At 38.7% G+C, this 57,671-nt stretch carries 58 protein-coding genes and 1 riboswitch (1 of these 59 running past the window's edge); of the genes, 18 read left to right on the forward strand and 40 right to left on the reverse strand.

All coding sequences use genetic code 11. The features are described 5' to 3' along the window. Window positions 1-567 precede the first annotated feature (567 nt). Window positions 568-1,050: an RNA recognition motif domain-containing protein gene (locus BTO23_RS20170; protein WP_060993975.1), complete on the forward strand. Its 483-nt coding sequence runs from the start codon at window positions 568-570 to the stop codon at window positions 1,048-1,050. Here the strand turns inward: BTO23_RS20170 and murI are convergent. From murI to BTO23_RS20185, 3 genes are all read right to left on the reverse strand, one after another. Further along, complete coding sequence (murI, locus tag BTO23_RS20175) at window positions 1,013-1,801, reverse strand: glutamate racemase (RefSeq protein ID WP_060993976.1); 789 nt, start codon at window positions 1,799-1,801, stop codon at window positions 1,013-1,015. The two genes, BTO23_RS20170 and murI, sit on opposite strands and share 38 nt — an antisense overlap. 65 nt (window positions 1,802-1,866) lie before the next feature. Next, the gene (locus tag BTO23_RS20180) at window positions 1,867-2,538 is read right to left on the reverse strand and encodes a Dph6-related ATP pyrophosphatase (RefSeq protein WP_105064406.1); all 672 of its coding nucleotides are present in this window, start codon (window positions 2,536-2,538) and stop codon (window positions 1,867-1,869) included. 49 nt (window positions 2,539-2,587) lie between these two features. After that, window positions 2,588-4,435, reverse strand: a complete 1,848-nt coding sequence (locus tag BTO23_RS20185) for a TonB-dependent receptor domain-containing protein (RefSeq protein WP_105064443.1) — start codon at window positions 4,433-4,435, stop codon at window positions 2,588-2,590. Between the two features lie 46 nt (window positions 4,436-4,481). Beyond that, a riboswitch (cobalamin riboswitch) is annotated at window positions 4,482-4,711 on the reverse strand. 148 nt (window positions 4,712-4,859) lie between these two features. Between BTO23_RS20185 and trmA the strand changes: the two genes are divergently transcribed. Next, the gene (trmA, locus tag BTO23_RS20190; RefSeq protein WP_060993978.1) at window positions 4,860-5,966 is read left to right on the forward strand and encodes a tRNA (uridine(54)-C5)-methyltransferase TrmA; all 1,107 of its coding nucleotides are present in this window, start codon (window positions 4,860-4,862) and stop codon (window positions 5,964-5,966) included. A gap of 101 nt (window positions 5,967-6,067) precedes the next feature. Here trmA and BTO23_RS20195 read toward each other — a convergent pair whose 3' ends face one another. Together BTO23_RS20195 and fabR are read right to left on the reverse strand one after the other, a co-directional pair. Continuing rightward, window positions 6,068-6,442 (reverse strand): YijD family membrane protein, encoded by a 375-nt coding sequence (locus BTO23_RS20195; RefSeq protein ID WP_061013903.1) that lies wholly within the window; start codon window positions 6,440-6,442, stop codon window positions 6,068-6,070. Window positions 6,443-6,493: 51 nt separating this feature from the next. After that, on the reverse strand, window positions 6,494-7,171 hold the full coding sequence (gene fabR, locus BTO23_RS20200; protein ID WP_060993980.1) for an HTH-type transcriptional repressor FabR: 678 nt from the start codon (window positions 7,169-7,171) through the stop codon (window positions 6,494-6,496). Between the two features lie 233 nt (window positions 7,172-7,404). On the opposite strand from fabR, the gene sthA reads away from it, so the two are divergent. Beyond that, window positions 7,405-8,820, forward strand: a complete 1,416-nt coding sequence (gene sthA, locus BTO23_RS20205; protein ID WP_060993981.1) for a Si-specific NAD(P)(+) transhydrogenase — start codon at window positions 7,405-7,407, stop codon at window positions 8,818-8,820. An 82-nt stretch (window positions 8,821-8,902) separates the two neighbouring features. Here the strand turns inward: sthA and dinF are convergent, their stop codons facing one another. The 3 genes from dinF to lexA form a co-directional block, all read right to left on the reverse strand. Further along, on the reverse strand, window positions 8,903-10,234 hold the full coding sequence (dinF, locus tag BTO23_RS20210) for an MATE family efflux transporter DinF (RefSeq protein WP_105064407.1): 1,332 nt from the start codon (window positions 10,232-10,234) through the stop codon (window positions 8,903-8,905). 105 nt (window positions 10,235-10,339) lie between these two features. After that, window positions 10,340-11,134, reverse strand: coding sequence for a class I SAM-dependent methyltransferase (locus BTO23_RS20215; protein WP_060993983.1), 795 nt, complete (start codon window positions 11,132-11,134; stop codon window positions 10,340-10,342). A gap of 140 nt (window positions 11,135-11,274) precedes the next feature. Further along, window positions 11,275-11,895, reverse strand: a complete 621-nt coding sequence (gene lexA, locus BTO23_RS20220; protein ID WP_060993984.1) for a transcriptional repressor LexA — start codon at window positions 11,893-11,895, stop codon at window positions 11,275-11,277. A 241-nt stretch (window positions 11,896-12,136) separates the two neighbouring features. On the opposite strand from lexA, the gene plsB reads away from it, so the two are divergent. Next, a complete protein-coding gene (gene plsB, locus BTO23_RS20225) occupies window positions 12,137-14,560 on the forward strand; it encodes a glycerol-3-phosphate 1-O-acyltransferase PlsB (RefSeq protein ID WP_060993985.1) in 2,424 nt (807 codons plus the stop codon). An 87-nt stretch (window positions 14,561-14,647) separates the two neighbouring features. Here the strand turns inward: plsB and ubiA are convergent, their stop codons facing one another. Together ubiA and BTO23_RS20235 are read right to left on the reverse strand one after the other, a co-directional pair. Next, the gene (gene ubiA, locus BTO23_RS20230; protein ID WP_105064408.1) at window positions 14,648-15,505 is read right to left on the reverse strand and encodes a 4-hydroxybenzoate octaprenyltransferase; all 858 of its coding nucleotides are present in this window, start codon (window positions 15,503-15,505) and stop codon (window positions 14,648-14,650) included. Further along, window positions 15,505-16,044 carry a chorismate lyase gene (locus BTO23_RS20235; protein ID WP_105064409.1) on the reverse strand — a complete coding sequence of 180 codons (540 nt, stop codon included), beginning with the start codon at window positions 16,042-16,044 and terminating at the stop codon, window positions 15,505-15,507. Before BTO23_RS20235 ends, ubiA begins: the two co-directional genes overlap by 1 nt. Before the next feature lie 121 nt (window positions 16,045-16,165). Here BTO23_RS20235 and BTO23_RS20240 point away from each other — a divergent pair, with 121 nt between their 5' ends. After that, on the forward strand, window positions 16,166-16,576 hold the full coding sequence (locus BTO23_RS20240; protein ID WP_105064410.1) for a flagellar basal body-associated protein FliL: 411 nt from the start codon (window positions 16,166-16,168) through the stop codon (window positions 16,574-16,576). A 72-nt stretch (window positions 16,577-16,648) separates the two neighbouring features. Here the strand turns inward: BTO23_RS20240 and glpG are convergent, their stop codons facing one another. The 6 genes from glpG to ftsY form a co-directional block, all read right to left on the reverse strand. Then, entirely contained in the window at window positions 16,649-17,482 is an 834-nt protein-coding gene (gene glpG, locus BTO23_RS20245; RefSeq protein ID WP_060993989.1) for a rhomboid family intramembrane serine protease GlpG, read from the reverse strand. Window positions 17,483-17,488: 6 nt separating this feature from the next. Further along, complete coding sequence (gene glpE, locus BTO23_RS20250) at window positions 17,489-17,812, reverse strand: thiosulfate sulfurtransferase GlpE (protein WP_060993990.1); 324 nt, start codon at window positions 17,810-17,812, stop codon at window positions 17,489-17,491. A gap of 422 nt (window positions 17,813-18,234) precedes the next feature. After that, window positions 18,235-19,095, reverse strand: a complete 861-nt coding sequence (gene rpoH, locus BTO23_RS20255) for an RNA polymerase sigma factor RpoH (RefSeq protein WP_105064411.1) — start codon at window positions 19,093-19,095, stop codon at window positions 18,235-18,237. Between the two features lie 219 nt (window positions 19,096-19,314). Further along, the gene (gene ftsX / locus BTO23_RS20260) at window positions 19,315-20,268 is read right to left on the reverse strand and encodes a permease-like cell division protein FtsX (RefSeq protein WP_060993992.1); all 954 of its coding nucleotides are present in this window, start codon (window positions 20,266-20,268) and stop codon (window positions 19,315-19,317) included. Next, window positions 20,261-20,929 (reverse strand): cell division ATP-binding protein FtsE, encoded by a 669-nt coding sequence (ftsE, locus tag BTO23_RS20265; protein ID WP_060993993.1) that lies wholly within the window; start codon window positions 20,927-20,929, stop codon window positions 20,261-20,263. The genes ftsX and ftsE overlap by 8 nt, the downstream gene beginning before the upstream one ends. 3 nt (window positions 20,930-20,932) lie before the next feature. Then, window positions 20,933-22,171 carry a signal recognition particle-docking protein FtsY gene (ftsY, locus tag BTO23_RS20270; RefSeq protein WP_105064412.1) on the reverse strand — a complete coding sequence of 413 codons (1,239 nt, stop codon included), beginning with the start codon at window positions 22,169-22,171 and terminating at the stop codon, window positions 20,933-20,935. Window positions 22,172-22,241: 70 nt separating this feature from the next. On the opposite strand from ftsY, the gene rsmD reads away from it, so the two are divergent. The 3 genes from rsmD (at window position 22,242) to BTO23_RS20285 (ending at window position 23,850) form a co-directional block, all read left to right on the forward strand. Further along, window positions 22,242-22,844: a 16S rRNA (guanine(966)-N(2))-methyltransferase RsmD gene (gene rsmD / locus BTO23_RS20275; RefSeq protein ID WP_105064413.1), complete on the forward strand. Its 603-nt coding sequence runs from the start codon at window positions 22,242-22,244 to the stop codon at window positions 22,842-22,844. After that, the gene (locus tag BTO23_RS20280; RefSeq protein ID WP_045103140.1) at window positions 22,845-23,117 is read left to right on the forward strand and encodes a DUF1145 domain-containing protein; all 273 of its coding nucleotides are present in this window, start codon (window positions 22,845-22,847) and stop codon (window positions 23,115-23,117) included. Between the two features lie 139 nt (window positions 23,118-23,256). Further along, window positions 23,257-23,850 carry a YhgN family NAAT transporter gene (locus tag BTO23_RS20285; protein ID WP_060993996.1) on the forward strand — a complete coding sequence of 198 codons (594 nt, stop codon included), beginning with the start codon at window positions 23,257-23,259 and terminating at the stop codon, window positions 23,848-23,850. A gap of 53 nt (window positions 23,851-23,903) precedes the next feature. Here the strand turns inward: BTO23_RS20285 and BTO23_RS20290 are convergent, their stop codons facing one another. Then, complete coding sequence (locus tag BTO23_RS20290) at window positions 23,904-24,146, reverse strand: YecH family metal-binding protein (RefSeq protein ID WP_060993997.1); 243 nt, start codon at window positions 24,144-24,146, stop codon at window positions 23,904-23,906. An 845-nt stretch (window positions 24,147-24,991) separates the two neighbouring features. Beyond that, complete coding sequence (locus tag BTO23_RS20300; RefSeq protein ID WP_060993998.1) at window positions 24,992-25,357, reverse strand: hypothetical protein; 366 nt, start codon at window positions 25,355-25,357, stop codon at window positions 24,992-24,994. A 340-nt stretch (window positions 25,358-25,697) separates the two neighbouring features. Here BTO23_RS20300 and BTO23_RS20305 point away from each other — a divergent pair, with 340 nt between their 5' ends. Both BTO23_RS20305 and recG read left to right on the forward strand, forming a co-directional pair. Next, on the forward strand, window positions 25,698-26,030 hold the full coding sequence (locus BTO23_RS20305; protein ID WP_060993999.1) for a DUF2500 domain-containing protein: 333 nt from the start codon (window positions 25,698-25,700) through the stop codon (window positions 26,028-26,030). 16 nt (window positions 26,031-26,046) lie between these two features. Further along, window positions 26,047-28,128, forward strand: a complete 2,082-nt coding sequence (gene recG, locus BTO23_RS20310) for an ATP-dependent DNA helicase RecG (RefSeq protein ID WP_060994000.1) — start codon at window positions 26,047-26,049, stop codon at window positions 28,126-28,128. A 79-nt stretch (window positions 28,129-28,207) separates the two neighbouring features. On the opposite strand, the gene nfuA is transcribed toward recG, so the two are convergent. The 15 genes from nfuA to gspC form a co-directional block, all read right to left on the reverse strand. Beyond that, window positions 28,208-28,792 carry a Fe-S biogenesis protein NfuA gene (gene nfuA, locus BTO23_RS20315; RefSeq protein ID WP_045103146.1) on the reverse strand — a complete coding sequence of 195 codons (585 nt, stop codon included), beginning with the start codon at window positions 28,790-28,792 and terminating at the stop codon, window positions 28,208-28,210. A gap of 118 nt (window positions 28,793-28,910) precedes the next feature. Beyond that, window positions 28,911-29,726: a 3'(2'),5'-bisphosphate nucleotidase CysQ gene (gene cysQ / locus BTO23_RS20320; protein WP_061005463.1), complete on the reverse strand. Its 816-nt coding sequence runs from the start codon at window positions 29,724-29,726 to the stop codon at window positions 28,911-28,913. A gap of 5 nt (window positions 29,727-29,731) precedes the next feature. Then, a complete protein-coding gene (gene nudE / locus BTO23_RS20325) occupies window positions 29,732-30,283 on the reverse strand; it encodes an ADP compounds hydrolase NudE (protein ID WP_105064414.1) in 552 nt (183 codons plus the stop codon). A 9-nt stretch (window positions 30,284-30,292) separates the two neighbouring features. Beyond that, a complete protein-coding gene (locus BTO23_RS20330; RefSeq protein ID WP_105064415.1) occupies window positions 30,293-31,054 on the reverse strand; it encodes a type II secretion system protein N in 762 nt (253 codons plus the stop codon). Beyond that, complete coding sequence (locus tag BTO23_RS20335; protein ID WP_105064416.1) at window positions 31,051-31,542, reverse strand: type II secretion system protein M; 492 nt, start codon at window positions 31,540-31,542, stop codon at window positions 31,051-31,053. Before BTO23_RS20335 ends, BTO23_RS20330 begins: the two co-directional genes overlap by 4 nt. After that, complete coding sequence (gene gspL, locus BTO23_RS20340; RefSeq protein WP_105064417.1) at window positions 31,542-32,819, reverse strand: type II secretion system protein GspL; 1,278 nt, start codon at window positions 32,817-32,819, stop codon at window positions 31,542-31,544. Before gspL ends, BTO23_RS20335 begins: the two co-directional genes overlap by 1 nt. Beyond that, a complete protein-coding gene (gene gspK / locus BTO23_RS20345; protein ID WP_105064418.1) occupies window positions 32,788-33,816 on the reverse strand; it encodes a type II secretion system minor pseudopilin GspK in 1,029 nt (342 codons plus the stop codon). The genes gspL and gspK overlap by 32 nt, the downstream gene beginning before the upstream one ends. Before the next feature lie 38 nt (window positions 33,817-33,854). After that, window positions 33,855-34,484, reverse strand: coding sequence for a type II secretion system minor pseudopilin GspJ (gene gspJ / locus BTO23_RS20350; protein ID WP_105064419.1), 630 nt, complete (start codon window positions 34,482-34,484; stop codon window positions 33,855-33,857). Then, window positions 34,471-34,851 carry a type II secretion system minor pseudopilin GspI gene (gene gspI / locus BTO23_RS20355; RefSeq protein ID WP_060994007.1) on the reverse strand — a complete coding sequence of 127 codons (381 nt, stop codon included), beginning with the start codon at window positions 34,849-34,851 and terminating at the stop codon, window positions 34,471-34,473. The genes gspJ and gspI overlap by 14 nt, the downstream gene beginning before the upstream one ends. Then, window positions 34,844-35,437, reverse strand: coding sequence for a type II secretion system minor pseudopilin GspH (gspH, locus tag BTO23_RS20360; protein WP_061030522.1), 594 nt, complete (start codon window positions 35,435-35,437; stop codon window positions 34,844-34,846). The genes gspI and gspH overlap by 8 nt, the downstream gene beginning before the upstream one ends. A gap of 32 nt (window positions 35,438-35,469) precedes the next feature. After that, window positions 35,470-35,922 carry a type II secretion system major pseudopilin GspG gene (gspG, locus tag BTO23_RS20365; RefSeq protein WP_045103155.1) on the reverse strand — a complete coding sequence of 151 codons (453 nt, stop codon included), beginning with the start codon at window positions 35,920-35,922 and terminating at the stop codon, window positions 35,470-35,472. 63 nt (window positions 35,923-35,985) lie between these two features. Further along, the gene (gene gspF / locus BTO23_RS20370) at window positions 35,986-37,203 is read right to left on the reverse strand and encodes a type II secretion system inner membrane protein GspF (RefSeq protein WP_060994009.1); all 1,218 of its coding nucleotides are present in this window, start codon (window positions 37,201-37,203) and stop codon (window positions 35,986-35,988) included. Next, a complete protein-coding gene (gene gspE / locus BTO23_RS20375) occupies window positions 37,204-38,703 on the reverse strand; it encodes a type II secretion system ATPase GspE (protein ID WP_105064420.1) in 1,500 nt (499 codons plus the stop codon). Continuing rightward, window positions 38,703-40,736, reverse strand: a complete 2,034-nt coding sequence (gene gspD, locus BTO23_RS20380) for a type II secretion system secretin GspD (RefSeq protein WP_060994011.1) — start codon at window positions 40,734-40,736, stop codon at window positions 38,703-38,705. The genes gspE and gspD overlap by 1 nt, the downstream gene beginning before the upstream one ends. 32 nt (window positions 40,737-40,768) lie before the next feature. After that, window positions 40,769-41,677: a type II secretion system protein GspC gene (gspC, locus tag BTO23_RS20385; protein WP_105064422.1), complete on the reverse strand. Its 909-nt coding sequence runs from the start codon at window positions 41,675-41,677 to the stop codon at window positions 40,769-40,771. A gap of 279 nt (window positions 41,678-41,956) precedes the next feature. Between gspC and hslR the strand changes: the two genes are divergently transcribed. The 4 genes from hslR (at window position 41,957) to BTO23_RS20405 (ending at window position 47,449) form a co-directional block, all read left to right on the forward strand. Next, window positions 41,957-42,358, forward strand: a complete 402-nt coding sequence (gene hslR, locus BTO23_RS20390) for a ribosome-associated heat shock protein Hsp15 (RefSeq protein WP_060994013.1) — start codon at window positions 41,957-41,959, stop codon at window positions 42,356-42,358. Window positions 42,359-42,452: 94 nt separating this feature from the next. Further along, complete coding sequence (hslO, locus tag BTO23_RS20395; RefSeq protein ID WP_061005478.1) at window positions 42,453-43,328, forward strand: Hsp33 family molecular chaperone HslO; 876 nt, start codon at window positions 42,453-42,455, stop codon at window positions 43,326-43,328. Window positions 43,329-43,675: 347 nt separating this feature from the next. Further along, on the forward strand, window positions 43,676-45,301 hold the full coding sequence (gene pckA / locus BTO23_RS20400) for a phosphoenolpyruvate carboxykinase (ATP) (protein WP_061013914.1): 1,626 nt from the start codon (window positions 43,676-43,678) through the stop codon (window positions 45,299-45,301). Window positions 45,302-45,478: 177 nt separating this feature from the next. Then, window positions 45,479-47,449: an AsmA family protein gene (locus tag BTO23_RS20405; protein ID WP_105064423.1), complete on the forward strand. Its 1,971-nt coding sequence runs from the start codon at window positions 45,479-45,481 to the stop codon at window positions 47,447-47,449. Window positions 47,450-47,527: 78 nt separating this feature from the next. Here the strand turns inward: BTO23_RS20405 and BTO23_RS20410 are convergent, their stop codons facing one another. Continuing rightward, window positions 47,528-48,745: an EAL and HDOD domain-containing protein gene (locus BTO23_RS20410; RefSeq protein ID WP_105064424.1), complete on the reverse strand. Its 1,218-nt coding sequence runs from the start codon at window positions 48,743-48,745 to the stop codon at window positions 47,528-47,530. A gap of 245 nt (window positions 48,746-48,990) precedes the next feature. Between BTO23_RS20410 and BTO23_RS20415 the strand changes: the two genes are divergently transcribed. Further along, window positions 48,991-49,956 (forward strand): alpha/beta fold hydrolase, encoded by a 966-nt coding sequence (locus BTO23_RS20415; RefSeq protein ID WP_060994018.1) that lies wholly within the window; start codon window positions 48,991-48,993, stop codon window positions 49,954-49,956. Between the two features lie 136 nt (window positions 49,957-50,092). Next, complete coding sequence (locus BTO23_RS20420) at window positions 50,093-50,890, forward strand: Cof-type HAD-IIB family hydrolase (RefSeq protein WP_105064425.1); 798 nt, start codon at window positions 50,093-50,095, stop codon at window positions 50,888-50,890. 168 nt (window positions 50,891-51,058) lie between these two features. Here the strand turns inward: BTO23_RS20420 and xerC are convergent, their stop codons facing one another. The 5 genes from xerC to lptM form a co-directional block, all read right to left on the reverse strand. Further along, on the reverse strand, window positions 51,059-51,970 hold the full coding sequence (gene xerC / locus BTO23_RS20425; RefSeq protein WP_060994020.1) for a tyrosine recombinase XerC: 912 nt from the start codon (window positions 51,968-51,970) through the stop codon (window positions 51,059-51,061). Beyond that, window positions 51,963-52,664 carry a DUF484 family protein gene (locus BTO23_RS20430; protein WP_105064426.1) on the reverse strand — a complete coding sequence of 234 codons (702 nt, stop codon included), beginning with the start codon at window positions 52,662-52,664 and terminating at the stop codon, window positions 51,963-51,965. The genes xerC and BTO23_RS20430 overlap by 8 nt, the downstream gene beginning before the upstream one ends. Next, complete coding sequence (dapF, locus tag BTO23_RS20435; protein WP_060994022.1) at window positions 52,661-53,491, reverse strand: diaminopimelate epimerase; 831 nt, start codon at window positions 53,489-53,491, stop codon at window positions 52,661-52,663. The genes BTO23_RS20430 and dapF overlap by 4 nt, the downstream gene beginning before the upstream one ends. 79 nt (window positions 53,492-53,570) lie before the next feature. Then, on the reverse strand, window positions 53,571-54,824 hold the full coding sequence (gene lysA, locus BTO23_RS20440; protein WP_105064427.1) for a diaminopimelate decarboxylase: 1,254 nt from the start codon (window positions 54,822-54,824) through the stop codon (window positions 53,571-53,573). A gap of 69 nt (window positions 54,825-54,893) precedes the next feature. Further along, window positions 54,894-55,013 carry an LPS translocon maturation chaperone LptM gene (gene lptM / locus BTO23_RS20445; RefSeq protein ID WP_105064428.1) on the reverse strand — a complete coding sequence of 40 codons (120 nt, stop codon included), beginning with the start codon at window positions 55,011-55,013 and terminating at the stop codon, window positions 54,894-54,896. An 81-nt stretch (window positions 55,014-55,094) separates the two neighbouring features. Here lptM and cyaY point away from each other — a divergent pair, with 81 nt between their 5' ends. Then, entirely contained in the window at window positions 55,095-55,409 is a 315-nt protein-coding gene (gene cyaY, locus BTO23_RS20450; protein ID WP_060994024.1) for an iron donor protein CyaY, read from the forward strand. Window positions 55,410-55,535: 126 nt separating this feature from the next. Further along, the gene (locus BTO23_RS20455; protein WP_105064429.1) at window positions 55,536-56,969 is read left to right on the forward strand and encodes a M48 family metalloprotease; all 1,434 of its coding nucleotides are present in this window, start codon (window positions 55,536-55,538) and stop codon (window positions 56,967-56,969) included. Window positions 56,970-57,043: 74 nt separating this feature from the next. Here the strand turns inward: BTO23_RS20455 and prlC are convergent, their stop codons facing one another. Next, a protein-coding gene (prlC, locus tag BTO23_RS20460) for an oligopeptidase A (RefSeq protein WP_105064430.1) crosses the window boundary here: on the reverse strand, window positions 57,044-57,671 show its 3' portion. 1,415 nt of this gene lie beyond the right edge of the window; the window shows 628 of its 2,043 coding nt (coding positions 1,416-2,043); its start codon lies beyond the right edge, outside the window — the gene reads right to left on this strand; the stop codon is at window positions 57,044-57,046.

The raw sequence follows: 57,671 nt of genomic DNA on the forward strand, positions 1-57,671 counted from the left end.
TTTTGTGGTTTGTTTCAGCAGAAACAAAACCGGCTCAATGATTAATACTGATTGTTACATAAAAGTAATTTTGTGTAGTCACTCAGTTCATTGATTATTTTGTTTGTCTTACTTCGAGAAGTAAGAGCAAACTAGTTGATTATCAACTCACAAGTGCCCACACAGATTGATTTGGTTAAATTGTTAAAGAGCGTTGTCTTTCAACCACTTAGCGTTTCAGCTTCGTCGTTTCAGGCTGCGTATAATACCTAGCCAGACTTTTAAGTCAAGGGTTATTTAAAACTAATTTTAAATACTCAAAACTTAATGTTCTTCAGGGTTAAGCTATTACTTTTCCCTTGGGAACGGATGCGCATTATAGGGAGCTAAAAGTGTTTCGCAAGTACTTTTTCAATATTCCAATCTAAGTGATTATTTTCTACACAGATCACTTTTTTTCAAACAAAAGCCCTACAAGAAATGAACAATGGCTTAATTAGTTGGCAATTGATAAATAATATAAGTAGTATCAATGTGATTTTATTGTTAATTCATCACTTTCCATTTATTTATTAGACCTTACTTATCATGAAATCTACTAACTCAAATATTATTATTATTGCTATTGCTGCACTAGGTGCAGGTGCAATGTCGCTATTCCCAACGGTATCTCCCGCTTTTGCTTTCGCTTTTGGCGCAGTAATTACAGGTTTTACATTATTAACTATTAATAAAGCTCCAACTAAGCCAAGTACAAAGACATCTGTTGATGATACTCAAACAACAGATCAAGCAAGTACAACTCTTTATGTTGGTAATTTGCCTTACCGTGCAAATGAATCAGATGTAAAAGATCTATTTGCTGAATTCGGTGATGTATTTGCCGTGCGTTTAATGAAAGACAAACGTACAGGTAAACGAAGAGGCTTTGGTTTTGTTGTTGTTGCAAGTAAAGATGCGGATAACGTTATCGAAAACTTAAACAATAACGAATTTGATCAGCGTACACTTAAAGTTCGTATTGCTAACGATCCTAAAACTTCGGGTAATCCAAATATTGAAGAGGACTAAATTCTAGTTCTCTAAATGTTTTATTTAGTGCCTCTTCATTCTTTGTAGGGGCACTACAATACACTTCTCCTTTCTGTTCACTTTGACCTCCCCTTTCTATCGTCCCTAATAACTGTGTCACTCTTCTTGCAATGGCTTCACCAGAGTCGATAAGTAAAACGTTATTATTAAGTACTTTTTTAATTTCACTTTTTAAGAATGGGAAATGCGTGCAACCAAGAACGATAGTATCTACCGTCTCTTTCCATGGTAATAAAATTTCTTCTAGTTCTTTTAAATCTACGTTTTTTCCAATCATCTTCTCTTCTGCCATTTCAACTAAACGTGTTGAACCTAATAGTTGCACATCGGATATCGGAGCAAAAGATTTGATAAGATCATAAGTATAACTGCGCTTTACTGTCGCAGGGGTCGCTAGCAAACCAATTTTCTTAGATACCAACGCTGCAGGTTTAATCGCAGGGACAACACCAACAACAGGAATAGAAAGCTTTTCTCTAAGGGTAGGTAAAACAATTGTACTTGCGGTATTACACGCGATAACAACAATATCAATAGGAAAGAGGCTGCATAGTTGAGCTATTATGTGTGTTGTACGCTCTATCAATACAGATTCAGTTAACTCACCATATGGAAATGCTGCATTATCGAATGCGTAAATATATTTCTCTGAAGGTAATTGTTGTTGGATCTCTTTATATACAGATAACCCACCGACGCCTGAATCAAAAATTAAAATGTGTTTTGGCATAACTAAAACCACAGACTCTATTTAAATAGATATGAAAACTTAAGACGCTTATCATACCGCTTGCACTATTTTTGTAAAATAGAAGCGCTATAGAGTAAATGAGTAAAACGCTCTTGTTCATCAATCTTAAGATCAAATAATTTAATAGCCCCCTTAAAACAAGGCGCTTGGATAACTAAAGTATGAAACTCACCGTCCTCACCGCATGGGTCAACTTTCTCAGGTAATTCTATTAATAGCTCTTTGGTATATTCTTTACCGCAAAAATAGTTACTTAGCTGAGTACCATCTGTTGTAACTAAAATTGTTTTGATCCCACACGAAATGATCTCATTTGCCAAATCATAGCTAGATTGACCAACAAGAGGAAAAACACATTCCCAACCCGCCTCTTCTATATAGCTTTTTCGATACTCTACGATACCATTACAAAACATATCTCCAAAAGCTACAGCCTCAAACTCAATTCCGCACTCCTTTAGACCAGTTACAACTAAACTTTGATATTCATTATTAGCAGGAAACACGGTAGGTAATTCAATCATAATTAATGGCAATCCCGCCAGTTCAGCTTGCATTTGAACAACAGATATAGGAGTTACTTGAAAAGGGACTTCATTTGCCACATGGGTTGTATACAAAGCCACTACTTCATATTTAGGATTATTAAGTAGACGAATAAGCGTAAGTGTTGAATCCTTCCCAGAAGACCAACTGATAATGACTTTCTTTTTCATATAAACCTCAGAAAAGAAAAAACCGCCGATGAAGGCGGTTTAGAGAAAATTAAAATTGATAATCTAAGCTAACATAATATGAGCGCTCTGCAGGTTTATAACCACCAGCCGTTTCATATTCTTCATCCAGTAAATTTTCAACTCGACCACGGACAGCCAACTCTTCAGTAAGCCAATAAGCTCCTGCAATGGTCCATAAAGAATAAGGGGCTAAGTAGTTCGTAGTCGTACCAGGAGCTGAAGGTAGATCTGAACGCTTTCCTGTATAGATATAAGAGAGATTCATATCTAAATCTCCAAAACTAACATTACTAACCCATTTATAGTTTTGCTTAGCTCTTCTTGCTAATTGCTGACCTTGTGTATCTTCATGATCTTTATATTCAGCAACGACAGTGTGTGAAACAATACCAGTATCAAATAACAATTCTAACTCAGCACCTTTGATCTCAGCATCAACATTAGCACTATAGCCTTGGTGATTTGGTGCGTCATAATAAATAATTAAATTGTCGACTTTATTTTTATATAAAGATAAATTTACGTTAACAATTTCATATTCTGCAGTGACGCCAATATCAATATTCTTCGATGTTTCAGGCTCTAAATCAGGTTCTGTTGATAAATCATAGAAAGATGGAGCTTTAAAGGCAGTATTATAGGCACTACGTATTTTATAAATATCATTAATTTGATAGCTCGCACCGACACCCCATGTCGTGTATTCATCATATTTATCATGTTTATCAAATCGAGTATTCCCCTCTAGAGTCAATTGCTCTAGTCGGTACGTTGTTCCTAAATAGATACCTGTAGATGTTCTACTTTCACCTTCATCAATAATAACTTTATTAGACCAATCTGTAATATCAGCTTTTACTCGCTCATTACTCCAATCAATACCTCCATTAATGGACCATGAATCCATTAGCTTATACTGATTTGTCCATTGAGCATTAAGTTGATCTATTTTCTGTTCTGAATCTAAAGAACCATTTTCAAGATATTCTAAATTTTGATTATCTTGATAATTAAGACTTAAGTCAGATGATAAGTTATCTTTATGGAAAGATGCTTTTGTTGAATAAGTTATCGATTCAGACTCTGATTGAGATTTAGTGTTGGTATAATGATTATATTCAGAAGTACTATTGAACCATCTAACACCAGTAAAAAGACTTAAATAAGATGAAATCTGGTGCTCATAATTAAGCATAAATTGGCTATTATCAAAACCATGTTTATCGCCATCATTTTTGCCCGGTTGAGGGTTTACGTTATACCCTTCAGTCTGAGTAAATCCGGCAGCCATTTTGAGATGCCCATTTTCTCCAACTTTTGTGTTTGCTGCAAAGTTGCCTTCTTTGTATTTATTACTACCAACTCCAATCGTTGCTGATTTTGATTCATCATTTTGAGAAGTTCTTGTTATTATATTAATAACCCCCCCAACCGCATCAGAACCATACATAACTGCACCGGAACCTCGAATAATTTCAATTCTTTCGATCTGGTTTACAGGGATTTTATTTATATTCATCCCACTTTTAATCGAGCTATTCATTTTAAAACCATCGATTAAAACAAGAACATGGTCGGAGTTGGTTCCTCTCATAAAAATTGACGCATTTTGACCGATGCCACCATTATTAGCGACTTCTATTCCTGGTTGTAACCTTAAAATATCTGTAATTGTTTTTGCTTGAATTTGAACAATTTCTTCTTTTGTAACGACACTCATAGGCGCAATCACATCTTTCGCTGATTGTTCAAATCGATTAGCAGTGACAACCATTGTTTCATCGGTTTCAATTGTAGTGTTTTGAGCAAATACAGGAGAAGTATAGGCGTGAGAAAGCAGCGACACTATTGCAGTCGCAAGGGCAGTTTTTTTCATTTCCATTGTTTCCTAAAATCGCGTTAAGTCCATATAGCAATGCATAATGCATTACTTATTGTTGGCCGGTATTCGGACTTGAGAGCAGTTAACCTACGGTACTCACTTCCCATCATTTTTCTCGATATCCTTTCCATACAGAAAAATAACAGTGTGAATAATAGTTGTACCTTCGTTCTCTCTTACCGCTGCGCGTCAGTTCTGGATTTTCACCAGATTCCCTTTTCAGGCTATTATCAAAAATGAAAATAGCGCACCAACATGGCCGGAATAGTAATGGCGTACGTTATATTTGTCTAGGTTTATGCGCTTAATATCACAGCACAAATCCAATTAGTTTCGACCAATCACACACAAATACTGGACAACAGATCTCTATCGCATAAAATCGGCGCTCTTATTTTGAGCAGCGCGAGGCAAGACAATGACACAATCCGTCATGAACCCAGAAAATTATCAAGTACAGTTAGATGAAAAAGCAGAAACACTGTCTGCTCTATTTTCTGAATTTGACGTTCCAGAATTGGAAGTCTTTTCTTCTCCTGCTGAAAACTACCGTATGCGTGCAGAATTTCGAGTTTGGCATGAAGGTGACGATATGTATTACGTCATGTTCGATCAAAAAACTAAAGAAAAATACCGTGTAGATTATTTCTTACCAGCCACTCGTCTTATTAATGACTTAATGCCGCTGCTTGCTGAAGCCGTAAAAGAAAGTAAAACACTGCGCTATAAGATGTTCCAAGTCGATTTCTTATCAACACTAAGCGGTGAGATCTTAGTATCTATGCTTTATCACCGTCAGTTAGATGATGCATGGAAAGAAGAAGCTGCTGCATTAAAACAACGCTTGAATGATGAAGGATTCAATTTAAATCTTATTGGTCGCGCTCGTAAAATGAAAATCGTTCTAGACCAAGAATTCGTTATTGAAAAATTGAAAGTTAATGATGATATTTTGACTTATAAACAAGTTGAAAATAGCTTTACACAACCGAACGGTATCGTTGCTCAAAAGATGTTGGAATGGGCCGTAGATTGTACTCAAAACAGCCAAGGAGACTTACTAGAGCTTTATTGTGGTAATGGTAACTTCTCTTTAGCATTAGCTAAAAACTTTGATCGTGTACTTGCTACAGAGCTTGCAAAGCCTTCTGTAGACTCAGCTCAATATAATATAGCTGCCAATAATATTGATAATGTGCAAATTATTCGTATGTCAGCAGAAGATTTTACTGATGCAATGGAAGGTAAACGCGAATTCAGACGCTTAAAAGATCAAAATGTTGATCTGAAAAGCTATAACTGCAATACCATTTTTGTCGATCCACCACGCTCAGGTATGGATGAAGGCACTTGTAAAATGGTTCAAGGTTACGAGCGTATAATGTATATCTCTTGCAACCCTGACACATTAAAGGAAAACCTTGAGATATTAAGCAAAACACACAACATCACTCGCTTTGCTCTTTTTGACCAGTTCCCATATACACATCATATGGAGGCAGGTGTTTTCTTAGAAAGAAAATAACTCTAAACGTTTAAAAATAAAAAGGCTCAGAACATTATATCCTGAGCCTTTTCTTTGAATTCTAATATTAATTCATTTCATATTTATCAAAATACGAGTAATTAAAGTTCTGTCACTTCTTCTTTCTTTTTCAAGACACCCATCTTCACACCAATCCAAAGCAACAAGCCTAATGCCACCATAATTGAGAAGAAGTTTGAACCAATTTCAGGATACTGTGCTTTGACGAAAGCAGAATGACCGAATAAACCAACAAAAAAACAAGCGACAGCAACAAGAGAAGTATCGTCATTTGCAGGCTGGCGTAAATATTCTTGATACAAACCTTGAGCAGCTAGAACCAATGCGATGATTGGAAAGATTGAAAATGCGACTTCTGTCACCGTAAAACCAACCCAAACGGCATTCAAACAAAGACCTGTCACCACGGATAGCGCTAATGTTTTGCGTTCATTTCTACTATTTTCATGTGTCATGTTTACCACCTTGTATAGACATTGGTTCACTGCGACCAATGCATCTAAATTCTATTTCTCATTTTCTTTCCGATACCAATAAGCACCTTTAGATAGCATGCGTAATTGAAATATTAATCGTCGAGAAAGCTCTTCTCTATGTGGGGAATCAAGATCCAAAGCTTCTGCCCCTGAACTAAATACTAAGGTTACTGATGCCTCAGCTTGAACCGATGCTTCCTCACGAGCAACACCTGTTGTGGCAATTAAATATTCAGTAAGTTCCGCAACGAAATGTTGAATTTCTCTTGCTACTGCTGCTCGGAATGCAGGTGACGTACCTGAACGCTCACGTAATAGCAGTCGAAATACATTCGGACTTCCCTCAATAAACTCCATGAAGGTTTCAACTGATGTCCGTATTACACTTCCTTCAACCACAATACGTTGTCTAGCCTGGCGCATTAATTGGCGTAAAATTAAGCCACCTTCATCAACTAAAGTTAAGCCAAGTTCGTCCATATCTTTAAAATGACGATAAAATGAGGTTGGCGCAATACCAGCCTCTCTGGTCACTTCGCGTAGGCTTAAACTCGTAAAACCTCTTTCGGCACATAGTAGGCAGAAAGCTGCATCAATAATGGTTCTGCGTGTTCTTTCTTTTTGTTGTGCTCTCACACCTTTGGTACTTACTGGTCGCTTTACTTCTGATACTGCATTGAGATCATCCGCTTCAAATTCAGGATACATATTCTTTACCATATATTTCACAATTTAATTAAATGGGTATCACAAACTTTCGCTAACTCACATTATGAATTTCTATCGAGCGATGTAAATAATGAAATCCATAATCACCTAGATTTCCATAAACAACGTGATCCTCTCCACTCTATCTTACTCACTTGATTTACCAAACGAATGAAAAGGTTAATATAGTTAGCTAGCAATGTTGCGAGATTGATAATAATAAGGCGCCAATAATGACTAACTCGACCCCTACACATTCAACCCACTTTGATGCCATCGTAATAGGGAGTGGTCCAGGGGGAGAAGGAGCGGCAATGGGGTTGACCAAAGCAAACCTAAATGTGGCCATTATTGAAAGAGAACCAAGTGTTGGTGGCGGTTGTACTCACTGGGGAACCATTCCATCAAAAGCACTGCGTCATGCTGTTAGCCGTATTATCGAATTTAACTCCAATCCTCTTTACTGTAAGAATAATACCAGTCTTCATTCTACTTTTTCGGATATTTTAGGGCATGCGAAAAGTGTTATCGATAAACAAACAAGAATGAGGCAAGGATTTTATGATCGAAACCAATGCTCACTCATTTTTGGTGAAGCCAGTTTTGTCGAAAAAAATACGATTGCAGTGACCGCAAAAGATGGTTCGATAGAAACTTATACCGCAGATAGGTTCATTATTGCAACAGGCTCTCGTCCCTACCGCCCAGCCGGTGTAAACTTCAACCATAGCCGTGTTTATGATAGTGACTCAATTTTGTCATTAAAGCATGACCCGCGCCATATCATTATTTATGGAGCAGGCGTTATTGGTAGTGAATACGCGTCGATCTTTAGAGGATTAGGAGTGAAAGTTGACTTAGTAAATACTCGCGATCGTTTGCTCTCCTTTTTAGACAATGAAATGTCTGATGCCCTCTCTTATCACTTTTGGAATAGCGGGATTGTTACCCGTAATGATGAAACCTTTGAAAAGATTGAAGCCAGTGATGACGGCATAGTGATGCACCTTGAGTCTGGTAAAAAAATGAAAGCCGACTGCATCTTATTTGCCAATGGTAGAACGGGAAATACGGACAAATTAAACCTATCAGCAGTTGGACTCGAAGCTGACTCGCGTGGGCAACTTAAAGTCAATGGCAGCTACCAAACCCCTGTCGAACACATCTATGCTGTTGGTGATGTTATTGGCTACCCTAGCCTTGCGAGTGCCGCCTATGATCAAGGTCGCTTTACTGCTCAAGCGATTACCAAAGGAAAAGCGGAGGCTCAATTGATTGATCATATTCCTACTGGTATTTATACCATTCCTGAAATTAGTTCAGTTGGGAAAACAGAACAAGAACTAACCGCTGCAAAAGTACCTTATGAAGTAGGAAGAGCATCATTCAAGCATTTAGCTCGCGCTCAAATTGCAGGAATGGATATTGGCAGTTTAAAAATTCTTTTCCATCGTGAAACCAAAGAAATTTTAGGTATACATTGCTTTGGTGAGCGTGCTGCTGAAATCATTCATATCGGTCAAGCCATTATGGAACAAAAAGGCGAAGCCAACACTATTGAGTATTTTGTTAATACCACATTCAACTATCCCACAATGGCTGAAGCCTATCGTGTTGCCGCTCTAAATGGATTAAACCGACTCTTTTAAACCAAAAGAAGAGAGTAATAAAAAGGGATTAGCATGACTTAATTCCTTTTTATTTAACTATCAAACAAATAGAGTAGTTGGCCTATGATAGGAAAATTGCTTTTTTCCATTGAATAGAGAAAGTGATCGCCAGACTAATTCCACGCATCGTCATAAAAGATAACATCGCTGCCCATAATGCATGATTGCCATAATCTTGCATTAACCACCATGTTAAAAAGAAAGTCAGCATCGCCACAAACATTGAATTTCGCATCTCAGAGCCTTTTGTTGCTCCTACAAAAATACCATCCAATAAAAAGCACCACATAGATACTAATGGCATTGCTACTAGCCATGGTAAATAAATCATCGCTGTTTTTTGCACTTCTTCAATCGAAGAGATCATCGAAATTAATTGATACCCAAAGAAGCCAAATACCAAACTTAGTACAAGGCTTATCACTAAGCTCCAAAAAGTAGTGCCTATTAAAGAATCTGATAATTGTGATTTACTCTTAGCTCCAATAGCTTTTCCTACCATGGCTTCCATAGCGTACGCAAAGCCATCCATTCCATACGAAATCATCATTAGAAAGCTCATCAACACGGCATTCGCAGCAACAATATCAACCCCTAACGATGCACCTTGGAAAGTCATAAAAGTAAAACAAGCTTGTAAGCATAATGATCGTAAGAAAATATCTCTATTCAATTTAAATAAGCGCTTAAAGCCAGAGATAAGATCAGCAAATGGCATAATAAAGCGCGGTAAGTCCAATTTTTTACTTTGCTTAAGAGCGAAAAATAAACCAATAACAAACGCAGAATAATCCGCAATCACAGAAGCTAATGCTGCCCCTTCAACCTTCCAATTAAAACCGACAACAAAAAGTAAATCGAGAATGATATTAATGCTGTTAGTGATAATCACAAGCCACATAGGATAACGCGCATTTTGTGTTCCGAGTAACCAGCCCATGATAACTAAATTACTCAAAGCAGCTGGCGCACTCCATATGCGAATAGAGAAATACTGCTCTGCATATAACTTAACTTCTGGCGCAGCATTACTGAAAGAAAAAATAGCGTAAGAAAGAGGTTGATGAAAAAGAAGCAAAACAACTGAAAAACACAGAGCTAAAAAAATGCCCTGAGAAAAGGTCTGGCTCAGCATTGTTTTATTTTCAGCACCATACGCCTGAGCCGATAACCCAGTGGTTGCCATACGTAAAAACCCTAGCAGCCAAAACGTCACACTGATCATCGTCCCGCCTACGGCTACCCCCCCTAAATACCACGCATGTTCTAAATGCCCAATAACAGCAGCATCAATCAACCCCAATAATGGTATTGTGATATTTGAAAGAACCATCGGAATAGCTAAAGCCAAAACTTGCCGATGCAAAGAGATATTTCTTAATGATTGCCACATTGAAACATACCGATTGAAAAAAGTAACAACATTATTACTTACTTTCTTTCGATCCTAAACCTTTGCTTAACTGAATTTATTGCTTAGCTATACCGTATTACATAATTACCAATTCATATGAATTAGCAATGGAGTAACACGATGTTTAAATAATGGAAATTTAACTAACCATCGCTGCCATACTTTCCATCTTCCACAATCATGCTCAATAGGTGATTTGACTGATAAACAGTCTATCCACGGTAACCAACCTGTAAAATGTTGTTTAGGTTGATGCAATCCGTGCTTATATTCAATGCAACCAAGCTTTTTGCCTATCATAGTATTACAACGATCACCCGCCACTACGAATAGTGCTTCAGCATGATGAAAGCGGCGACCTAGTAATTGAATAAATTTAGCTAATTGTATTTCATTACACTCTAGTAAGGCATGCTCGCAAACAATCATTAAAGGTACTTCATTAGGAACAGGGAGGTTATCAACCCAACTGTCTTCCGTCGCAGAACCACAGCGTAAGTAATAACGCTCATTGGTATGAAACAGCTTTTGACGCCAAAGAAGGTTTTCATTGATATCTAATTCAAGCCAATGACATCGACCATTATCCAAACGATAAAATCGGGTATCCAATCCTGCGCCAACATTAACGACCCAACCCGAAGGATGGCGTTTAAGGAATTGAGATACTTGCTGGTCACATTGGACAGTGAGAGTAGCGTGTAATAGTTGCTTTTGATCGATATCTCCAGAAAGACATTCAGAAGAAAGGTGGCAATGTCGACATGCAGCAGCAGCGATAGGATCATAAATTAACCCATTGTCGATCATACTTTCGCGACTTCTCAACCAAAGAGGTTGAAGTAAGCGAGAAGGAACTTTATGGCCGAGCTGTGTCATTATCATCTCCTATGAAAGAAAGTAGATGATAATAACTATCATTACCACTTGTAAAGCGCTATTTCACCACAACAAGCGATAATGACAATTTAATAATAACTTCCTAAGAAATAACTCAGGCTATTCTCTTAGTTTTTAGATCACATCCATGTCGTACTACGGATAACACCGACAGCAAGACCTTCAATACTTAAACTTTGTGAGGTTAAATCTACTTCAATTGGTGAGAACTCTTCGTTCTCTGCATGAAGAAAAACCATAGAACCTTTTCGCTCTAAACGTTTAACAGTTACATCATCATCGACTCTAGCGACAACAACCTGCCCATCGCGAACATCTTGAGTCTTATGCACCGCGAGTAAATCACCATCCATAATACCAATGTTCTTCATGCTCTCGCCGTTTACTCGTAACAAGAAATCAGCTTGTGGTTTAAACATACCAGGATCAACTTGGTAATGGCTCTCTACATGCTCTTGAGCAAGAATAGGCTCACCCGCAGCGACTTGACCAATCAAAGGTACGCCAAGCTCTTCATTTTCAGCTTCTTGTAAAAGAATACGGATGCCTCGAGAGGCGCCAGGAATAATTTCGATAACTTGCTTACGAGCAAGGGCTTTTAAATGCTCTTCTGCCGCATTAGCTGAACGAAACCCCAACTCACGAGCAATCTCTGCACGTGTCGGTGGCATTCCAGTGTCATCAATTTTTGCTTTGATTAGCTCAAAGACTTCTTGCTGTCTTGCCGTTAGTGGCTTCATAACTCACCTGTTTGTTTATACAGTTAACTGTGAGTATATACAGCTGTGCTATGCTTTGAAAGACCTACTGATTAAAAATAAGACAAACTGAGCCTCTTTTCTGTCATATTAGTCGTACTATTGGGGATTATGTGTTCATTTCTATTAAAAGGTTTGACCAGTTCTGCTATTCTTGCCAACAAATTGTAAGCATCTATATATAACCGACTGCTCGGTACATAACTAAGGCGTTATTGTCATTATGTCTACAGGACAAACTATTTATCATTCTTTGCTAAAATTACCGCTATCGGTAATGGTGAAGAGTAGCTCGATTCCATCAAATCCAATTGAAGACCTTAAGATCGATCTTGAGCGACCAATCATTTATGCGCTGCCATTTCGCTCGCATGTTGATTTGCTGACACTACAAAAAAGCGCGTTAGAATTAGGATTACCGGACCCTCTTTCTCCACTTGAAATAGACGGGGTTGAATACCCGCGCTATGTATTCACCTCTATCGGACCAAAAATGTTCGATACCGATGAAGACCTACCGCAAGAATCATTAGATCTATTTAAAATAGTTCTAAAGCATCACGAAGAAAATAAAGACGCTGATTTCCAACTGATCCCTACATCTATTTTATGGGGAAGAAAACCAGGTAAAGAAGGCACGAGTAAACCTCATTTAATGCCACTTAATGGACCGGAAAAATTCATCACGCTAATTAAAGCCGGTCGTGATTCTACAGTGCGTATTAGCCCAGTCGTATCTTTACGTTACATGGCCGACAACCACGGTTCAGATGAGGCTATTGCTCATAAACTGGCTCGTGTAGCGAAAATTCACTTTTCTCGTCAAAAGTTAGCAGCGTCAGGACCTAATCTTCCTAATCGCCAAGCACTCTTTAATCGCTTATTAAAATCTCAAGCGATAGAAAAAGTAATTTTAGAAGAAGCAAAAATACGCAATGTGGAAGTAGAAAAAGTTCGTAAAGAAGCCATGAGCATCATGGAAGAAATCGCAACTAACTTCTCTTACTCATTAATTAAAAATGGTAATCGCCTACTTAAATGGTTATGGAACCGCTTATACCAAGGCTTAAACATCAATAACGCGGCGACAGTGCGTAAATTAGCACAAGAAGGTCACGAGATTGTTTATGTTCCTTGTCATCGTAGCCACATGGATTACTTGTTACTTTCCTATGTGCTTTATCATGAAGGATTAGTTCCACCACATATTGCGGCCGGTATTAACTTAAACTTCTTCCCAGCAGGACCAATCTTCCGTCGTGGCGGTGCTTTCTTTATTCGTCGTAGCTTTAAAGGCAACCGTCTTTATTCAACGATTTTCCGTGAATATTTAGCAGAGCTTTTTGCTAAAGGTTATTCTGTGGAATATTTCAGTGAAGGTGGGCGTTCACGTACAGGTCGCTTATTAGAAGCAAAAACCGGTATGTTAGCAATGACAGTACAAGCAATGTTACGTGGCTTAAATCGCCCTGTAACTCTTGTGCCTGTATACATTGGCTATGAACACGTTATGGAAGTGACCACTTACGCTAAAGAACTGCAAGGTAAGCGCAAAGAAAAAGAGAATGCCGGGCAAGTATTACGTACACTTAGAAAACTACGCAACTTTGGCCAAGGCTATGTAAACTTTGGTGAGCCAATCTCTTTAAATCATTACTTAAATGAGCACGCACCAAACTGGTCTGAATCAATTAATCCAATTGAACCACAGAAACCAGAATGGATGACACCAGTCGTTAATGGCATTGCGAATAAGATGATGACGCACATTAATGATGCTGCGGCGGCCAATGCATTAACCTTATGTGCAACCGCTTTACTCGCTGCTCGTCAACGTGCACTAAGTAAAGAAGACCTTACTGAACAATTAGACTGTTATTTACAGCTACTTCGTAATATTCCTTATTCAAACACAGCAACAGTGCCATCAGAAAATGCAGAAGCACTCTTAAAACATGCTATTGCTTTAGATAAGTTCGTTATAGAGAAAGATACGTTAGGCGAAATAATCTCATTAGATAGAAACCAATCTATCCTGATGACCTATTACCGTAATAACATTATTCATCTATTTGCATTACCATCATTAATTGCAAAATTAGTGGTGCAATCTCGTTCTATTTCTGTAGAGAATATTCAACGACAAATTCAACAAATCTATCCATTCTTAAAAGCAGAATTATTTTTGCATTATGGTCAAGATGAGTTAAGTGATGTTGTGAATCTACATATTGAAGAATTGGTTCGTCAAAAGTTGATAATGCAAGAAAATGGGCTGTTACAACTTAACTCGACTAATATTCGTAAGCTTCACCTATTAGCTCACACTATTTCAGAAACACTACAGCGCTACGCAATTGCTCTTACGCACCTGCAAGCGTCGCCTGAATTAGATAAAAGCGAATTAGAAGAGCAAAGCCAGATCATGGCTCAGCGTCTAAGTCGTTTACATGGGATCAATGCTCCAGAGTTCTTCGACAAAGGCGTTTTTGGTATCTTGTTTAACAGTTTAAAAACCGAAGGCTATCTAGATAGTGACGGAAACGCTGTACTTGAAAAAGTTGCACCATTCGCACACGACATATCGAAATTATTAAGTCCTGAGATTAAATTAACAATCCAAGCGGTTATGAATAAAGAAGACTAATACCAATAATTAGATACAAAAAAGCCAGTATGACATTTCTTATTGAAACGCTCATACTGGCTTTTCTTTTTAATATACGAAGATAAGTTAAATCAGAACGCTTGCACTAATGGCAACAAACACTAAACCACCGACATAATTATTATTTAAAAACGCTTTAAAACAAGCATCTCTTTCGCGACCTTTAATCAACCATTGTTGATAAACAAAAAAGCCAGCCGCCGCTAACACTCCCCAATAATACACACTTGAAAGTGCTAACTCAGAGCCAAGAACAATCAATAACGTCAATACGCTTAATTGCAGTAGGCCTATGATGAGCTTATCGAAACGACCAAATAATATCGCAGTTGATTTAATGCCAATCTTTAGGTCATCGTCTCTATCCACCATTGCATACTGAGTATCATAAGCAATGGTCCATAATGCGTTAATCACAAACAGCAGCCACGCCTCTAGGGGCACTTGATTGGATTCTGCTGCGTACGCCATTGGAATCGCCCAACTAAATGCCAAGCCAAGAACAAACTGAGGTAAATACGTCACTCGCTTCATAAAAGGATAGGCAACAGCAAGAACGATACCAATCCCAGAAAGCATAATCGTCAATGTGTTCATGGTTAACACCAATAAAAATGAACACACCACTAAAACAGCAAAAAGCGTTAATGCTTCTTTTGATGAGATTAATCCAGAAGGCAATGGACGATTAGCGGTACGCTTTACATGACCATCCACTTTACGATCAGCAAAATCATTAATTACACACCCAGCAGAACGCATAAATAAAACGCCCAATACGAATACAATCAATACATGCCAATCAGGTAGCCCATCTGCAGCCAAAAACAATGCCCACAGCGTTGGCCATAAAAGCAATAAAGAACCGATAGGACGATTCATTCGAGTTAATTGCCAAAACGCTTGTGCTTTTGACGTGGTCATTATTCAATTTCCTTTGAGTAAATAGGTGCACTAGGTAAAAATAATTCCGCTACCAACATAGGTTTTTCATTCATCCATAAACGAGAACGTCGAGCAAATAGCATTCCTTTATCTGTTTCAATCTTTCCAACTTGCAGCTTATCTCTGTGTGCACTTTGAGCACTAAAAACAGTAATACCTAATGGTACGTGACCTTGACGAGTCAAATCGTGTGGTTGGTCTTGAAGTGATGACAATGGAATTAATGTTCTACCATATACCCACGACTCTAGATCTCCCTTTAAAATCACTTTTCGACGTAAACATACTTCATTACCAAGAAGATCTAACTCCACTTCGGTTAATGTGTCTGGGTTCACGTGTGTATTATCTAATACCGATACAGACAACAATTGGCAATGTTGCTCTAAACGGCGTGATAATGAATCTAATCCAAGCAGCCAGTATTGCTGCCATTCATTATGACACTCAAAGGTATCGGCATCTTGCCACCGTACTTTTTTAAGCACAGAAGCACACCAAGAATTGATCTCTGACATATTCTCTATAACATCTCTCACATATATCGATTAAATTGAGAGATTACGGTTAATTTTTTCTCACAACGGCCGACTATTGTAACAAGTAATATAATAAATTGACTGACGAATGGATTAGAAAATGACAAAGAAATCATTATTTGTAGGGTTGCTGCTAATTATTAGCCAACTTTTTTCTTCTACTGTTTTTGCAGAAGAAGACGCAGCTCCTCAAATGGGCTACTTTACTTTGGCACCAGACTTAACAACCAACTTTGTCACGAAAGGAAAAAAACTCGGCTATATTCAAGTTCGAGTAGATATTCTAGTGGCTGATAACCGTGAGTTACCAAATTTAGAACACCATAACCCACAGATCAGAAATGCATTAGTTGAAGTTCTGGGTCAACAACCAGAACAACGCATTAAATCACTGGCTGGTCGAGAAGAGATCCGAAAAGAATGCCTAACAGCAATCAATGAAGTTTTATTGACCGAAACAGGAAAAACCTTAGCGGTAGATTTACTTTTTACTAAGTATATTTATCAATAAAAACTAAAATCAGAAATAAAAAATGAGCGATGTATTTCTACCTCGCTCATTTTTATATAAATAATACAGTGGCTATGCTTTTTTCAACTTACTGTCTACAAATGCAATTACACACCCCGTAATCAACCCTGCAAGATGCGCTGTATTCGCAATCGCCATAAATGGCTGAACATACCCTAATACTAACCACACCAGCATAAAGCCAACGATAGGTTTAGAGACTGAAATACCTTTCTCTGGCGCTAACCAACCAATAAACCAAGAGTACCCAAGTAAAGCATATACAACCCCAGATAAGCCGCCAAAATTAGCCCCTTCAATCCAGAACTGCCCTAAACCAGAAAACAAAGCAGAAAACAAAAATAACTGAACCAGTTTTGTTTTTCCTAGCCGCAATTCAATATCGCCACCAAGTTGCCACCACCATAATAAATTAAAAATAATATGGGTTGCAGAGAAGTGAAGCAGTGCATGAGAGAACCAACGCCACACCTCAATACTTTGTCCTTGGTATGCGGGGAAATGTAACGCTTGGAAAATCGAATTATTCCAACCTAATTGCTGTAGAGCGAAAATAACAATACAAGCAACCATGACCAACAAAGTAAAAGCACCTGCTTTGGCTTTAATCATCTTAAGCAAGTTTGGAGAACCATAAGTAAATTTAGCCGTTCGAGTATCTGCCATCTCCCACGATGCAGACTGGTATTTAGTGTCATTAGGGTTATTCAAAAAAGCTTGTAACTCAGACTCAACCTCTAATAAATACGCATCATCAGATACAACCCATAACGCAAACTGGCCCTCCCCTTCCGGCATCATACGAATATCAATTTGGCGCGAAGCCATGTAATCAATAAACGCTTGCCCTGCTCTTGGATTCGATAATGCCATTAATCTCTGCATATAATTTTATTTCTCCACAGGTAGCCCTGCTTTATGCCAACCTTCAAATCCACCATCTACACTATACACCTCATCATAACCTTGATTAATGAGGTATTGCGCCGCACCTTGACTACTGTGACCGTGATAACACATCACTAATACTGGTTGTTCAAAATCAACCGTATTCATCAACTCAACAATAGTATCGTTAGTTAAATGAAAAGCACGATCTACATGCCCACGATTGAATGATTGAGGATCCCTAATATCAACTATCACGGCGTTAAGATCGTGATTAATTAACTTTGCTTGTGCGCCTTCGACCGATATATGTTGAAACTGTTCCATTTTGAGCCTTTCTCTCTATTTTTTATTTATTGTACTCTCGATTAACCACAAGAAAAACACAGAGTATGTAAGGGTTAAACAAAGTTATTCACAGACTTATTATCCACATTATTTTTAGCGATAAATATTAATGGTTATTTCTTAACCACCTGTGGAAAAGCTTGTGGATTACGTTGATAAAGTGTTTTTGATAAACTTGATCCACTACATGTAGTAAAGATCCTTTTTAATGTGTGGATATAAATATTAGCTCCAAGCGTCCGTTTTCTCTAGTTTTTTCAAAAAAATCGTAAGATCTAAACAGATAACTCCCTGCTTATACACAAGAAATAATATCCTTATATATAAAATTCGATCCCTTATTTAAGACAAAAAAAAGGCTGACCTCTTTCGAGATCAGCCTTCTATTGAATTCTATTTAACTAAAACACATCACCAACGGCATCTTTTAGTTTTTTCATGGCATTCTTTTCAAGCTGACGAATACGCTCAGCAGATACTTGATAAGTATCGGCTAATTCTTGCAAAGTAACCTTTTCATCAGCTAACCAACGCGATTGTACAATATGCTGGCTACGATCATCTAGAGTTGCGATTGCACTCGCTAAACGATTATTCGTGTAATCTTCCCAGTTGTCTTCCTCTAAAGAGTGAGCAACATCCGATTGCTTATCTTCTAAGTAATACACTGGTGCCGTAAAGGCCATATCACGGTCATCGTCTTCTGCTGGCGCTTCAAACGTAGAATCTTGTGCAGCAAGACGGGATTCCATCTCTCTCACTTCTGAGGGCGCAACACCAAGATCTTTAGCTACTGCTTCAACTTCACCGTTATTAAACCAACCAAGACGTTTTTTATTCTTTCGTAAATTAAAAAACAATTTACGTTGTGCTTTCGTCGTTGCCACTTTCACAATACGCCAGTTTCTTAGCACGTATTCATGAATTTCAGCTTTAATCCAATGCACTGCAAAAGAAACCAAACGAACGCCCACTTCAGGGTTAAAACGCTTTACTGCCTTCATTAAGCCAACATTACCTTCTTGGATAAGATCCGCTAAAGGTAGGCCGTAACCTGAATAACCACGGGCAACATGCACGACGAAACGAAGATGAGATAAAATTAGCTCTTTCGCTGCTTCTATTTCTTCTTTGTAGTGTAAACGCTCAGCCAGTTCACGCTCTTCTGTTACCGTTAGCATCGGATAACTATTAACAGATCGCAGATAGCTATCTACACTATCTTGTGAAATAGCAACCATTGAATACATCTCTTTCGACATTCAAATCCCCATTTATATCTAGGTGTTACTTAACTTAACCTTGCAATGATGTACTTAAAATAAACAGACTGCAAGTGAAAGGCGGAAAATTATCCACACTTTATGGACTAAATTCTGTTAACTAAGTTCAATTTTTAACAAAATGAATACAAAAAAACCGCTAATTCAATGAATTAACGGTTCATAAGATCTTAGTTAACGTAGATACGATCTTTGCTACTAAACAGGCTCTATCTCTTTTAAATGGCGTAACACTGAGATACGAGCGGCCAGTAACCCCAAGAATGACGATAACATTAGAAGCAATAAGCTTTCATCCCAAGTTAGCCCTATCAATCTAAATACGCTGTCATAAAGTACAGCAACATTATCAACAGCACCATTTAACGTGATGGTAATGATCGCGGTTAATAGCCAAGCAACAAAACCACCCAATAAACCAAACCACATACCTGTATATAAGTATGGACGTAAGATAAAGGTATTCGTTGCACCCACTAACTTCATCACTTGGATTTCATCTTTTTGCTCTAACACATTAAAGCGTAATGTATTACCGACAATTAAGAAAACCGCCACAAACATTAAGACAGCAAGTGTTGTAGCGACAACAACCGCAACATGCTCAATCGCATCTAACCTTGCTAACCAATCATCATCTAAACGAACCTCATTGACATAAGATTGTTGTTTCAAACGACTCACAAGTTGATTTACTTGATCTGTACTTTGCCATTCTGTTTTTGGAGAGACAATCAATACCGCTGGTAAAGGATTACTATCTAATAACGTTAATGCTTGCTCAAAACCAGAATGCTCACTCAATTCTTTTAATCCCTCTTGTGGAGAGATGTATTGAACTGCATCTATTTCTTTCCAACCTTCAAGCTCTGATTTCAATGCCTGAACTTTAGATTCAGCGACTTCTTGCTGTAAATACAAACTCACTTGTGAAGGTGCTTGCCATTTTGAAGCAACAATAGTTAGGTTCTTACCTACTAAATACATACTTGATGGCAAGGTTAATGACATCGCAATCACTGCAAGAGTCAGTAAATTACCTAAAGGACGACGTAACAACTCTTGAAAAGACAATTTTGCCTGTTTCTTATGAGTAGCCCAAAAACCATCGCTTGATGCTCCTTGAGTATTTTTTGGTTTACGTTTAGCCATGATCAGAAACCTCACGTAAACAACCTTGGTGCAAATCAAAACGACGGTATTTATTACCACCAATTAACGACAAATCATGCGACGCCATTAATACACTCACTCCCACTCGATTAAATTCAGCAAACAAATTAAACACTTGGCGAGATAACTGAGGGTCTAAATTACCTGTTGGCTCATCGGCTAACAATAACATTGGTTTATTTACCACCGCTCGTGCAATACCAACACGCTGTTGTTCACCACCAGATAACTGCATTGGGTAACTTTTTGCTTTATCTAACAGGCCCGTTTTATCCAAAGCAGCAGAAACACGACGTTTAATATCATTTTCACGAACCGACTCAACACGCATAGGTAGTGCTACATTATCAAACACGGTTCGGTTCATTAATAATTTATGATCTTGAAATACAATCCCGATATTACGACGTAAAAAAGGGATATCTTGATTAGAGATCTTAGTAATGTCATGGCCATTAAATAAAATCTTGCCATCACTCGGACGCTCAATAGCACAGATCAATTTCAGCAAGGTACTTTTACCTGCACCTGAATGACCACTTAAAAAAGCCATCTCACCTCTATTAAGGTGAAAGTTCACTTTTTGTAATGCTGGGCGACCACCTCGATAAGCTTTTGATACTTGCTGAAATCGAATCACGCGTTATTCCTCACGACTAAACAGTGCATCAATAAAATCTTGCGCCACAAATGGACGTAAATCATCGATACCTTCACCAACACCAATATAACGAATTGGAATCTGAAATTGATCGGCAATAGAGAAGATAACACCACCTTTTGCTGTACCGTCCAATTTAGTTAACGTAATGCCTGTTACTGGCGCAACATCACTAAATAATTTGGCTTGGCTAATGGCATTTTGCCCCGTACCGGCATCAAGCGTTAACATCACTTCATGCGGTGCTGTTGGGTCAATCTTCTGCATTACACGTACGATTTTACGCAATTCTTCCATTAAATTGCTCTTATTTTGGAGACGACCTGCAGTATCTGCGATAACGACATCCACTTTTCGTGCTTTTGCCGCTTCAATTGCATCATAAATCACCGAAGCACTATCAGCTCCCGTGTGTTGTGCAATAACAGGAACACCGTTACGTTGGCCCCATACTTGAAGTTGCTCAACCGCAGCAGCACGGAACGTATCACCCGCCGCTAAAATGACTGATTTACCGTCACTCTGGAATTGTTTTGCTAACTTACCAATTGTCGTCGTTTTACCAACGCCATTAACCCCTACCATTAAAATAACGTGAGGCATGTTTTTTTCATCAATTTCTAACGGTTTTTCTACTTTAACTAGGATCTCAGCCATTTCTTCTTTTAACAGGCTATATAAAGCTTCACCATCTTTTAGATCTCGTTTACTTGCTTTCTCCGTTAAGCTATTAATGATTTTAACCGTGGTATCCATACCCACATCAGCAATCAATAACTGCTCTTCTAATTCTTCAAACAGATCTTCATCTATTTTTTTACCGCTAAATAAACCAAAGAAACCTGCACCAATATTTTCTTTAGTACGTTGTAAACTTCGCTTTAATCGAGCAAAAAAGCTTTCTGTTGGTTTTTCTTGTACTTCTTCTATTACAGATTCAGTATTCAGTTCAACAAGTTGCTCCTCTACTTTTTCTGCATCTTCTTCAGAAATAGCCTCAACAACACTATCGTTGCTTTCTATTAAATCTTCATCAGCTTTACGCTGTTCAAGTTCAACGTCTTCCACTACACTCTCTGCAGCGCTGTCTTCTAGAGATGGTGCTTGAGAAAGAGTATCGGTATTTTCTACTAATTGTTGGTCTACGGTTGGTTGTTCGGCTTTTTCTTCATCACCAAAACCTAACCAAGACAATAATCCGCGTTTCTTTTTGCCTGTCATTGGGAAATCCTAGAATTAAATTGGTACAATTTTCTCGTATACTATCACTTTCTGAGCGGTCAAAAAATCTATGCTTAAACGTAAACAACATTCATCTCGCACTTCTGGCACAAATGGGCGCTCTGGAAGCATTCGTATTATCAGTGGACGCTGGCGTGGACGCAAACTTCCAGTACATGACGCTGAAGGATTAAGACCAACAACCGACCGAGTAAAAGAAACGGTTTTTAACTGGTTAGCGCCAGATATTCCTCGTGCTCGTTGTTTAGACCTTTTTTCAGGCAGCGGTGGCTTAGGTTTTGAAGCCGCATCTCGTGGTGCAGAAAAAGTCGTAATGCTTGAATTAAACAAGCAAGCACACTCTCAATTAAAACAAAATGCAGAGAGTTTAAAAGCTGATAATATCGAACTTCACCATATTGATGCACTTACCTTTTTAGATAAAATTGCAACACCATTTGATGTAATTTTTATTGATCCTCCATTTAGAAAAGATTTATTAGAAGCAACGCTAACAAAATTAGAAAATAATGGATGGTTAGCAGCAAATGCCATGATATATATTGAAGCAGAAAAAGAACTCAGTTCATTACCCGTTCCTGCCCATTGGCACTTACATCGAGATAAAACAGCTGGACAGGTCACGTTTAAATTATATGAAAGAGAGGAATAGATGAAAGGATTGATCATTCTAACCAAAATCGCTCTTGGATGTGTTTGGTTAATATTATTACTAAACCTATTTATGCCATTTCCAGGAAAAGGCGCAATTGCACTTTATATCCTGACTGCATTTTTATTTATGATGCATGGTTTGCAAATGCTTATCTTCATTGGTGCGTTTGGCGATAAGATATCAATGAGTCGATGGGAAAAGTGGTCGATTCTTATCTTTGGGGTGTTTGCCTTACTCGATATCAGAAAAAAACATATGATGGATAAATAATATCCTACCAAGTAATTCAATTAAGGAGCATATATTGCTCCTTTTTTACGCCACTACACTATGCTTTGCCCAGATTTCAATTAATTATCTATGTTATGATCTCGTCATATTTTTATGATGTTAATTTCGGTACTCATTTATGGAAACACTTTCTGCTGCGGTCATGCTTTTTCTGATCATGGATCCTATGGGTAACTTACCTGTTTTTACCTCTATCCTGAAGCATGTCGAAAAGAAAAGAAGACGTGTTATTTTAATTCGAGAACTTCTTATCGCCCTGGCTATCATGATGGCTTTTCTTTTTATGGGAGAGCAGATACTCAATTTTCTAAGCTTGAAAAAAGAAGCGGTTTCTATCTCGGGTGCAATTATTCTATTTTTAATTGGTTTAAAAATGATTTTCCCTCCAGAAGGAGGATTAGGAGCGAGCTTAGGTGCCGGAGATGAACCTCTAATCGTTCCTTTAGCTATCCCTATGATTGCAGGCCCTTCAATTCTAGCTACTCTGTTACTACTTGCTCACCAAGAACCAGATCGTATGGTTGATTGGAGTTTAGCATTATTAGGAGCTTGGTCTTTAACTACCGTTATTTTAATGTTCTCAGAGTTATTCCAACGCATTGTGGGAGAGAAAGGTCTTGCCGCGATAGAAAGACTGATGGGGATGTTATTACTTATGATTTCGGTACAAATGTTTTTAGATGGCATTACCAGCTACTTCACACACGCTTAACCCTCCGTTTAACAAAAAAAGGCCGCCTAAGTGCGGCCTTTTTTATATTCATATTAATGATTACACATACGTTCAGGGTTTGCAGTTAAACCCGCTTCAACTTCTACAACTTTTCTTTTCGATAACAAAAATTCAAGTAGTTCGTTTAAGCTTAAATCCTGTTGGCTGCAAGTATGAAAACATACATTACTACCAAACTCTGTTTCTATTTTCTCTTCTAACGCTAAACGAGAAAGGGGCTCAGGAGCTTCTAATAAGAGGTTTAGAACGACATGACCATGAATATCTTGCTTCATACTTTATTCTTCTTTAAAAAACGAAGTAATAGCATAACAAAACAATCACTCACCTCTTATGATCAATCTCATTCATTTCATTACCACCTATAAGCCTCAGAATAAGAGTCTCTTCCCCTTCCCATCAGTCCCAAAAGAGCAAAAGTGCAAGTAGGTAAATAATTGTTGTTTTATCAAACAGCACCACAAATGAAGATTAACAAATTAAAACACAATAAAAACAAATAGATACTGGAAATAAATATTAATTTTATAAAAAATTGTTCTTGAAATCTCATACCTAAATATAGTTTTTAGATAGAAAAAATAGCCTTATACGAGTTAATAACATAATTCATAGTAACGAAGGGACGAATATACCGTTTGTAAAAAACATAAAAACAGAAGTCGAAGGCCACAGCCAAGTTAAAGCGCAAAATAACAAGCAAACTATGTGCTTAATTATTAAACCATAAAAAAGGCATATAAATACATTAAAATCAGCGACTTAAATTCATTTAACACAAAAAACACAGAATAAACCACAATAACAACAGACAAAAACACACCTTAACCAACAATCATAGTGCTACTTTTGTCATAGAAAAGTTATTTTTTTAAGCTTTTGAGCATTGTACACTTGATCAACAACCAAAAACGATGTTATTCTATTTACCAAGCAATGATTGAAGACATTAAAGGAGCATAGTAATGATTACTTCATCGCAAAAACAAGGACTTATGATGATCGCAGTAGTTGTTGGACTAATGACTCTGCCAATGATGTACTAATATACATTCAAATAAGTTTCTATAAAAAAACGGACGCATTTGCGTCCGTTTTTTTTTTTGGTAAAAATTAAATGCTAAAATAAATTAACAATATTATCCCAATGAATCAGATAGATAGCGACAGACATCAAGGTTGAAATCAAAACAATCCCTCCAACCAACTTCCACAAAAAACGGCTTGCTCTTGGCGTTAAGATATCAATCATTTCATTACATGTCGCTTTGAAACCCGATTTATCTTCCAACCGATACCCTTCCTCATGCACTACCTTATTTCTCATAGTTGCAATAAAGCGTAACTTTCCAATCACTCCATGCGGTAAACGCTCTTCACAACTAGTGATAAGTTGATGAAGTCCTTTTCCTTCAGCGTGATAATGTGTCTTTAATAAAGATTCAATTTTTCGACTTTGCTTTACAACAAGATCAATATCAGACATATCACTCTCCTAGTCTTTTTCTTTGAATGTCTCTTTTCTACTTTATACCACTCTCGCATCTATTTCTCTTACTGATCCTTGAGATTGCTTTAAGTTTCTAGATAAAAGAATAGGAGATAATGAATGAACAGTATTCGAGCCAGATCCCAGTTCACACTTGATTTTTTTTATCACAAAACAATATCGATAAAATAATCTGAAAACCCGCACAAACTGAACAAATACTCCTTATCTATCGATAAAGAAAAGTTAGAATGATGGGCAATAAAAAATGAGAACTTTTTAACCTTATCCTTCGTTCTCAATTCATACGCACATACTCGCAAGTTTAAGGAAAATCATGCCAGTTACTTACATTATTCTTTTGCTCGTATTTATTTTGGTTGCTGCGATATTATTTCAGCGCTTTCAAACTAAATTTATTTTGGGTGATAACGCCCCTGAGATGAAGGCAGAAGTAACGATTCTAGATAAGCAAATAATAGAAATTCCTGATACACAGCCCGGAGAAGAAGACCAAGAGTTTTGGATATACGTACAAAAAGGAAAATTCGGCCCAAAAAGAGAATTTGAAATCGGCGTTCATTATTTTCATGCTCTAAATCCTGGAGATAAAGGTATAATGACCTATCAAGGGCGAAAATTTCATCACTTTGCTTTAAAGCGAGATTAACTCTAGGAAATTAACTATGACCAACGCAATGCTTTCTGCTATTCCATTAACCTCTCTTTCTGGTGTTGGAGCCAAAGTAGCAGAAAAGCTCGAAAAAATTGGGTTGGTCACTATTCAAGACTTATTGTTTCATCTTCCTCTTCGTTATGAAGACAGAACTCGCGTTTACCCAATGGCACGAGTTCATTCTGGTTTATTTGCTGCTGTTCAAGGCAAGGTAATGTCTTGTGATATGCAATTTGGCAAACGAAAAATGCTGTTAGTCAAAATCAGTGACGGCAACGGAACTATCACCTTACGGTTTTTTAATTTTAACGCTGGAATGAAAAACAGTTTTAACGAGGGTAAAGTCGTTCATGCCTATGGTGAAATTAAACGTGGCGGAAGTGGCTTAGAGATTGTTCATCCAGAATATCAATTCCATACCCCGTCTAAATCTTTAGATATAGAAGCCGCATTAACACCGGTCTATCCAACAACTGATGGTCTGCGTCAAAACACTCTGCGTAGTTTGACCGACCAAGCATTAGAATTACTCGACAAAGCCGCCGTTACCGAGCTATTACCTCAAGGCTTATATAATAACCAAATTACACTAAATCAAGCTCTGCATATTATTCATCGTCCTGACCCTTCAATTAATCTTGATGCATTTGATGAAGGGAAACACCCTGCACAACAACGTTTAATTATGGAAGAGTTACTGGCTCAGAATCTTTCAATGCTTTCAGTTCGTAGTAAAGGCCAACAAGAAAGCGCCTTACCACTGGCAACAGTAACGGACTTAAAACATAAACTATTAGCTCAATTGCCTTTTACGCCAACTGGGGCTCAACAACGTGTTGTGGCCGAGATAGAGCAAGACTTAGCAAAACCACACCCTATGATGCGTTTAGTTCAAGGTGACGTTGGTTCGGGTAAAACCTTAGTTGCTGCTTTAGCTGCCGTACAAGCACTCGAACATGGTTACCAAGTAGTCTTAATGGCACCAACCGAATTATTAGCAGAGCAACACGCAGTCAATTTTGGTAATTGGTTTGAAAGCATGGGTATTCCAGTGGGCTGGTTAGCAGGAAAGCTAACAGGCAAAGCAAAAGAAAAAGAATTAGATCGCATTGCCAGTGGCGAAGCAAAAATGATAGTGGGTACTCACGCACTTTTTCAACAACACGTTGAGTTTCATCACCTTGCTTTAGTGATTATTGATGAACAACATCGCTTTGGGGTTGATCAACGCTTAGAGCTACGAGAGAAAGGTGAGAAAGATGGTGCTTACCCACATCAATTAATCATGACAGCAACCCCTATTCCGAGAACGTTAGCAATGACGGCGTATGCGGATCTAGAAACCTCCGTAATTGATGAGCTTCCTCCTGGGCGAACACCAATTCAAACTATCGCACTGCCTGACACAAGACGTGATGAAATCGTCAATAAAGTCAGAAATGCCTGTGTGAATGATGGACGACAAGCATACTGGGTTTGTACTCTAATCGATGATTCAGAGGTTCTTGAGGCACAAGCGGCTTCAGATACTGCTGACGCATTACGCTTACAACTGCCTGAACTGAATATTGGTTTAGTTCATGGCCGAATGAAATCAAAAGAAAAACAACAAATCATGCAAGAGTTTAAAGAAGGAAGGCTTCATTTGTTAGTAGCCACTACGGTTATTGAAGTGGGCGTTGACGTACCAAATTCTAGTTTAATGATCATAGAGAATCCTGAACGTTTAGGTTTAGCACAATTACACCAATTACGTGGTCGAGTGGGCCGAGGCTCTGTCGCTAGTCACTGTGTTCTTCTTTATCATTCACCGCTATCAAAGACAGCACAAAAGCGTTTAAGTGTACTGCGAGAAAGTAATGATGGTTTTGTGATTGCTCAACGAGATTTAGAGATTCGAGGGCCAGGAGAGCTATTAGGAACAAAACAAACTGGATTAGCTGATTTTAAAATTGCAGATTTAGTACGAGACCAACATTTAATTCCAGAAGTGCAACGTATTGCTCGTCACTTACACGATAATTACCCTAGTAATGCTAAAGCCATTATTTTACGTTGGTTAGGGGAACGAGATATTTACTCCAATGCGTAAAAGAGAATTACCTAAACAGCAGATACAAAAAAGGTGAGTAGCTACTCACCTTTTTTTAATACATTAATTGGTACCACTCTTAGTAGTAAGAATGCTCACCACGGTCATGCTCAGTTAAGTCTTTAACCGCTGTTAGTTCGCCTTCAAATTGAACAAGTAGTTCTTTTTCAATGCCTTCTTTTAAAGTCACATCTACCATAGAACAACCATTACAACCACCACCAAACTGAACAATCGCAATGCCAGCTTCAGTGATTTCCATCAAGCTAACGTGACCACCGTGACCAGCAAGTTGTGGGTTAACTTGAGTTTGAATTGCGTATTCAACACGCTCAAACAAAGGTGCATCATCATTTACTTTACGCATTTTTGCGTTTGGTGCTTTCAATGTTAATTGAGAACCCATTTTGTCAGTAACGTAATCGATGTCAGCATCTTCAAGGAAAGGTAGGCTTAACTCATCAACATATGCTGATAATTTTTCAAATTTCAGTTCAGTGTCATTTGCTTCGATTGCTTCTGGTGGGCAATAAGAAACGCCACACTCTGCGTTTTGCGTACCTGGATTAACCACGAATACACGGATGTTTGTCCCTTCTGGCTGTTGCGCTAGAAGTTTTGCAAAATGCTCTTGGGCACTTTCAGTAATATTGATTGAAGACACAAGTAATACCCGACTAAATTAGTATGATTAAGGATTGTACTCTGAAAAAGGATTATTTTCGAGTAGCTCCCTCAAATTATAGCAATCTTAATAATCTATTTATCAAGATTTGATCAAATCATCTACATGTTAAGATTTTATTCCACGGCAAATTTTCATCACCTAACACAATAAAGTTCGGATTCTCTAATGATTCCCTTTCATTGTAGGAAAGCGGTTCAAGTTCTGTAGATAATATACGACCACCCGCTTCTTGCACTATACATTGCGTTGCCGCGGTATCCCATTCCCCCGTAGGGCCTAAACGTAAATAGCAATCTACTGCGCCTTCAGCTACAAGACACGCTTTTAATGCCGCTGAACCTAAAGGCACTAAATCATAATTCCATTCAGGACTCATACAACGCGTAATATTGTTTATGTCTTGGCGACGACTAATCGCAATTGCGATTGGTTGTTTTTCTTCATGCTTTAAGGTGCTAATACGAATACTTTCATCCATATCTGGAATCTTCCATGCGCCTTTGCCTTCATAAGCATAATACGTCACACCAGAAACAGGACCGTAAACCACTCCCATAACTGGGCGGTTATTTTCAACCAGAGCAATTATTGTTGCAAAATCACCACTGCGAGCGATAAATTCTTGTGTACCATCTAACGGATCAACCAACCAATAACGATCCCATTTTTCTCGCTGCTCTAACGCAATATCAGCATCTTCTTCTGACAAGATAGGAATATCAGGAGTTAGTTGAGACAATTTTTCCATTATTAATTTATGAGCAGCTAAGTCTGCACTAGTAACTGGCGTATCATCCGATTTAGTAAACTCTTCAAAATCGCCTTTCTCATAAATATCAAGAATCAACTGACCTGACGCTCGTGCAATATTGATCACCTCAGGAAGCAGGTGAGAAAGTGTAGAATCCATCAATATCACTCCTTTACTAAAAATTGTTGAGCAAGCAATAGCGCACTAATGCTTCTCGCTTCTGAAAAATCAAGATGATGCAATAACTCTGACGCTTGTGTTAAAGGCCAACGAACAATATCTAACGGCTCAGGTTCATCACCCTCAAGCTGTTCAGGATATAAATCTTGAGCGACAAATAACGTCATCTTACTTGAGAAATATGACGGTGCTAACACCAACTCTTTTAGTGGTGTTAATGTTTCAGCACCAAAGCCTATTTCTTCTTTCAATTCTCGATTTGCGGCTTCTAAAGGCGTTTCACCTGGATCAATTAATCCTTTAGGAAAACCTAACTCGTAGCTTTCTGTGCCCACTGCATATTCTCGAACTAATAACAGGTCACCTTGCTCGGTCACAGGAACCATCATCACGGCGTGACGTCCACTCGGCTTCATTCTTTCGTAGGTACGTTCAACCCCATTAGAAAAGCGTAAATCTACCGATTCAATACAAAACAACTTTGACTGTGCTTCAACGCGTTTATCTAAAATTGTCGGCAATTGTTTTTTAGCCATTGTATTTCCTTACAGACGTCCTGAATAAGTTACTTTATATTGCACTTTTGAATCCGGATTGCCTAGCCATTTAAGCTGACTTCTTAAGCTTGAAGGGAAGCTCTCCTCAGGTTTGAACCATCCATTCACTTGATAAGAGCGATTTGAATTCAATACCACATTAAACTGACTTGCTACATCTTCTGATGATTGCTTACTGATCAAGGTGACTTTGTTATCTACACAAGTCACCTCTGCTATTGCCGTTTTAGGGTCAATATTACCCAGTGGAGAGATAATTTTCCCGCCAGACCAAACCACTTCTCCACTTGCCTGCTTACACCATGGTTTGCCTTGTTGGAAAAACTTAATACTGATCTCTGCTTGGCCCTGTAAAGAAACAGGCAATGCCATTGGTAATCGATTCATTACATTAGAGACAGGAAAAGAAACTACCATGTTCTCAGCATAAGCTCCCATTGAAACACTGTAGCCAACAACGCCTTTACCACGTAATTCTAGTTCACTACCGCGCCCAAAGCGCACAGAAAATACAGCATGTCCTTTTAGAATAGCAAATGGATCAATCTGCCACTGAACTTGACCATAATTAACTCTTTGCCAAGAAAGAGAATCCACCTGTCCTTTCCACGGTGTTCCTGATAATCCCGTTAACGATAGACCTCTTACTTTTGGAGCTTGCTCCACTACCCATTGGATAGGAATGTGTAATAAGGCACTAAAAGTAAAAAACGTTGAGAATACCGTCGCGATCAATAATTTAAATTTCATGATGCCTCTCGACTTAATTGCAGACGGTTTACTTCCACCACACCTTCAGTATCGGTTTTATTTAAATCTAAAAACTGAACATTGATACCTTGAGAATCTCGCAAATACGCTAACCAATTAACCAAAGTATTAAACGGAAGTGGTTTAACCCATACTTGCATTTGCTCACCACGAGGTTGCATACGGATCAATTCAATCTTAAATTGACGAGTACTACTTGGTATAACCTGATTCATTGGGTGAATTGCAGTTGGAGAGCTTGATGACGCCCCTCCTCTTAATGTCACAATCGTATCGGCTTTCTTTTGTACCCACGTTAATAAGCTTCTCTCACTATTAATTCGGTTTTGAGCAATTTCAGCACGATCATTTAACGGCTTAATTCCACCCCAATATAATGCAGCAATCACTAACGCTATACTGCCACCACCAACCAAAACTCGTTCACGTGGTGAGATACTTTGCCACCAGGTCATTAAGGCTTTCATTATTTTCTCCTAATAATAATCGCACCAAACACTTGGCCTTGATTTTTATTTAATTGACCTTGTTCAACGTCAAACTTGGTATTTAACTCTGACGTTAATTGCTCAAAATATGGGAAATCTGATGCGCTTGCTTGTAGTCGTAATTCATCACGTTTTCCATCAAACTTTAAACTCTGTAACTTCACTTGAGGTACTTTTATTAAATATGGCGTCAACTCCGACATCCACGCTAATAAATCATCTCCACCAGAACCCCCTTGCAAACGTGATTCTTCATTTTTCATTTGAGATTTCAAATAGCTCATGGTTGGGATCTTACGTTTCCCTGGGAACACATCCCTAAAAATACGTTCGCTTTCAGCACGTAGTGCAAGACTATGTTGCTCCAATTTTTGTACTTCTGAAACGTGTTGAGCAACAAAGGCCACCATAACCAAGCCAAACGCTAAAATTACTTTTTGCCAAATTCGCCAGTGCTTTCGCCATGACGATTGAGGACGATATTTACCGCTAAGTAGATTTACTCTCGATGTTAAAGCGCCTTTTGCAAGCAGTTGCATAATCAACTCTGGCGTCTCTTGAACATGCTTTGTATTTTCAATTTCAACCGAACAAGGTGAGTAACTATGAAGTGCATAACATGGTGCATCATCAACTTCATCACTTTCTTCTTGTTCTTCTTTCTCTTCTTGAACAACAATACCATCAGCGGTTTGAACTGCATGTTTAACCAAACCATCTAATAGCATTGGTAGCCACTCAGGTTCAGCAATAGCACCTTGATATTCACCATAACGTAATAACCATTGTTGATTCAGCTCAACCATCGCTACGCCATCTTGATGAGAAGGTAATGACAAAACATCAGGAATGAATCGTTTAGTCTGAATTCCAGCATCCGTTAGTAGAGCTACCCATCTTTCCATTTTTTGATGTTCAACAACCGCAACCTGCGCTGTCTTGCTATCTTTTTTCAAAATCACAATATGTAAGTCATCTACATCTTGTGCTAAGTCATCTTCAATAATAAAAGGCAGCATAGAAGGAAACTGTCGAGCTGCTCCTTCTGGAATAGAGACTTCACGTAATAAAATATCGCTACTTGGTAACAACACCGACACACTGCGTTGAACACTGTATTGAGTTAATGACTCTATGGTTTCAGAAGAACTTAACTCTCCTGATACAATCACTTCTTTATTTTCTGGTGACCAGACTATCCATTGAATGGGATCTGATGACTGACTATTCAGCCTTATTATCAGATGTTCGCTCATTCATTCCTCCATATTGGCGACGGATAACGTTCACCACTTTTTTATCACTGCTATGCAATAAAGAACGCACACGTACGCGCGAATCTTCTACTAATACTTGAGCATCTAACTCAAAAAACTGACTATCTACTGATAAATAGGCTTTTGCTTCTTTCTTTGTTTTTTCATCAACTTGGCTGATCGCAGATTCTGCTAAAAAGTCATCAACGCTTGCCCATCCATCAAAAGGACGATTTTCTAAGACTTCTTGCGCATCACTATCACTTAAACTCGGTGAGAATAACGCCACCAATATTTTTGCTTGTTCTGGTTGTATTGTGTTTACATTCAAATACCAATTCGCACTTGGTATTGCACATACAAAAGGAGACACGGCATTAAACACCTCTGCTGTCACCCCATTAATGGCTCGTAGTTCACTAATGTCTCCAATCCAACCATTTGGCGCTAAATACGCAGGTTTAAATGATTGATAAGTGCTGTCTTCAACTCCTGTTGCGGAACGGACAACATCGTCTTCATCCATGAATTCCCAACTAGAATCAGCAATCACTTCCGCTAAATAATTTTCAACCTCAACCGACTCTAATAAATTAATCCAAACTTTGACTAAAAATGGACGCTGAGAAGGATCGGTTTGGGGCTCTATATTACTTAGGGCGTTTAAATTGAAACAAGCTTGCTTATCCCTCACGCTACCTAGCGCTTCACCATAATCAAGCGGATAAGCGGTTTCTTCTGTTGCCCACATTTGACTAAGATTGATGGTGTCGCCATCTTTGTATGCCTCTTCTATTCCAGCTTTTGCTAACGCTTCAACACCAATAGAGTACCAATAAGCTTGCTGATGATTTATTTGGTTTTCAGCACGGTGAAACTGAATAAATAAACGCTCTGACATTTGAGCCGCAATTGTCACCATAATAGCCAACAATAATAAGACGACGATTAATGCGACGCCTTTCTGTTTTCTCTGCGTTTTAGTGTGTATTGTCATTACCCACCACTCTTAGTGTCATCATAATTCTGACCACTTTAATCCAGTTTATAGCCAGAGGTAAGATAAATTCGTTCGACGTCTCCATAATCTTTAAATGTCACAATCACTTTAATGGCTTTTGGTAATTGATCTTTTATTTCCCATTTCTTCTGCCATTTCTTGCCATCATAAAATTCAAATTTCAGTTCATCAATGCCATCAATTAATGGCGTTACTACTGGTTTCTGACCTACCGGAGTATCAGGGTAGCGCCACCATAGTCGTTCAAGTTTATTCTCAACAACTCGATAACCCACCTTAGTAATTTCACCACGAGGGAAAGCCTGTTGAGGGTTTTTCCACCCTAAACGCACAAATAAAATGCCTTGAGATTCTGAATCCAATAAATACTCACCGGCCAAAAGTAATTTCCCGTCGGCCTTTTCCCCATTAATTCTGAATTGGCGAGCAACTATTTGTCGAAAATCATTATCTAAAAAAACCAAGCTTCGTTGTAAGGCTTTAATTCGATTGCTTTTTTCCAATGATTGTTCATTACTACGCTGAACTTGATTTACCACTTGGTAGGCTGAAAAGCTTAACGTGGCAAACACAGAGATTGCTACCATCACTTCAATAAGGGTAAAACCGCGCGACTTTTTACACGTTGAATTACGGCGCAACATAGGTTCTTACCGTTAATAATGATGATTTTTGATCTTTGGTTGTTGCAACAGACACATCGACCGACTTTAAAATATCAGAGGTCGTCTTTACTGGGGCAATAGTCCAATACCATGTTTGACCTGCCAATTCTGTTTCCCCTTTTTTTACCGAGGTTGGCGGTTTATCTAGCATCATTAATGCCATTTGATTATCAACCACCATAGAGGCGAATGTTTTTTCTTCTAAATAACTTAACGTATTAATATGTTGAGTCACAGAACGAAGTACACTCAATGCCGCCGTAGCAAAGATAGCTAGAGCAACTAAAACCTCAAGAAGAGTCATGCCTTTATTTAATACTCGACGATTTGATGAAAAGTTACTCATCAATCTCTTCTCCAGGCTTAATTAAGGTGACCAATCCCGATTCATCTACGTTAATTGTCCATGTTTTATCATCTAAATTACCGCGCTCATTACTCGGTAAAAAACGAACAATAAATGAGGTCATTTCTCCACTTGATAACACCATCACTTGAGGAGGTTTCGGTTTTTTCTTTTCTTCAACATCCGCGAACATTTCTTCATCAAACAAAGAACCCGGTTCAAATAAACGATCATCATCAGCCCATGCAGAGCCTCCAAGTTCCATTTCAAATCGAGTATCGTCTTCCATCTTCACTTCGGTAAAAAAGCGGCTTTTCTCAAGAGGCTGCCAGCCATCTACTGTTAGGGTCATAAAGCGATATTCTTGTCGCTCTTGATTAAAATAGATGCCGTAATCCATCCCGTTGAGTAAAGCATCTTCATTAAGAAGTTGCACTAATTGATAAAAACGTGAGGCTTGCTCTTCAAGTTGGTCTTCACTACTTTCAGGTAAACTCATGATAACCGCCATCGAACTTACCGACAGCAGCACCAATACCAACATAATTTCGATTAGGGTAAACCCAACCTCACGTTTTATTTTCATCATTGCTCTTATCTAACTATAAAGCTTATGACTTATTGAAAGTCTTGCATGTTCCAGTTGCCAATATCTGCATTTGCACCTTCTCCGCCTTCTTGACCATCAGCCCCTAGAGAGAAGATATCAATTGTGCCATTATCGCCTGGGCTTAAGTACTGGTATTCATTGCCCCATGGATCATTGGGTAGACGACGAATGTAGCCGTCAGCACGGTAATTACGAGGCTCCGGTGTTGCTGATGGTTTAGATACTAACGCTTCTAACCCTTGATCTGTTGATGGGTACACGCTGTTATCTAGCTTGTACATATCTAATGAGTTTTCTAGTGCCACGATATCAGTGATCGCTTTTTGTTGATCGGCCTTCTCTTTGTTACCCAGTAAGTTTGGAACAACTAAGCTCGCTAACACACCAAGAATAACGATAACAACCATGACTTCTAAAAGAGTAAAGCCGCCTTGTTTACGTTGAGCTGAATTGACTTGCATGGAATAACTCCTAACGTTAAAAATTCATATATAAATAAAAAGAAAAATAGATAGCAGTGAATGCTACCCAACCAAATTGTTTAATTCGATAATTGGCATCAAGGTCGCAACAACAATGAAGAGTACAATCCCTGCCATGAAGACAATAAGCAAAGGTTCAAAAATACCTAATGCCATATTCACTAATGATTCAAAATCACGATCTTGATTATCTGCCGAACGCGTTAGCATTTGTTCTAATTCACCACTTTGCTCACCACTGGCAATCATATGCAGCATCATTGGTGGAAACAATTTGGTTTGCTCAAGAGAGATGCGTAAGCTTGCCCCTTCCCGAACATTATCGGCAGCTTCTAATACTTGTTGCTTAAAATATTTATTACTCATTACGTCTGCGGCGACTTTCATGCCATCCAGTAATGGGATCGCACTTGAAGTACAGATAGATAATGTTCGAGCAAAACGAGAGGTATTTAAACCACGAACCACCTTACCAATAACAGGAAGTCGTAAAATCTTCTTATCCCACGCTAAGCGTAAATGTGGCTTAGTGAGTAACCACTTCACCCCAACAATCACCAGCACAACAGCAACAACAACCAACAGTCCCCAGTGAACAACAAAATTACTGGCAGCCAGTAATATTTCAGTCACAGTAGGTAGCCCTTGCCCCATTTGCACAAACTGATCGACAATTTTCGGTACCACAGTAGCAAGCAAAAAGGAGATAACCGCTATCGCAATCAAAGTCAGCATAATTGGATAAATCATCGCTTGCTGTAATTTACTGCGCATCTTCTGACGATTCTCCGCATAATCCGCTAAGCGATTTAATACCGTATCCAAATGACCAGACTTTTCACCCGCTGCGACCATTGAGCAAAACAAATCATCAAACACATGAGGATATTCACCAAAACTTTCGGCTAATGGATACCCTTCAATCACTTTTGATCGAACGCCCATCATCATGCTACGAATGTGTGCTTTTTCGCCTTGTTCTGCGACGGCTTTTAGACACTCTTCGAGTGGCATACCCGCTTGAACTAAAGTCGCAAGTTGGCGTGTAATTAACGATAAATCATTAACGCTAATACCACGTTTAAAACTTAATCCTTGAGATGCACTTTTCTGCTGCTTTGATTTAGTTTCAATAACCTCAACAGGAATAAGGCCTTGTTCTTTTAAACGTTGACGAACTTGGCGACCGTTATCACCTTCCATTACGCCTTTTTTCTGTTTGCCATTTTTTTCGAGGGCTTTGTATTCAAATGCTGCCATTTACCCTTCCCGAGTGACTCGCATCACCTCTTCTAGCGTAGTAATGCCTTGTTGAACTTTTAATAGCCCATCTTGCTGAATACCACGAGTATTCTTACGAACTTCTTTTTCAATCTCTTGTTCGCCCGCTTCTTTATGGATCAATTCTTGTACTTTTTCACTCACCACCAATAATTCATGAATACCGGTACGGCCACGGTAGCCTTTACCATTACAGTGCTCACAACCCGCAGGCTTATATAGCACTAGATCATCTGATGGTAATAAAGAAAAGAGCTTTTTCTGTTCGTCATCAGCTTGATAAGACGTTTTACATTCCTTACATAACGTGCGAACCAAACGTTGAGCAAGAACACCCAATAAAGATGAAGAAATTAAGAAAGGCTCGATTCCCATATCACGAAGGCGAGTTATCGCACCAACAGCGGTGTTGGTGTGAAGTGTCGACATAACTAAGTGACCGGTTAATGAAGCTTGAACGGCAATTTCGGCGGTCTCTAAATCTCGAATTTCACCTATCATCACCACATCTGGATCTTGACGAAGAATGGCACGTAATCCACGAGCAAACGTCATGTCTACTTTTGGATTGACTTGAGTTTGTCCAATACCATCGATATCAAATTCGATTGGGTCTTCTACCGTTAAGATATTAGATTGAGTACTGTCTAATTCTCCTAATCCTGCATACAAGGTTGTTGATTTACCTGATCCCGTAGGACCAGTAACCAAAATAATACCGTGAGGTCGTTTAATAATATGTTGGAAGTTTTGATGGTTTGTCTCTTCCATTCCTAAACTGTTCAAATCTAGACGTGTTGCGTTCTTATCTAATAAACGCATTACTACACGTTCACCATGAGAAGAAGGCATGGTTGATACACGAACATCGACCGCCCGCCCGCCAATACGTAATGAAATACGGCCATCTTGAGGAACACGTTTTTCGGCAATATCTAATTTCGCCATTACTTTTACACGCGATACTAATAATGGCGCTAATTTACGGCTTGGGCTAAGAACATCACGTAACACACCATCAACTCGGAAGCGGATCGACAAGACTTTTTCAAACGTTTCAATATGAATGTCTGATGCCCCTTCTTTGATCGCTTCACCTAACATGGCATTGATCAATTTAATGATTGGCGCATCATCTTCTGATTCTAATAAATCGTCATTGTCTGGTAACTCTTCAGCTAATGAGAAGAAATCACCATTATCAGCCCCAATGTCTTCCATCAATTGCTGCGCTTCTGATGAGTTACGTTGATAAACTTGCGTTACTTTGGTATCAAATTCATCCTTAGTTAATTGAATTAATGAAAAACTCGCTTTGCATACTCGGCGGATCTCACACAATACGATTGGCGAAGGGGTTACTGCATAATACAGAACCCACCCTTCAGAACTTGCTTCAATAACAACGGAATGCCTTTTTGCAAATGAAAAAGGCAAACGTAAAACGGCAGTAGGATCAGGAAATAGCATATCCGCCATTATTTATCCTTATTCTCATCATCAAGCTGATCAAAGAAAGCTTGGATCTCTGCTGGGTGTTGCACATCAGAACCAAACTTAGGCAAGATTGGAATATTGGCATCATCCATTAACTTCAAGCCTTTCTCTGCGTTATACAATTGCTCTGCACGAATATAGTTATATTTACGTTGAGTAATGCCATCAGCAGTCATACCATCGCGAATGATGGTTGGCTTGATAAATACCATTAGGTTCTTCTTCTCTACCTGAGTACTGGTTGATTTAAATAAATAACCCAAAATAGGAATATCACCCAAGAAAGGCACTTTTGATTCACTTTCTAATGCTCTCTCATCAATCAAACCACCTAGCACCAGCATTTGGCCATCTTGTACCATTACTGAGGTATTTAGCTGACGTTTAGCAAAACGTACATCCACTGCACCATTAGCGCCCAATACGTTCGATACTTCTTGTTCGATATCTAAACGAACAGAATCACCTTCATTGATTTGTGGAACAACTTTAAGTTTGATACCCACTTCTTTACGATCAACGGTTTGGAATGGGTTTTCATTATTTGAACCCGATGTAGAACCAGTTAATACCGGAACTTCTTCACCCACAATGAACGAGGCTTCGCCATTATCCATCACCGTAATACTTGGAGAAGACAAAATATTTGAGTTTGAATCAGTAGATACTGCAGTAATCAACGCAGCCCAATCCCCCATCATGACACTAACCGCCGCACCTTGAACGCCGCCAAGCGCAGAGGCTAATGCGTCATAGCTGCCTTTTTCAGTCGTCGTTTCATTACGTAAAAACTTATTATTTTCATCATAAACAGCGGTTGTGGTGGTTGTGTCTTTAGCTTCTTCTAAACCAACCATAGTGGCACCAATTGATGCACCCGTATTGCTGTATTGGATCATCGCCCCAGTTTCTAAGTTACCCCATTGAACACCAAGATTAATGCCATCGCCTTCAGCAAGCTCAACGATTAACGCTTCAATCAATACTTGAGCACGACGAATATCTAGCTGCGCAATAACATCCTTCACCGCACGCATTACATCAGGCGGCGCAGTAATCACTAAGGCATTAGTATCGGCATGAGCAGAGATCATTACGTCACTACGATTATTTGAACTTCCTTTTTGGGAGCCACCTTTACCTGCGGTTAAATTATCAGAAACCCCTTTTAATACATCAACCAAATCTTCTGCTTTGGCGTAACGTAAATAGACAACTTGGTTATTACCCTTTGTTGCCATTTCAACATCAAGTTGCTTAATGAGCTTTTTAAGGCGATTACGTACTTTAGGGTCACCCGAAATAAGGATCGAGTTTGTCCGCTCATCAGCAACCAATTTAGGTTGTAAAAACGCAGGTGTGTTTTTGGCATCTGTCGTTTTATTTAACGCATCAACAATTCTTACCATTTCAGCGGCTGAGGCATTTTTTAAATCAACCACTTCAACTTCTTTATCACCCGCTTGGTCAACACGCTCAATAATTTCAGCCAGACGATTAACAACCGCAGCACGACCAGTAATCATGATGATATTGGCAGGGTCATAATGAACAACATTACCCGCGCCTGCATTATCATTAAGTTGACGTAACAAAGGAGAGAGTTCACGAACCGACACATTGCGAACCGCAATAACACGCGTGATTACCGCGTCTCCGGTTATTTTGTCTTTTGCACCAAGAACAGGGACCGCCGATGTTTTTGCGTCTTTATCTTTAATGACTTTTAAAATGCCATTGTCCATTTCAACAACCGCATAGCCATACACTTCTAACACACTTAGGAAGAACTGATAATATTGCTCTTCGTTTAAAAGATCGTAACTACGAACATCTACTTTTCCTCGTACCGACGGATCAACAATAATGGTCTTTTCTAGATTTCGACCAACAATGTTGATGAACTCTTGAATATCTGTTCCTTTAAAACTGGCACTAAAGTCATTTGCGATAGCCGATGTCCACATCATGCTACCCGCAAGTAATAAGGCTCCCTTGCCCATCCACTTTTTCACAATACACCCTTATTCATTTTTCCATCTACCAGTTATAAACCGATAAAGATGTCATGTAGTTGTCCGTCACGTTGAACGGTTAAATTAAGCTCTGTCATTTCTGACATATTTTTCCACAATGCACTCATTGCAGCAGGATCTGTTAAATCAATCCCATTTAAACTTGTTGCGATATCACCCGGCTTCAGGCCCACCGAATCAAATAATTTTCTGTCTTTACCTGGGTTAACTCGGTAGCCTTCAATTTTCCCATTATTACTCACTTGAGAAAGGCGAATATATTTCAAAATTGATTGAGGATTTTTCGCCATCTCTTGACGAATGATGTCTAATTCATCTTGATCTGAATTCTGACGATTATTCCCTAACACCGTACCTGAGCTTCCTGTACGATTTTGTTCTACCGAAATTTTGGTGTACTCAACCCCCTCAAGCATTAATGTTTCATCACGACCATTATTTGAAATAATAATACGATCAGCACTAATGGCTTTTACCGTAGCTCTTGTCCCATCGATGGTTTCATCAATACCGTACGTATTTTGTTTTCCTCGATTCGCTATAACCGCCAAGCTCAACTTTGGATTAGAACTCGCTACCACGCCAGATAAAGTCAGATTCAATTTAGTTTTAGGTGCGTCTTTTACTTCAACAACCTTTGGCTGCTCTACTTGTTTTTCAGCATTAAACTGCCCAAACACTTGGCCGTTTAATAAACCAGATAAAGAATCATCATTACTTTTCTTTGATGAAACATTAATCGCGACCGCTTTCGGTGCCCATTGAGAAACCGATGTCTGTGGCGCTAATATTGACCAAAAAAGAGAACCACAGATCCACGCAAAACAAGCGACCAAAACAACCGTTAAGCCTTTTGAAATTGCAGATTGATATATTGACCAATATTGAGAAATTTTTTCGATTTTCATATTAGCTATCATGTAGGTACTGATCTTCCTTTTCTGTCTCACAGAGCAATTAAATATCTGATGTGTTTATGAATTATAAAATAACACAGCATAATTTCCGCAAATGATGCCGATTTCTTAAATTCCTCGCAGCCATGTCACGTAATTTAAGCAGATAACCTTGTATTAGAGCATTATTTCTCATTAATGACTCTAGTTGCTTATCAATTTTGATTAATTCCCCTCAAAAGATTGAAAAAAATTTTACTGACACCATCTTAATAGGCAGAGATAAGACATTAGGAACCCATGATGAGTTCAAAATCCAATACTAGCGATGGTATCAGGCTCGACAAATGGCTCTGGGCAGCTCGTTTTTACAAGACCCGCTCTATTGCTCGTAATATGGTTGATGGCGGGAAAGTTCATTATAATGGACAACGAGCTAAACCAAGTAAATTAGTTGAAGTTGGTGCAGAAATAAAACTTCGCCAAGGCAACAACGAAGAAATCGTTGTGATCATCGAGATCCTATCCGATCAACGCCGTGGCGCACCTGTAGCACAAACTCTTTACAAAGAAACACAAAACAGCATTGAGCACCGTGAAGAAAATGCGAAATTACGCAAACTCAATTCACTTGGTAGCCCGCACCCAGATAAACGTCCTGATAAGAAACAGCGACGTGATATTATGAAATTTAAACAGCAATAGACTCGTCTTTCTGTTTCATTGCTTATTTATACCGGTTGTCTTCGCTATACTATAAGTAACGACAACCCCTCTAATACAATTGCTGGAGTATTTCATGGCAAATAACACATTGCATCGCTACCTATTTGAAGATTTATCTGTTCGTGGTGAATTGGTTCAATTAGACGATGCTTACCAACAAATTATTTCTAGCAAGGAATACCCAAAAGCAGTACAAAATCTATTGGGTGAGCTATTAGTTGCAACAACATTATTAACGGCAACATTAAAATTTGAAGGATCTATTACTCTTCAACTTCAAGGCGACGGTCCTGTTTCTCTTGCAGTAATTAATGGTGATAACGATCAGAAAGTGCGTGGTGTTGCTCGTTTTGACGGCGATATCGCTGACGACGCTACTTTGCATCAATTAATGGGTAAAGGTTACCTAGTTATCACGATCTCGCCAAAAGATGGTGAACGTTACCAAGGTGTTGTTGCGCTTGATGGGAAAGATCTAGCGGCTTGTTTTGAAGGTTACTTTGAGCGTTCAGAGCAACTTAAAACACGTTTATGGCTTCGTCTTGGTGAATTTGAAGGCAAACCTCATGCAGCAGGTATGCTTCTTCAAGTAATGCCAGACGGCACAGGTTCTGCTGATGACTTCGAACACTTAGAACAACTGACTGATACGATCAAAAACGAAGAACTATTTGGCCTAGAAGCGGAAGACGTTCTGTACCGTTTATACAACCAAGATAAAGTGCAACTTTTTGAACCTCAAGCTGTTGAGTTCTTCTGTGGCTGTTCTCGTGAACGCAGTGCAGGTGCAATTGTTACGATCGCACGAGCTGAAGTAGATGACATCGTCAAAACTGAAGGCAAGGTATCTCTTCATTGTGACTACTGTGGCACAAGCTACGACTTTGACAGCATTGATGTTGCCAACATATTCGAAGAAGCAACAAAAGGTAATGACACCGTTCATTAATTTACAGCATAGAATAAGTTGTAGAAATGTTACAAAAGCTAACCATTAAGTTGGCTTTTTTTATAACTAAATTTGATATAAACCACGTTTTTAATTCCACTTATCCACACTTAATTTTGCTTAAATAATAATCAATTACATCTAGCGCAATCGATTTCTTTAAGAGTAGAATAGGGCTATTGCTATTTTGTGATGCTGATTAAATAACCACTACTACTTTATGGTTAATTTATGATTTATCTCCCTGTTTTCAATTTACCGCATTGATAGCATGTTTAGCAGACAATAAATAATTACAAAATATTTAAAATATTAAAATCCCTACAAAATTCCTTTAAGGAGCACCTATGACTGTTATGGAACACAAAAAGGCTGCACAACTTGATCTTACTCAACATGGTCTAACTGGCGTTACTGACGTTCTTCGTAACCCAAGCTATGATCAATTGTTTGAAGAAGAAACTCGTCCAGACCTAGAAGGTTATGAGCGCGGTGTAATGACTGAGCTTGGCTCAGTTGCGGTAGATACTGGTATTTTTACTGGTCGTTCGCCAAAAGATAAATACATCGTAAAAGATGATACGACTAAAGATACTCTTTGGTGGTCTGATCAAGGTAAAAACGACAATAAAGCCATCACACCTGCAATTTGGGATGATCTAAAAGCCTTAGTCACAGAGCAACTCTCTGGCAAACGTCTGTTTGTTATTGATGGCTACTGTGGTGCAAACCCTGACACTCGTTTAAGTGTGCGTGTTATTACCGAAGTAGCGTGGCAAGCACACTTCGTGAAAAACATGTTTATCCGCCCTACAGACGCAGAGCTAGAAAGCTTTGAACCTGACTTTGTCGTAATGAACGGCGCAAAAGTCACTAACCCTAATTACGAAGCACAAGGTCTAAACTCTGAAAACTTTGTTGCCTTCAACCTAACAGAACGTGTTCAAATTATCGGTGGTACTTGGTACGGCGGTGAAATGAAGAAAGGCATGTTCGCAATGATGAACTACCTTCTTCCACTGAAAGGCATTGCCTCTATGCACTGTTCTGCCAATGTTGGTGAAGAAGGCGATGTCGCAGTATTCTTTGGTTTATCAGGTACAGGTAAAACAACGCTTTCAACTGACCCTAAACGCCAATTGATTGGTGATGATGAACATGGCTGGGATGATGACGGTATCTTCAACTTTGAAGGTGGCTGTTACGCGAAAACAATTCGTCTATCTAAAGAAGCAGAACCAGATATCTATAATGCAATCCGCCGTGATGCGCTACTAGAAAACGTAACGGTTCGTAGCGATGGCACAATTGACTTTGATGATGGTTCAAAAACAGAAAATACTCGTGTTTCGTACCCTATTTATCATATCGATAATATTGTTAAGCCAGTTTCTAAAGCAGGCCATGCAAATAAAGTTATTTTCTTAACGGCTGATGCATTTGGTGTTCTACCTCCTGTTGCAAAATTGACTCCAGAGCAAACTAAATACCACTTCTTATCTGGTTTTACAGCTAAGTTAGCAGGTACAGAGCGTGGTATTACAGAACCAACACCAACCTTCTCAGCAGCATTTGGCGCCGCGTTTTTAACGCTACACCCAACTCAATACGCAGAAGTATTAGTTAAACGTATGGAAGCGGTTGGCGCAGAAGCATATATCGTTAATACAGGTTGGAACGGTACGGGTAAACGTATTTCTATCCAAGACACTCGTGCGATCATTGATGCAATCTTAGATGGTTCAATTGACCACGCTGAAACGAAAAACATTCCAGTGTTTAACTTTGAAGTTCCGACATCATTACCTGGTGTTGATACTTCAATTCTTGATCCTCGTGATACTTATACTGACCCACTACAATGGGACAGCAAAGCAGAAGATCTCGCACAACGCTTCATCAAAAACTTTGCTCAATACACAGATAACGATGAAGGTAAGGCGCTTGTAAAAGCAGGCCCTCAACTTGACTAACCCAAGTTAATACCTCGATAAATTCAAGCCCTTCGGTAACGAAGGGCTTTTTTTATTCCTTTGATTCCCATCTTGCTTTCAAAACAGTGATTACCTTTGAGTAAAACATTACAATAACTTGATTGAATCTCACTTTTAATCCACTCTTTCTATTCTTATTTCTTTCTGGAGTTAACAATGTATACCACGCTGAAAAGCCTTGGTTGGTTTATCACTTTCTGCCTACTACTTGTGGTCGCATTTTTATCCCTTTTGCATACTCCTTATGCGCAACCATTATTAAACCCACTAGTTGAAAAATTATCTGATCACAAAATCTCTTTTGGTGAGCTTCATTATTCAATTCAAGATCCTCTCCATCTGACGCTGTCAGAAGTCACTATCCGAACAGAAAATGAATTAGTCATACAACATGTCGATTTTTGGCTTTCTCAACACCCTATACAACAAAATAAATTGGCATTTGATAGCATCAAAATTGATGGTTTAAGTTTACAGAATGGACTGCCAAAGACAGAAAATCTCGATTGGATTTCTATTGCTCAGTTGAGTGTTTCTAATTTAGATTTTGCCAATGATGATTTGGTGATTCGTGATGCACAAGCTCAGCTCACCAACTGGTCTGTAGAAAAAGAAAAAACATTGCCATTTGAAGGTAATTTTCAATTTTCAACTCAGCAATTATATTGGCAAGGCGAAGCGCTTGATGACGTATTGATCGATGGCTACTACAGCGAAGATTACACAGCATTACATGGTATATCGCTCACTTGGCGTGATAGTACTATCACCGCTCAAGCTGAACTCAAAGAGAATAAATTATGGGTAATCCCTCAGTTCACCCTACGAAAATTTAATTTAGAATCTGACAATGCCGACATTATTGGTAAGCCATTAGCATGGCTTTCTCAGCAATATTTTACTTACCAATTTGAACGAATTGATCTTTTAGATATTAATATTGAGCTTCCTCAATTCTCAGTAAACAATTTAAGTTTATCTGCTGAGAACGTATTGCTGCCTTATCATTTATGGCAACAAAGTAATGCTAATATTTCTTTTAATGCCGATAGTTTAATATGGAATGAGCACATCATTGAAAAGCCTATTTTCAACCTAATGTTAAATGGTAAAGAAGCCAATATCTCAACGCTTTCTTTTGATATTTTTGATGGAAATGTTCAACTTGAAGGTAAAATATCCCCTACCGAAATTAACTTAAAATCATTGACGTTAAGTCAAATAAAATGGTTACTTAGCGAAAGAGAAGTGTCCATTATTCAAAAATATATTAAACAACTTGAGCAAGTTAAAATAGCGGAGCTGGACGTTAATAACATTCAACTGATTCAACTTGATAATCAACACCCTTATCAAGTTTCAGGAGTTAATGCAGAAGGTCACGATCTCGATTTATTGCGCTATTATCAATGGGGGTTATGGGATGGGAAATTATCTCTTAGTGCTTCTAACGCCAGCTTTAATTACCTATTAACTCAACAACTATTAATAGAAATGAACGCTGAAAATGGATTATGGACAATCGAGCGAGCACTTTTCCCTTTAGCTGAAGGACTTGTTGGATTAAATGGCAGTATTTATTTAACTCAAGATAGCCAACCCTGGCAATTAGAGGCTTATGGCGATGGCTTACCAATCAGTTACCTAACCACTTTTTTCCCAAATACTATACCTCTAGAAGGCGTTGCTGAATTTAACTTAAATGCGAATGGTCTTGCTGCTAATAGAGACAGTTTTAATTACAGCTTTAATGGTGAGTTAAATATTATTCCAAGAGAGATGACAACCACCAAAACAGCGAAAGAACTGTGGCAATTTAAACTAGGATTAACACCAGATGATGAAGGCCAAAATACATCACCTGAGAACAAAAATAAGGATAAAAAAACCTTTCCGACACATTACCCAATACAGGTGGAGCCAATTAAAATAGTGGCAAACCGAGGGCGTATTTCAATTACGCCAATAACCATTATCGGTGATGGGTTTAATTACAATATTGAAGGTGATTACGACTTAGTTAATCCAGAAAACGCTCAAACTGTTACTTCTATTACTCAAGAGTGCCATCAGTTAGTGCAAAAGTTATTTTCTAAAGAAATTCAAATTATCAATTACTGTCAATAATAATTAAAATTGAAAGAACAAAAAAGCCTCATCAAACATTCGTGCTGATGGGGCTTTTTGGTATTAATTAGTGTGGTTTTATTTAGCAAGGATCGCTTGATACCATGTCTCAGCTTCTTGGTATGTTTTTTCTACCGTCTTTGGAGAAAAACCAAGTAAGCGACTTGTCTTATCAAGTTGCTCCCAATCACCAGACTTAATGCTTTCATACAACTCTAACATTGACCCTAATAAGCCAACTCGAAGTAATATCGCTTGCTCAATTTCATCAGTTAATGACAGTTGTTCCAATACATCGTCTAATTTACGATCAAGTAAAGCATCAAGCAGTGAAAACAAACCAACAATAAATGCTTGTTGTCCTGGCGTTCCATTCTGGCAACGGCAGATCATTAATTCACAGAAACGGCCTTTCACTAACGACTGCTTATACAATTCTTTAGGTTTATTAATTGCAGCGTGCGCAGTTGCAACCAAAGTAACAAACATTTTTATCTGCTCTTCACCTAAATACACTAACGCTTGTTTAAATGACGAAATTGGCTTTTCAAGTCTTACCGAAGCGGTATTTACAAATTTCAGAAGCTGATACGACAATGATACATCTTGAGCAATTAACTGTTCAACCCGAGTAAAGTTTACATCTTCACGACATACTTCTTGAAACAGTTGCATCGTTAATACTTCTTCCGGTTTCACAACTCGGTTTTTAATAATTTGTGGCTTACTAAAAAAATAGCCTTGGTAAAAATGAAAACCAACTTGGAATGCTTGCTCAAACTCTTCATAAGTTTCTACGCGTTCAGCAAGATAATGACGTTTGCAGCCTTGTTGCTTTTTCTTTTTCACATAATCACATGCGACATCAATGCCTAACTGCATAATGTCTAGTTTAACAATGTGTGAATAGGGTAAAAATCTATCCCATTCAGCATCCAAACTAAAATCATCTAAAGCAATAATATACCCCATTCGATGAAGGTGCTTAATTGCACTAAAAAGTTCATCATTAGGGATACAAGTTTCTAATACTTCAACAACTATTTTACGCTTAGGAAAGGCAGTAGGGACAAGAGAAATTAAAGACTCTTGAGGAAAGTTTATAAAGCTACGAGGAGATTCTAATGCAGGATTACTACCCGCCGACATAAAGTTTTCAACTAATAATCGGCACGTGGCCTGATTCGCTTCCATATCTGGAAACGCATTAGTCTCACCATCACGAAAAAGTAACTCATACCCTATCGTCTGTTTTTTTCGATTAAGTATCGGTTGTCGGGCAACGTATGCATACATAACTTGAAAACGGTATCCTGTGAAAATATATAGGTATGATAAATAATCATATCGGCTAATCACTCCAAATCTTGAGTAATTTAAATTAATGCCGACCTACTAAAAAAGCATAGTAGTCTAATCAAATGAGTAAAAAAATGCGCTTGCTTAAGAACTGTGCAAGAACTTACCAAAATATGATACACATTTCACTATTGTTATTATAATAACATTGAACCCGCATTCATAATCATGCAGTGAGCCCAATGAAAAAAAACGATTTCACTCAAGAAACGAACTACCTTGAAACAATACAAAACTACATCACTCCTTTTTGGGAGAAGCGTCAGCATGGTTTTTTCCAAGGTGAAAAAGAAACTCAACTTCATTGGGTGAGCTTTACTAGTCCCAACAATCATAAAGCCATTATGATTGTTAATGGCCGCATTGAAAGTGTGTATAAATACCAAGAACTGTTTTATGACCTTTTTTCCCAAGGTTATGACATTTATTCATTTGATCATCGTGGGCAAGGTCTATCTGACCGATTAACAGAAAACAGTGATATTGGTCATATCGAAGATTTTAATGATTATGTGTTAGATCTAAATAACATGACTCAACATCTGATCACGCCTGAGCATTATCAAGATTGCTATTTACTCGGTCACTCTATGGGTGGAGCCATCGCCACACAATACGTAGAGACTTACTCACATCCATATTCAGCATTAGCGTTAAGTGCCCCAATGCATGGCATTCATATTGAACCGTGGTTAAAACCCATAGCAGGTACGGTAAGTCACTATTTAAGTCGTTGGGCTTCACAGCCTACTTATGCATTGGGGCAAGAACCTTATCATGCAAAGCCTTTCCTCAATAATACTCTAACCACTAGCGAGATCCGTTATCAGTGGTTTAGAGCGCTGTATGCCTCAAAACCAGAACTGCAAATTGGTGGTCCAAGTAATCACTGGGTGAATCAAGGACTAAAAGGGTCAAAACGCTGTATTGAACAAGCTGCATCTTGTGTTATTCCAACCCTATTATTACAGGGAGAAAATGACCGTATCGTCGATAATAATGCACACATCGCCTTTCAGAAAAAAGCAGCCAATTGCCAGCTCATCACAATTAAAAATGCAAAGCATGAACTTCTGTTTGAATCCGACACGTGTCGAAATCAAGCACTATCCGACATCCTCACTTTCTTTTCCCAACACTCTAAATAATTAAAGCGTGACACCCCACCAAAGAAAAAAGAGGAAGGCTAATATTGTTATCTTTACCCTCTTTTTTCTTTATAAAGTCACGTAAACTAAATTCAGTTGACTTCGAGTCTATTCTTTTCTTTTCCTCTGAGGCTTTATGATTACTATTGTTGCATCTGATCTTGACGGCACACTGCTTACTCCAGAACACAAAATTGCTGATTTCACTAAAAAAACACTGAATAAACTGCACCAACAAGAATTAACGTTTATTTTTGCCACTGGTCGCCACCACATTGATGTTGGCAATATTCGTAATGATGTGGGCATCCCTGCTTACATGATCACGTCAAATGGTGCTCGTGTTCATGATATGGATGACAATCTTATTTATAGTAAGAATGTTCCTGAAGCATTAATTCCTCAAGTTATCGACCTTTTAAAACATGATGAAAAACTGTCTATTCACATGTACTCAGACGACAAATGGTTCTTAAACCAAGAAGATGAAAAGCTAAAAGAATTTCATGACAATGGGTTCACTTACACTTTATTTGATGTGAATAATCCACCAGTAGAGAACATGGCAAAAATATTTATCACCATGCCTGAGCATGAATATTTAGTCCAATATGAAGACCTATTAAAAGCACAGTTTGGTGATCAACTCATGGTGGCATTCTCTACACCTTGGTGTTTAGAAGTGATGGCATCTGAAGTATCAAAAGGCGCAGCATTAGAAGCGGTTGCTAAATTATTAGGTAAGACATTAGAGAACTGCATCGCTTTTGGTGATGGTATGAATGACTATGAAATGTTGAGCATGGCAGGCAAAGGCATTGTGATGGGTACATCGCATGAGAAAGTAAAAAAAGCATTACCAAATAATGAGGTTATCGGCTCATCTGCCGACGAAGCCGTTGCTCATTACTTAGAAAATTTACTACTAAAATAAGCTTATAGACAATTTGGCCTATCATAGGCAAAATGGTTAACTGTTATTTAAAAACAAATAGTTATACAAGCCAGATTAAAAACCATCAAATCTAAAAAAGCCAGATACGTGATAATACGCACCTGGCTTTTTTATGTTGATATCAATCTAGACAACTAGTTGCTCTGATTATTTTTTCTTCGCTCTTGGGTGCGCTTGGTCATACGCTTGAGCAAGGTGTTGAAAATCTAAATGGGTATATATTTGCGTAGTAGAAATATTTTCATGCCCAAGTAATTCTTGAACTGCTCGTAAATTACCACTCGATTCAAGCATGTGCGTTGCAAATGAGTGACGTAATTTATGCGGACTAATATGACTATTTACCCCTTGTTTCATTCCCCACTCTGCCATGCGCTTTTGCACATTTCGATGCGAAATACGAACGCCCAACTTAGAGACAAACAATCCAGTTTCTTCTGGTTTTGCTAGTTGATTTCGAACTTGTAACCAATGCCCTAACCACTCTTTTGCTTGGCCAGAAAAAGGAACTTTACGCTCTTTATCGCCTTTACCAATAACTCGTAATTCACCTTGGCGTAATTGAATATCACGAACATCAATGCCCACTAATTCAGCCAAACGTAAACCAGCGCCATACATCAATTCCATCATGGCACGATCTCGAATCGATAATGGATCATCTTCGTTTACTTCAAGTAATTGCCCCATTTCATCCACGTCGATATTTTTTGGTAATGGACGAGATTTACGAGGTGCAGAAACCCCTTTCGCGGGATTTGCCGCTAATACGTTACGTAATACCAGAAAATCAAAAAAACTGCGCAATGAAGATAATCGAGTGGATAAGCTACTCGCTTTCAATCCCTCTCGCATTCCTTTACTGGTAATTTGACGCACCCAACCCGCATCGACGTCTTGCCAAGACTCTACGCCTAACTCAACCAGTTGCTCAGCAATCGTGGTTAGTTGGCGTTTATAACTACGCTGAGTATAAATACTTAAGCCTTTTTCATTACGTAAGAATTCATAAAAGGCATCAAGATGTTTTGAATATTGAAGAGGAAGTACATCACTCATGAGAAGATTTCGACCATTGCATTAATAAATAATGGAAAACACTAACCAGCTGTTCTAAAAATAAGGTATCCATATTTGGCTCGAAATGCCGACCATCACGGCTAGCAAACGCCATTACCCCAATAGATTGAGATTGACCTAATGGAAGGATAGCAAACGAGCCTAATTCTGCACTTGAGTGGTCAAGCCCACCATAGGCCAATAAGCTATCACGCTCAGCCTTACGTAAGCGGCCTAAATACGCAGAATGTCCATTCAAAAACTTTTTAATAAAATTATCGAGTGCAGTTTTATCGACATGATACTTAGGATGAGAATGATCAATGATTTTAATATGCGCGGTTAAATCTAGAGAAAGCGCTTTCTGCTCAATGATTTTTGCTGCTTGAGAAAAATTCTCACACGCGAGTAATTGTTTTTGTACATTAGCAAAATCATGAAATAAACGATCGTTCTTTGCTGCAAGTGACATCAGTTGAGTGATTTCTTCTTCTAAATCACCAATACGATCACGCAATTTACTGACTTGTACTTCAACTAAAGAAACCACGCCTCGTTCAGGCGTGTCTACTTTAATTCGCCCAAGTAATTCCGGATGCTGCTGAAAAAAATCAGGATGGTCCATTAAAAATTGAGCAACAACATCCTCAGTTAGCTGAGTAGGTTGCGGCTCGATTGGTGTTACATCATTCATATTGATAATTGACCATCATAAACATGAGCAGCAGGACCAGTCATAAACAACGGGTAGCCAGGACCTTTCCATGAAATCTGTAAATCACCACCAGGCAAAGAAACTTTAACGTCTTCTCCTAATAACTCTTGCATGATACCGATAGCAACCGCACCACACGCACCACTTCCGCACGCTTGAGTCTCGCCAGCACCACGTTCATAAACACGTAATTTCACTTCATTTGGCGATACGATTTCCATAAAGCCTGCATTCACACGCTCAGGAAAACGTTCATGGCCCTCAACTAACGGTCCGTATTTATCAACGTCATAATTATCAACATCATCCACCACGGTGACACAGTGTGGATTCCCCATACTTACCGCACCACAGAAAAGCGTTTTATCTTCTGCACGCAATAAATAGGTTTTCTCAGCTTGAGTTGCTTTAAATGGAATTTTATTTGGCTCAAATACTGGCTCACCCATGTTTACGGTTATTTGATCATCATCTTCCACTTTTAAGGTCATTTTGCCTTTTTTGGTGCTAACCGAAATACTGATTTTATTGGTTAGGCCTTTCATTCGTACGAAACGAGCAAAACAACGAGCGCCATTACCACACTGCTCTACTTCGGTGCCATCTGCATTAAAAATACGGTAGTGAAAATCAGTTTCAGGATCATAGGGAGCTTCAACCACCAATAGCTGGTCAAAACCAATACCACGGTTACGATCCGCTAGGCGACGGATTAAATCTGGTGAAAAGAAAATATTTTGAGTTAAGCAGTCAACCACCATAAAGTCATTGCCAAGCCCGTGCATTTTAGAAAAATGAAAGTGCATAGTTGTTCTTCTTTTTTATATTTTTAGGTTGAATACCAAAAGAGCAAGTACCCTTAAGCTCCTTGCTCTTTAATCTAAGTTAACTTGGTAAGATGGATTCTAGTTCCCATAAAGAACTTAACTCTTCTCGCTTACGAACGAGATGAACTTGGTCCCCATCGACCATTATTTCTGCGGCGCGAGTACGTGTATTATAGTTTGATGACATCACAAAACCATAGGCTCCAGATGAACGAACAGCAAGCAAGTCATCAGCTTCGAGAACTAAGTCACGGTCTTTACCTAAGAAATCGCCCGTTTCACAAATAGGACCCACTAAATCATAGCTTTGCGCTTCACCTTCACGAGGTACCACAGGCACGATATCTTGCCATGCTTGATATAACGCAGGACGCATTAAATCATTCATTGCGGCATCAATAATGGCAAAGTTTTTATGTTCCGTATGTTTTAGGAATTCAACTTTAGTTACCAAAATACCTGCATTGGCGGCAATAGCACGACCCGGTTCAAAAATAAGCTCTAAATCTTCACGACCGACTAAACGACTTAATAAAGCAGTTGCGTATTCTGATGGTTGCGGCGGTAATTCATCACGATAAACCACACCTAAGCCACCACCCACATCAAGATGACGAATGTTGACACCTTGTGCTTTTAAATCATCAATTAACGCAAGAAGACGATCAGTCGCATCGATGAACGGAGTAATATCTGTTAACTGAGAACCGATATGACAATCAATGCCTTGGATATCTAAATTCGATAGCGTTTGTGCAAATTTATACACTTCAGGTGCACGATCAAACGCGATACCAAACTTATTATCACGCAGTCCTGTCGAAATATAAGGGTGTGTTTTAGCATCTACATCTGGATTGATACGCAGTGAAATAGGCGCAATTACCCCCATTTCAGCAGCAACTGCATTTAAACGCTCAAGCTCTGGCTCTGATTCAACATTGAAGCATTTAATTTTTAGTTCTAATGCTCGGCGCATTTCATCAGCCGTTTTACCAACGCCAGAAAACACCACTTTAGTTGGATCGCCACCGGCAGCCACAACACGCTCAAGCTCACCTTGAGACACAATATCAAACCCTGAACCTAGACGGGCAAGTGCATTTAACACGCCGATATTTGAGTTCGCTTTTACGGCGTAACACACAAGGTGAGGTTGCTCACCAACCGAGCTATCAAATGCATTCCAGTGGCGCTCTAATGTCGCGCGAGAATACACATACAATGGCGTACCATACTGCTCAGCTAATTGTGCAACCGGTAACTCTTCAGCCCAAAGTTGTCCATCATCCTTATAATTGAAATAATCCAATGTCGTCTTCCTTGTCTAGTTCTGTGTTTATTAGTCAGTGATTATTCAACTACACTGACTACAAATAAATTATTCTGCTACTTCTGTTTTTGGTGCGTCATCTGCCGGCATATATAACGCCCCAGTTTGACCGCAACCTGCCAGTGCCAAGACACTCAATAGCATTAACGCCATCACTCTTTTTTGCATAAGATTTTACCATTAGTGTTAATATCTGGTTATGCTCTCTATAATCGCACCACAGCCAAGAAAAGCAATAGGATAAATAAGATGAATAACACTGAATTTCACGAGCTAGTCGATGAAAAACTGCAATTAATCGAAGATATGATTGATGAATCTGGTGCAGATATTGAACCAGTAATCACGGGTAACGTTCTAACACTAGAATTTGAAAACCGCAGCCAAGTCGTGATCAACAAACAAGAACCAATGCACGAAATCTGGTTAGCGTCAAAATCTGGCGGCTTCCACTTTGCTTATACTGATGAGAAATGGACATGTTCTAAAACGGGCATGGAATTTATCGAAATGGTAAAAGAAGAGTGCCAAAAGCACGCAGACGAAGATATTGAATGGGCTTAACCATTAATGTATTTCAAGCTCCCTTGACTCATTCAAAGGAGCTTATTCGCCCCTTCCCAATACAAAATATCAATCTCTTGCTACGCTAAAAAATCGTTTCTGATTATTCTCAACAAAGGAGTGCTGATGAATAAGACACACGCCCTAATTAAAATAAGTGGTTCCGCACTACTCGCTTTCTCTCTTTCTGGTTGCTCTGTAAGCCCTAATTACGACAAATCGGTCGGTGAAAAAAACTCACTGGTGATTGAGCAGCAAATGGGGTTATACAATAATGAATCACTCGATCAATATGTAAAGCAAGTCGGGGCTCGTTTAGTTTCTAATCTTGAATCTCCTCAATTTGATTTTAAATTTGAAGTCGTTGATGATCCTGTGCCCAATGCATTCGCTCTGCCAGGAGGCTATATTTATATTTCTCGCGGCTTATTAAATCTGATGAACAACGAAGATGAACTCGCCTGCGTATTAGCTCATGAAATTATTCATGTCACAGAAAGACATTCGATACAACAAATGAAACGCAGTATTCTGCCTGGGATAACCCAATTACCCGGAAATATCGTAGGCAGCGTCATCAATGAAGATTTAGGCAATCTAATTAATACCCCTTTTGCTTTTAGCAGTAGCCTTTTAATGGCCAATTACAGTCGTTCTCACGAAACAGAATCTGACGATCTCGGTGTCGAATTAACAGCAAAATCTGGGTATGACCCAATGGCTATGGGCGTTATTTTAACCCGTCTAAATAATGCGGTAGAATTTGAAACTCAAAAAGAAACAGAAAAGAGCTACTTTGATAGCCACCCTTACACTCCAGAACGCGTCAGTCATGTTGATCAATCAGCAAGTAGATTAAGCCTAATCTCAAAGCCATCTATTCACCCTGACTTTCTAAGTCAACTCAATGGGTTAGTTGTTGGCAGTAATCCAGAAAATGGCACATTTAATGATTCCCTTTTCTTACAGCCTACGATGGGCTTCACCATTACTTTCCCTAAAGAGTGGCAAACCATTAATCAACCTCAAGTGGTCGCTGCCATTAATGACACACAAGATGGCTTTGTTGCTCTATCTGTTACTGAGCCAAAATATACCGCAGAACAAACCGCGCATCGATTCAGCCAATATTTAGAACAAAAATACAATTACGCCGCACAAGTAAATACCGTCGATTTACCGTGGGGAGCGAGCATGTATAACGTGCAATTAGTTGATGATAGTGCGGATAAAAAAGCCTTCATCAATCAATATTGGTTAGATTTTAATGACATGACTTATCAGATCTTAACGTTGAGTACTGATAACAATAAAGATGAAATAACGTCATCTGCGACCTCATTACAACCTATAACCAACCAGCAAATTGCAACCATCACTCAACAAGAAATAACAGTTGTCACTGCTCGTAATGGTGAAAACCTAAATACGTTAACCAAGCGTAATAACTCCCAATTATCAACTAAAGGGGTTGCTGTATGGAATGGTTTAAAAGAAAACACGCCATTACAACAAGATCAAAAAGTAAAAATAGTCGTCACTCAACCTTATAAAAAATAAAAGTGTCGATAAATAAAAAAGGGCCTCAATATCATATTGAGACCCTTCTATTTTTCGTTGTTATAACGGCTTAATTACGCACCAATACCTGCATGACGTAACATTGCATCCACTTGCGGCTCACGACCACGGAAACGTTTGAACAGTTCCATTGGCTCTTCACTGCCGCCCATTTCAAGAATATTATTCAAGAAGCTTTGGCCCGTTTCTGTATTAAAAATGCCTTCATCTTCAAAACGAGAGAACGCATCGGCTGATAATACTTCTGCCCATAGGTAGCTGTAATAACCCGCACCGTAACCGCCCGCAAAAATATGACCGAAGCTGTGAGAGAAACGGTTCCACTCAACACTTGGTAATACCGCCACTTTCGCTTTTACTTCAGCTAGCGTTTCTAATACTTTTGCACCTAAATCAGGATCGTAATTTGTGTGCAGCGTGAAATCGAACATGCCGAATTCTAGTTGACGCAAAATAAACATCGCTGATTGGAAGTTTTTCGCAGCAAGCATTTTATCTAGCATCTCTTTTGGTAGCGGCTCACCCGTTTCATAGTGACCAGAGATAAACGCCAACGCTTCCTCTTCATAACACCAGTTTTCTAAGAACTGACTTGGCAATTCAACCGCATCCCAAGGCACGCCATTGATACCAGACACTGACGCAACATCAATTTGCGTTAGCATGTGGTGAATACCGTGA

Source organism: Aliivibrio sifiae (genome assembly GCF_002954715.1).
Lineage (GTDB): Bacteria > Pseudomonadota > Gammaproteobacteria > Enterobacterales > Vibrionaceae > Aliivibrio > Aliivibrio sifiae.

Coding starts and splice junctions, on each gene's coding strand:
- lptM (WP_105064428.1), bottom strand. CDS start 55,013: ATGCAAAAAAGAGTGATGGCGTTAATGCTATTGAGTGTCTTGGCACTG.
- BTO23_RS20180 (WP_105064406.1), bottom strand. CDS start 2,538: ATGAAAAAGAAAGTCATTATCAGTTGGTCTTCTGGGAAGGATTCAACA.
- gspI (WP_060994007.1), bottom strand. CDS start 34,851: ATGAGTAACTTTTCATCAAATCGTCGAGTATTAAATAAAGGCATGACT.
- cyaY (WP_060994024.1), top strand. CDS start 55,095: ATGAATAACACTGAATTTCACGAGCTAGTCGATGAAAAACTGCAATTA.
- BTO23_RS20185 (WP_105064443.1), bottom strand. CDS start 4,435: ATGAAAAAAACTGCCCTTGCGACTGCAATAGTGTCGCTGCTTTCTCAC.
- BTO23_RS20335 (WP_105064416.1), bottom strand. CDS start 31,542: ATGAAAGCCTTAATGACCTGGTGGCAAAGTATCTCACCACGTGAACGA.
- lexA (WP_060993984.1), bottom strand. CDS start 11,895: ATGAAGCCACTAACGGCAAGACAGCAAGAAGTCTTTGAGCTAATCAAA.
- xerC (WP_060994020.1), bottom strand. CDS start 51,970: ATGAGTGATGTACTTCCTCTTCAATATTCAAAACATCTTGATGCCTTT.
- dinF (WP_105064407.1), bottom strand. CDS start 10,234: ATGTGGCAATCATTAAGAAATATCTCTTTGCATCGGCAAGTTTTGGCT.
- sthA (WP_060993981.1), top strand. CDS start 7,405: ATGACTAACTCGACCCCTACACATTCAACCCACTTTGATGCCATCGTA.
- rpoH (WP_105064411.1), bottom strand. CDS start 19,095: ATGTCGAAAGAGATGTATTCAATGGTTGCTATTTCACAAGATAGTGTA.
- BTO23_RS20235 (WP_105064409.1), bottom strand. CDS start 16,044: ATGTCAGAGATCAATTCTTGGTGTGCTTCTGTGCTTAAAAAAGTACGG.
- cysQ (WP_061005463.1), bottom strand. CDS start 29,726: ATGGATTCTACACTTTCTCACCTGCTTCCTGAGGTGATCAATATTGCA.
- glpG (WP_060993989.1), bottom strand. CDS start 17,482: ATGCAGAGATTAATGGCATTATCGAATCCAAGAGCAGGGCAAGCGTTT.
- BTO23_RS20280 (WP_045103140.1), top strand. CDS start 22,845: ATGAAAGGATTGATCATTCTAACCAAAATCGCTCTTGGATGTGTTTGG.
- plsB (WP_060993985.1), top strand. CDS start 12,137: ATGTCTACAGGACAAACTATTTATCATTCTTTGCTAAAATTACCGCTA.
- gspJ (WP_105064419.1), bottom strand. CDS start 34,484: ATGTTGCGCCGTAATTCAACGTGTAAAAAGTCGCGCGGTTTTACCCTT.
- ubiA (WP_105064408.1), bottom strand. CDS start 15,505: ATGACCACGTCAAAAGCACAAGCGTTTTGGCAATTAACTCGAATGAAT.
- BTO23_RS20430 (WP_105064426.1), bottom strand. CDS start 52,664: ATGAATGATGTAACACCAATCGAGCCGCAACCTACTCAGCTAACTGAG.
- BTO23_RS20405 (WP_105064423.1), top strand. CDS start 45,479: ATGTATACCACGCTGAAAAGCCTTGGTTGGTTTATCACTTTCTGCCTA.
- BTO23_RS20240 (WP_105064410.1), top strand. CDS start 16,166: ATGACAAAGAAATCATTATTTGTAGGGTTGCTGCTAATTATTAGCCAA.
- gspH (WP_061030522.1), bottom strand. CDS start 35,437: ATGAAAATAAAACGTGAGGTTGGGTTTACCCTAATCGAAATTATGTTG.
- BTO23_RS20300 (WP_060993998.1), bottom strand. CDS start 25,357: ATGTCTGATATTGATCTTGTTGTAAAGCAAAGTCGAAAAATTGAATCT.
- fabR (WP_060993980.1), bottom strand. CDS start 7,171: ATGTATCCTGAATTTGAAGCGGATGATCTCAATGCAGTATCAGAAGTA.
- gspG (WP_045103155.1), bottom strand. CDS start 35,922: ATGCAAGTCAATTCAGCTCAACGTAAACAAGGCGGCTTTACTCTTTTA.
- BTO23_RS20170 (WP_060993975.1), top strand. CDS start 568: ATGAAATCTACTAACTCAAATATTATTATTATTGCTATTGCTGCACTA.
- BTO23_RS20215 (WP_060993983.1), bottom strand. CDS start 11,134: ATGACACAGCTCGGCCATAAAGTTCCTTCTCGCTTACTTCAACCTCTT.
- gspL (WP_105064417.1), bottom strand. CDS start 32,819: ATGAGCGAACATCTGATAATAAGGCTGAATAGTCAGTCATCAGATCCC.
- dapF (WP_060994022.1), bottom strand. CDS start 53,491: ATGCACTTTCATTTTTCTAAAATGCACGGGCTTGGCAATGACTTTATG.
- hslR (WP_060994013.1), top strand. CDS start 41,957: ATGAGTTCAAAATCCAATACTAGCGATGGTATCAGGCTCGACAAATGG.
- trmA (WP_060993978.1), top strand. CDS start 4,860: ATGACACAATCCGTCATGAACCCAGAAAATTATCAAGTACAGTTAGAT.
- glpE (WP_060993990.1), bottom strand. CDS start 17,812: ATGGAACAGTTTCAACATATATCGGTCGAAGGCGCACAAGCAAAGTTA.
- gspE (WP_105064420.1), bottom strand. CDS start 38,703: ATGGCGGATATGCTATTTCCTGATCCTACTGCCGTTTTACGTTTGCCT.
- nudE (WP_105064414.1), bottom strand. CDS start 30,283: ATGGCTAAAAAACAATTGCCGACAATTTTAGATAAACGCGTTGAAGCA.
- ftsY (WP_105064412.1), bottom strand. CDS start 22,171: ATGACAGGCAAAAAGAAACGCGGATTATTGTCTTGGTTAGGTTTTGGT.
- gspK (WP_105064418.1), bottom strand. CDS start 33,816: ATGACAATACACACTAAAACGCAGAGAAAACAGAAAGGCGTCGCATTA.
- BTO23_RS20290 (WP_060993997.1), bottom strand. CDS start 24,146: ATGAAGCAAGATATTCATGGTCATGTCGTTCTAAACCTCTTATTAGAA.
- BTO23_RS20415 (WP_060994018.1), top strand. CDS start 48,991: ATGAAAAAAAACGATTTCACTCAAGAAACGAACTACCTTGAAACAATA.
- BTO23_RS20330 (WP_105064415.1), bottom strand. CDS start 31,054: ATGAAATTTAAATTATTGATCGCGACGGTATTCTCAACGTTTTTTACT.
- hslO (WP_061005478.1), top strand. CDS start 42,453: ATGGCAAATAACACATTGCATCGCTACCTATTTGAAGATTTATCTGTT.
- rsmD (WP_105064413.1), top strand. CDS start 22,242: ATGCTTAAACGTAAACAACATTCATCTCGCACTTCTGGCACAAATGGG.
- BTO23_RS20285 (WP_060993996.1), top strand. CDS start 23,257: ATGGAAACACTTTCTGCTGCGGTCATGCTTTTTCTGATCATGGATCCT.
- BTO23_RS20455 (WP_105064429.1), top strand. CDS start 55,536: ATGAATAAGACACACGCCCTAATTAAAATAAGTGGTTCCGCACTACTC.
- BTO23_RS20410 (WP_105064424.1), bottom strand. CDS start 48,745: ATGTATGCATACGTTGCCCGACAACCGATACTTAATCGAAAAAAACAG.
- pckA (WP_061013914.1), top strand. CDS start 43,676: ATGACTGTTATGGAACACAAAAAGGCTGCACAACTTGATCTTACTCAA.
- gspF (WP_060994009.1), bottom strand. CDS start 37,203: ATGGCAGCATTTGAATACAAAGCCCTCGAAAAAAATGGCAAACAGAAA.
- recG (WP_060994000.1), top strand. CDS start 26,047: ATGACCAACGCAATGCTTTCTGCTATTCCATTAACCTCTCTTTCTGGT.
- BTO23_RS20305 (WP_060993999.1), top strand. CDS start 25,698: ATGCCAGTTACTTACATTATTCTTTTGCTCGTATTTATTTTGGTTGCT.
- gspC (WP_105064422.1), bottom strand. CDS start 41,677: ATGATAGCTAATATGAAAATCGAAAAAATTTCTCAATATTGGTCAATA.
- BTO23_RS20420 (WP_105064425.1), top strand. CDS start 50,093: ATGATTACTATTGTTGCATCTGATCTTGACGGCACACTGCTTACTCCA.
- murI (WP_060993976.1), bottom strand. CDS start 1,801: ATGCCAAAACACATTTTAATTTTTGATTCAGGCGTCGGTGGGTTATCT.
- ftsX (WP_060993992.1), bottom strand. CDS start 20,268: ATGGCTAAACGTAAACCAAAAAATACTCAAGGAGCATCAAGCGATGGT.
- BTO23_RS20195 (WP_061013903.1), bottom strand. CDS start 6,442: ATGACACATGAAAATAGTAGAAATGAACGCAAAACATTAGCGCTATCC.